Below are 55425 nucleotides of genomic sequence, written 5' to 3' on the forward strand. Positions count from 1 at the left end.
TGCCCGGGAGATGGGCGCGCGGCATCTGCTGGTGGTCAGTGCGCTGGGCGCCGACCCGAAATCGTCGATTTTCTACAACCGGGTCAAGGGCGAAATGGAAGAGGCGCTCAAGGCGCAGGACTGGCCGCAACTGACCATCGTGCGGCCGTCATTGCTGCTGGGCGAGCGAATCGAGCCACGGCTGGCAGAACAACTGGTTTCGCCGTTTTCGAGGTTGATACCTGGCAAGTACCGGGGGATCGAGGCGTGTACCTTGGCCCGGGCCTTGTGGCGGTTGGCGCTGGAGGAAGAGGACGGGGTGCGGATTGTGGAGTCGGATGAGCTTCGCAAGTTGGGCAAGATATAAGCGTCACCTGAAAGGGCCTCTTCGCGGGCAAGCCCGCGAAAGGGCCGTCACAGGCCGCCGGTGGCCTGGAAGCCGACACCGGCCGCAGTCAGCAATGACAACGGCAACAACAGGGTATCCAGAAGCATGCTGCCAGGCAGGTCCAGGCGTGGATACGCCGGTGCATCAGCCCCGTAATGATCGCGCGGGCAGCACCCGCCATTGATCACGTACAAATCCAGCCGGGTACCGGCATACACCACCGGCGCCCCAGGTTTTGCAGCATCCAGCGTGCGCACCGTGGCGCAGCCACCCAGCATCACCAGCGCCGCCACCCCCAACAGCGCTCGCTTCAATCATCCACCCCGAAGTGGTGCTCGCCCCAACGCGGCAACATGTCCTGGGGAATGGCCAGCAGGTTGAGAATGCGCGCAACGACAAAGTCGACCAGGTCGTCGATGGTCTGCGGCTGGTGATAGAAGCCGGGCGCCGCCGGCAGGATCACCGCACCCATTTGCGACAGCTTGAGCATGTTCTCCAGGTGGATGGTGGAAAACGGCGCCTCGCGCGGCACCAGGATCAGCTGGCGCCGCTCCTTGAGGGTAACGTCGGCAGCGCGTTCGATCAGGTTGTTGCAAGCCCCCGTGGCAATCGCCGACAGGGTGCCGGTGGAACAGGGCACCACTACCATCGCCGCCGGGGCGCCGGAGCCGGAGGCTACCGGCGACATCCAGTCTTCCTTGCCGTACACACGGATCTGCCCATCGGCGGCGCCGGTGTATTCGGTAAGGAATGCCTGCATCGCCTGGGGCTTGGCCGGCAGCACCACGTCGGTCTCGGTGGCCATGACCAGTTGCGCTGCCTTGGAGATCAGGAAATGCACCTCACGGTCCTCGCGCACCAGGCAATCGAGCAGGCGCAGGCCATACTGGGCGCCCGAGGCGCCCGTCATGGCCAGGGTGATGCGTTCCGGCCCGCTCACTTCAGGGCCTCGGCCAGCTTGCCGTGCAGGCCACCGAAGCCGCCGTTGCTCATGATCACCACGTGGGTGCCCGGGCGTGCCTGACCTTTGACCCGCTCGATGATCGCGTCGAGGCTGTCGGCCACCACGCTCGGTACCTTGCACTTCGCCGCAGTGGCGGCCAGGTCCCAGCCGAGGTTGGCCGGGGCGTACCAGATCACCTGATCGGCGTCGTTGACGCTTTCCGGCAAACCGTCACGGTGGGCGCCGAGCTTCATCGAGTTGGAGCGTGGTTCGATCACGGCAATCACCGGCGCCTCGCCAACGCGCTTGCGCAGGCCGTCGAGGGTGGTGGCGATGGCGGTCGGGTGGTGGGCGAAGTCATCGTAGATGGTCACGCCCTGTACTTCGGCAACCTTTTCCATGCGCCGCTTGACGCTCTTGAAGGCGCTCAGGCCTTCGATACCCATGGCCGGCACCACGCCAACATGGCGGGCCGCTGCCAAGGTAGCCAAGGCGTTGGCGACGTTGTGCTGGCCAGTCATTGCCCAGTCCACCACACCCTGCGCCTCACCCTCGAACAGCACTTCGAAACGCGAGCCGTCGGGGCTGAGCAGGCGCGCCTGCCACTGGCCACCTTCACCGGTCGTCTGTACCGGGGTCCAGCAGCCCATGCCGATGACCCGCTCCAGCGCTTGCTCGGTGGTGGGGTGAATGACCAGGCCTTCGCCCGGGATGGTGCGCACCAGGTGGTGGAACTGCCGCTCGATCGAGGCCAGGTCCGGGAAGATGTCCGCATGATCGAACTCAAGGTTGTTGAGGATCGCGGTACGTGGGTGGTAGTGGACAAACTTCGAGCGCTTGTCGAAGAAGGCGCTGTCGTATTCATCGGCTTCGACCACGAAGAACGGCGTGTCGCCCAGGCGCGCCGACACCGAGAAGTTCTGCGGCACACCTCCAATCAGGAAGCCCGGGCTCATGCCGGCATGTTCCAGCACCCAGGCCAGCATGCTGCTGGTGGTGGTCTTGCCATGAGTGCCGGCAACGGCCAGTACCCAGCGGCCTTGCAGCACGTGGTCCGCCAGCCATTGCGGGCCGGACACATAAGGCAGGCCCTTGTTCAGCACGTACTCCACGGCCGGGTTGCCACGCGACATGGCATTGCCGATGACCACCAGGTCTGGCGCCGGGTCCAGCTGGGCTGGGTCATAGCCTTGGGTCAACTCGATGCCCTGGGCTTCGAGCTGGGTGCTCATCGGGGGATAGACGTTGGCGTCCGAGCCGGTGACGCGATGGCCAAGTTCCTTGGCCAGCACCGCCAGCGAACCCATGAAAGTGCCGCAAATACCGAGAATGTGAATATGCATGGTCGACCTCGCAAAACATCGAGGCAGGGTAGCCCAGGGCGCGACAAATCGCACCCGCTGTTTCGCTCAGTCGGCCCTGGTGATGCCGTGTTTGCGCAGTTTTCGATACAAGGTATTGCGGCTTATGCCCAGGAGCTCGGCGACGCGGGTCAGATGCCAGTGTTTTGCCTCCAGGGTCGCCAGCAGCGCATGGCGCTCGGCCTCTTTCAACGCTGCCGGCCCTATCGCCGGCAAGCCAGCTCCCACAGGTGCAGCGTCAGCTTCGAAAGCACTGTTTACCCTGTAGGTGCAACTGCCTTCTAGCGCCGGTTCTGGCCTTGTCGCAGGCAAGCCGGACCCCCCTGGATTTACAAATGGCTTGAAGCCAGTGTGGTCGGGGTGGGAGCTGGCTTGCCGGCGATCCAGGGCAAAGCCCTCGCGGACGACGGCGGGGAGATCCGAGAACATGATTCGGGCATCTTCGCAAAGCGCTACCAATGTACGCAGCACATTGCGCATCTGCCGCACGTTCCCCGGCCAGGTGAAGTCCAGCAGCGCCTGGCGCGCACTGGGCTCCAGCTCGACCCGATGCCCCTGCGCCTCCTGACGCAGCAGGAAGTCCAGCAACTGCGCCTTGTCACTGCGATCGCGCACCGCCGGCAACGCCACCTCCAGGCCATTGAGGCGGTAATACAGGTCCTCGCGGAAACTGCCCTGCTCCACCCGTTCCAGCAGGTGGCGGTGGGTAGCGCTGACAATGCGCACGTCAACCGCTTGCGGTTCACCCCCGATCGGCACCACCTGGCGCTCTTCCAGCACCCGCAGCAGGCGGGTTTGCAGGGCCAGCGGCATGTCGCCGATCTCGTCCAGTAGCAAGGTCCCGCCGTCAGCCTGCAACAGCTTGCCGCGCATGCCTTCCTTGCGTGCGCCGGTAAAGCTGCCACCGCGGTAACCGAACAGCTCGCTTTCAATCAGGCTCTCCGGGATCGAGGCGCAGTTGATGGCGACAAACGGCTTGCCGCGCCGCTCGCTGGCCTGGTGCACGGCCTGGGCGAACGCCTCCTTGCCACAACCGGTTTCGCCGCGCAGCAGCAACGGCACGTCACGCTCGAACACCCGCACGCAGCGGCGAAAATCGTTGTGCAACGCCGGGTCGAGCAGGCAGATGGCCGGTTCCACCTCGCGCACGGGCTGGCGGTAGGCGGTGGGCACAGACCACACCGGCGTACGTGCCTTGCCGCGCAGGCTGGCGAACACCTGGCGGCCGTCCACCGTGCGTAGCGGCCAGACCGTACTGCCTGCGGGCATGGCGCGGTTGAACAACTCGTCGTGGCTGCAGGCAAAGAAGCGCTGCACGGGTTTGCCCAGCACGCCACCGCGCACGGTACCCAGCAGGTTCAGCGCGCTCTGGTTGGCCGCGCAGATGCGCCCGTCACCGTCGAAGGCCAGCAGCCCTTCGCTGAACAGGCCGACCGACTCGGCCTGCAGGTGGAAACGCAGCAGCCACTGCTGCTCGAAATGGCGCAGGAAATAGCAGCTTTCGATCATCTTCGCCGAAAGGTTGACCAACGCCATGGTGTGGAACTGGCTCTGGCGCGAAACATCGGGCCGGGCCGACGACACATCAAGCACCGCCAGCAGTTCGCCATGGGGGTCGAACACCGGGCTGGCCGAGCAGGTCAGGCCGGTATGGCGGCCACGAAAGTGCTCGTTCTGGTGGATGGTCAGGGCCTGGCGCTCGACCAGGCAGGTGCCGATGCCGTTCGTGCCCTCGCGCGCTTCGCTCCAGTCGGCGCCCAGCCACAGCCCGGCACGCTCGAAGCTGCGCCGCTCGGTGGGCGCGCTGACGCAGTTGAGGATCACCCCGCGGGCGTCGGTCAGCAGTACCGCATGGCCGGCCCCGGAAAGCTGCTGGTGCAGGCTGTTCATTTCAGGGTCGGCAATTTGCAGCACCTGGCGCAGGCGCTCGCGGCTTTCCAGCAGGCGCCCGTGCTCAAGCACCACCGGGGCCGCGATCACAGCAGGGTCGAGGTGGTAGTCCTCCAGGCAACGCAGCCAGGAGCGGGCGATGGACGGGTCACTGCCGCCCTCCCCGGCGCCACCATGGGCAACGGTATGGACTTGCTGGGCATGGCGACTGAAATGATTGCTCTGCATTGTTGTAGTTCTCTGCAGATAGAGAGTCACATCAGCATCCTCCACCCGGGAAGGCTTTGCAATGCAGCCTGCCGTGACGTATCGCAAATGGCACAAAGTGTCACCCCCGCGTGTACCGGCGCTGGCACAACGGCCGCTCACCGGGGCCGGGCAACTGACCCAAATCATTGATTTGCCTGGGGTGCCCAACGCTGGCCCAACCTTTGCTCTACGCTTCTCAACTCCTCAACAAACATAACAGCCAGGAGACACACCATGCGTTACGCACATCCCGGTACCGACGGCGCGAAGGTTTCCTTCAAGAACCGCTACGGCAACTACATCGGTGGCGAGTTCGTAGCTCCGGTCCAGGGGCAGTACTTCGAGAATACGTCCCCGGTGAATGGCAAACTGATTGCCGAATTCCCCCGCTCCACTGCCGAAGACATCGATAAAGCGCTCGACGCTGCCCACGCCGCTGCCGACGCCTGGGGCCGCACTTCAGTGCAGGACCGCTCCAACGTGCTGTTGAAGATTGCCGACCGCATCGAGCAGAACCTTGAACTGCTGGCCATCACCGAAACCTGGGACAACGGCAAACCTGTCCGCGAAACCCTCAACGCCGACATTCCGCTGGCCGTCGACCACTTCCGCTATTTCGCCGGCTGCATCCGCGCCCAGGAAGGCGGCGCTGCCGAGATCAACGAAGGCACCGTGGCTTATCACATCCACGAGCCGCTGGGCGTCGTCGGGCAGATCATTCCGTGGAACTTCCCGATCCTGATGGCGGCCTGGAAGCTGGCGCCTGCGCTGGCCGCCGGTAACTGCGTGGTGCTCAAGCCTGCCGAGCAGACGCCACTGGGCATCACCGTGCTGCTGGAAGTGATCGGCGACCTGCTGCCACCTGGCGTACTCAACGTGGTGCAAGGCTACGGCCGCGAAGCCGGTGAAGCCCTGGCCACCAGCAAGCGTATCGCCAAGATCGCCTTCACCGGGTCTACCCCGGTGGGCTCGCACATCATGAAATGCGCGGCCGAAAACATCATCCCGTCCACCGTCGAGCTGGGCGGCAAGTCGCCGAACGTGTACTTCGAAGACATCATGCAGGCCGAGCCAAGCTTCATCGAGAAGGCTGCCGAGGGCATGGTGCTGGCGTTCTTCAACCAGGGCGAGGTGTGCACCTGCCCGTCGCGTGCCCTGGTACAGGAGTCGATCTACCCGCAGTTCATGGAAGTGGTGATGAAGAAGGTGCTGCAGATCAAGCGCGGCGACCCGCTGGACACCGACACCATGGTCGGCGCCCAGGCTTCGCAGCAGCAGTTCGAGAAGATTCTCTCGTACCTGCAGATCGCCCAGGAAGAAGGCGCCGAGTTGCTGACCGGCGGCAAGGTCGAGAAGCTGGAAGGCTCGCTGGCCACCGGTTACTACATCCAGCCGACCCTGCTCAAGGGCAACAACAAGATGCGCGTGTTCCAGGAAGAAATCTTTGGCCCGGTGGTCAGCGTCACCACCTTCAAGGACGAAGCCGAAGCACTGGCGATTGCCAACGACACCGAGTTCGGCCTGGGTGCCGGCGTGTGGACCCGTGACATCAACCGTGCCTACCGCATGGGCCGCGGGATCAAGGCCGGGCGTGTGTGGACCAACTGCTACCACCTGTACCCGGCGCATGCGGCGTTTGGCGGGTACAAGAAGTCCGGCGTCGGCCGTGAGACCCACAAGATGATGCTGGATCACTATCAGCAGACCAAGAACCTGCTGGTGAGCTACGACATCAACCCGTTGGGCTTCTTCTAAACCGCGTCGCGGCCTTCGCGGGCTCGCCCGCTCCCACAGGTTCATCGTTGCTTCCAGAACCGATGCAATACCTGCGGGAGCGGGCAAGCCCGCGAAGAGGCCGGACCTGATCTACACAAAACCCAGAGCGGCAACCGTGCACCAACCGCTCTGGCTCGCTTCCTGCAGTACACATCACCATCGGCCCGAACCCTTCCGGCCACCAAGAAAAACAACAGGTGAATCTATGCCAAGCGATCATTCCGCCGGCTCGCCGGCAGGCTCTTCCGTCGACTTCGAAAAAGTCGGGTCGGACTATTTCCAGCAACGTGAACTGAAAAAAGGCGCCGCCGGCTGGGTACTGCTGGTCGGCCTGGGCGTGGCCTATGTCATCTCCGGCGACTATGCCGGCTGGAACTTCGGCCTGGCCCAGGGCGGCTGGGGCGGCATGTTCCTCGCCACCTTGCTGATGGCCACCATGTACCTGTGCATGTGCTTCTCGCTGGCCGAACTGTCGTCGATGATCCCCACCGCAGGCGGCGGCTACGGTTTTGCCCGCAGTGCCTTCGGCCCATGGGGCGGCTTCCTGACCGGCACGGCAATCCTCATCGAATACGCCATTGCGCCCGCGGCCATCGCCGTGTTCATCGGCGCCTATTGCGAGTCACTGTTCGGCATCGGCGGCTGGGTGATCTACCTGGCGTTCTATATCGTGTTCATCGGCATCCACATCTTCGGCGTGGGTGAAGCGTTGAAACTGATGTTCATCATCACCGCCGTCGCCGCCATCGCCCTGGCGGTGTTCCTGGTGAGCATGGTGCCCCATTTTGATGCAGCCAACCTGTTCGACATCGCCAAAACGGACGCAGTAGGCGCCAGCAGCTTCCTGCCGTTCGGCTATGTCGGCGTGTGGGCGGCCATCCCTTACGCCATCTGGTTCTTCCTTGCCGTCGAAGGCGTGCCGCTGGCTGCCGAAGAAACCAAGAACCCCAAGCGTGACCTGCCACGCGGCCTGATCGGCGCCATGCTGGTACTGCTGGCCTTCGCCCTGCTGATCCTGGTGGTCGGCCCCGGCGGTGCAGGCTCCGAAGCGCTGAAGGCATCCGGCAACCCGCTGGTTGAAGCGCTGTCCAAGGCCTACGGCGGCAGCACCTGGATGGGCGGCTTCGTCAACCTGGTCGGCCTGGCCGGGCTGATCGCCAGCTTCTTCTCGATCATCTATGCCTATTCCCGGCAGATCTTTGCCCTGTCCCGTGCCGGCTACCTGCCGCGCAAACTGTCGGAGACCAACAAAAGCAAGGCCCCGGTGCTGGCCCTGATCATCCCCGGCATCATCGGCTTTGCCCTGTCGCTGACCGGCCAGGGCGACTTGCTGATCCTGGTGGCGGTGTTCGGCGCTACGCTGTCCTATGTGCTGATGATGGCCGCGCACATCACCCTGCGCATCCGCCGGCCGAAGATGGAGCGCCCGTACCGCACCCCCGGTGGCATCTTCACTTCAGGTGTGGCGCTGGTGCTGGCGTGCATCGCCGTGGTTGCCGGCTTCCTGGTCGACCCACGGGTGGTGATTGGCGCCGCAGTGATCTATGCGGTACTAATTGCCTACTTTGCTTTCTACAGCCGCCACCACCTGGTCGCGGGCACGCCGGAAGAGGAATTCGCCGCCATCCAGCAGGCCGAAGAGGCCTTGCACTGATTGCCGCCACCCGCCGCGGGGCAACCCGCGGCTCTGGAGATTCTGTATGGCAAGTTTCGTACACACGGTAGGCCACCTGGTCTACCGCTTCGACAGCCTCAAGGACGTGATGGCCAAGGCCAGCCCGGCCCGCTCGGGGGACTTCCTGGCAGGCGTCGCGGCCAGCAATGACGGCGAGCGTGTCGCTGCGCAGATGGCGCTGGCCAATATCCCGCTGCCCCATTTCCTCAATGAAGCCCTGATCCCATACGAAGCCGATGAAGTCACCCGGCTGATCATCGACACCCACGATGCCCAGGCCTTCGCCCCGGTCAGCCACCTGACCGTGGGCGGCTTGCGCGACTGGCTGCTGAGCGAAGAGGCCAATGAAGACAGCCTGCGCGCCCTGGCGCCAGGGCTGACACCGGAAATGGCTGCGGCCGTGTCGAAGATCATGCGCGTGCAGGACCTGGTGCTGGTGGCGCAGAAGATTCGCGTGGTCACCCGGTTCCGCGGCACCATGGGCTTGCGCGGGCGCTTGTCTACGCGCTTGCAGCCCAACCACCCGACCGACGAGCCGGCCGGTATCGCCGCCAGCATTCTTGACGGCCTGCTGTACGGCAACGGCGACGCGATGATCGGCATCAACCCGGCCACCGACAGCATCGCCTCGATCTGTGCCCTGCTGGAAATGCTCGACGCCATCATCCAGCGCTACGACATCCCCACCCAGGCCTGCGTGCTGACCCATGTCACCACCTCGATCGAGGCGATCAACCGTGGCGTGCCGCTGGACCTGGTGTTCCAGTCCATTGCCGGCACCGAGGCGGCCAACGCCGGGTTTGGCATCAACCTGAACGTGTTGCAGGAGGGTTACGAAGCGGGCCTGTCGCTGAAACGCGGCACCCTCGGGCAAAACCTGATGTATTTCGAAACCGGCCAGGGCAGCGCACTGTCGGCCAACGCCCACCATGGCGTCGACCAGCAAACCTGCGAGACCCGCGCCTATGCCGTGGCCCGCCACTTCAAGCCGTTTCTGGTCAACACCGTGGTCGGTTTCATCGGCCCGGAGTACTTGTACAACGGCAAGCAGATCATCCGCGCGGGCCTGGAAGACCACTTCTGCGGCAAGCTGCTGGGCGTGCCGATGGGCTGCGACATCTGCTACACCAACCACGCCGAAGCCGACCAGGACGACATGGACACCCTGCTGACCCTGCTGGGGGTGGCCGGGATCAACTTCATCATGGGCATCCCCGGCTCCGACGACATCATGCTCAACTACCAGACCACCTCGTTCCACGACGCGCTGTACGCGCGCCAGACTCTGGGCCTGAAGCCCGGGCCGGAATTCGAGGCATGGCTGGCCCGCACCGGCATCTTCACCCAGGCCGATGGCCGGGTGCGCTTTGGTGACAACCTGCCAGCGGCCTTCCGCCAGGCCTTGGCACAGCTTGCATAGGGATGACCATGGACCATCGCACGCCTACCCCCGACAACCCTTGGCTGGCCCTGCGCAACCTGACCCCGGCGCGCATCGCCCTGGGCCGTGCCGGCACCAGCCTGCCGACCGGGGCGCAGCTGGACTTCCAGTTCGCCCATGCCCAGGCCCGCGATGCCGTGCACCTGGCCTTCGACCATGCCGGCCTGGCTACCCAGCTGGGTGACCGCGGGCGCGAAAGCCTGGTGCTGCACAGCGCTGCCAGTGACCGCCACCAGTACCTGCAGCGCCCGGACCTGGGCCGGCGCCTGGACGAAGAGTCGATTGCCACCCTGCGCCAGCATGCACAGGCCAACCCCGGCGGCGTCGACCTGGCCATTGTGGTCGCCGATGGCCTGTCGGCGCTGGCCGTGCACCGCCACGCATTGCCGTTCCTGGCCCGTTTCGAGGAACAGGCCGCCGCTGACGGCTGGACCAGCGCCCCGGTTGTGCTGGTGCAGCAGGGCCGCGTGGCAGTGGCTGACGAGGTTGGTGAACTGCTGGGCGCACGGATGACCGTGATGCTGATCGGCGAGCGCCCGGGGCTGAGTTCCCCCGACAGCCTTGGCCTGTATTTCACCTACGGGCCAAAAGTCGGCCTGACCGATGCCTACCGCAACTGCATCTCCAACATCCGCCTGGAGGGGTTGAGCTATGGCATGGCGGCGCACCGCCTGTTGTACCTGATGCGCGAAGCCTGCCGTCGGCAGCTTTCCGGAGTGAATCTCAAGGATGAAGCCGAGGTCCATAGCCTGGAAAGTGAGCACACTGGTAACCAGAAAGGCAACTTCCTGCTCGGCAAAGAGTAAACAACATGTCACGGAAGGCGGATTGCACTTGTGACGCGCATTGGGCAGCATGCCCTTGAAAGCCGCTGGCATTCCGCTGTTTCCCTAAATGGACTCTGAGGGCCGCACATGCGCATCATCAAGGCAACCCTGGAACACCTCGACCTGCTCACGCCATTGTTCGTCAAGTACCGTGAGTTCTACGGGCAGCTCCCCTACCCCGACAGCTCGCGCAGCTTCCTGGAAAAGCGCCTGAAGCGGGATGAATCAGTGATCTACCTGGCACTTCCCGATGATGACGACAGCAAGTTAATGGGCTTTTGCCAGCTCTACCCAAGCTACTCGTCGCTGTCGCTCAAGCGCGTGTGGATTCTCAACGACATCTACGTGGCCGAAGATTCGCGACGCATGCTGGTGGCCGACCATCTGATGCGTGAAGCGAAGAAAATGGCCAAGGAAACCAACGCCGTGCGCATGCGGGTGTCGACCAGCGCGAACAATGAGGTCGCGCACAGGACCTACGAATCCATCGGGTTTCGTGAAGATACCGAGTTCAAGAGCTACATCCTGCCCATCAGCCAGGATTGATCTGTCAAAACGGTTCACCGCATTTGTAGGAGCAGCCTTGCGCTGCGAAAGGGCCGAGATTGCCTGTGGCATCACTGGCCTCTTCGCAGCGCAAGGCTGCTCCATGAGCTCGGTGCTGACACAAAACAGTCCCTATCGTAACCCCCCGCTACAAACTCCCCGGGCATGATCCTCACTTCGCCGTATAATGCCCCACCTGTCATGCGTGAAAATTTACCCATCCCCAGGTAACCCAGCCTACGCCCAAGAACACAGGTGCTGTACATGGATTTCAACCCGTTGGACCTTATCCTGCATCTCGATGCCTACCTCGATCTGCTGGTCACCAATTACGGTCCCTGGATCTACGCCATCCTTTTCACCGTGATCTTCTGCGAAACCGGGCTGGTGGTAATGCCCTTCCTGCCGGGCGACTCGCTGCTGTTCATCGCCGGCGCCGTAGCGGCGGGTGGCGGTATGGATCCGGTGCTGCTGGCTGGCCTGTTGATGGCTGCCGCAATCCTGGGCGACAGCACCAACTACGTGATCGGCCGAACAGCCGGCGAGCGGTTGTTCAACAATCCCGACTCGAAAATATTCCGCCGCGACTACCTGCAGCGCACCCATGAGTTCTATGAACGCCATGGCGGCAAGACCGTGACGCTGGCGCGCTTCCTGCCCATCCTGCGCACCTTCGCACCGTTCGTCGCCGGCATCGCCCACATGCATTACCCACGTTTCCTGGGCTTCAGCGTTGCCGGTTCAATCCTGTGGGTCGGCGGCCTGGTCACCCTGGGCTACTTCTTCGGCAACGTGCCATTCATCAAGCAGCACCTGTCGCTGATGGTGGTGGGCATCATCATCCTGTCGCTGGTACCGATGATCCTCGGCCTGTTGCGCGGCCGCCTGGGCCGTGCGGCCAAGGCTCACTGAACACTTAGAGAACAGCAGGCATGTGGTCGTTCAGCGCCTGGCGGCGCAAGCGCGCACTGGCGCGCTACCCCATCGAGCCAAAGCAGTGGCAGGCCGTGCGCGAGCGCTTGCCCATGCTGGACGGCATCAGCGACGACGAAGATCACTGGCTGCGCGAAGCCTGCATCCTTTTCCTGCTCGACAAGCACCTCACCTGCCTGCCAGGTGTCGAACCCGACGACGAGCAGCGCCTGTTGCTGGCCGCCCAGGCGCAGTTGCCGCTGCTGCACCTGGGCGAGCTGAACTGGTACCAGGGCTTCCACGAAATCATCCTGTACCCCGACGATTTCAAGAGCCCCCAGCGCCACCGCGATGCCAGTGGCGTGGAGCACGTGTGGGACGGCGAGCACAGCGGCGAGGCCTGGCAACAGGGGCCGATCATCCTGGCCTGGAACGGCGTGCTGGCCAGCGGTGGCTGGGAGGCCTACAACCTGGTCATCCATGAGCTGGCGCACAAGCTCGACATGCTCAACGGCGATGCCAACGGCCTGCCGCCGCTGCACAGCGGCATGCCGGTGGATGAGTGGGCAACGGCCATGCAGCAGGCCTACGACGACCTCAACCGCCAGCTGGACAACAACCCCGACGCCGAAACCGCCATCGACCCGTATGCCGCGGAAAACCCGGCGGAGTTCTTTGCTGTCACCAGCGAATACTTCTTTAGTGCCCCCGACCTGCTGCATCAGGCTTATCCACAGGTCTACCACCAGTTGTCGCAGTTCTACCGGCAAGACCCGCTGGCGCGGCTGCTTCGGCTGCAGGCCGAACACCCCGAGTACCGCGAAAGCCACGCCTGACGGGGCCGCACATCCGGCCAGGCGTGGCATGCCCCGGCAGAATGTGCCTATAATCGCCGCCACTTTTTTGGTCAAACACGGGGGCACTGCCCAATGAGCTACAGCAAGATTCCGGCGGGCAAAGACCTGCCGAACGACATCTACGTCGCCATCGAAATCCCGGCCAACCACGCGCCGATCAAATACGAGATCGACAAGGACAGCGACACCCTGTTCGTCGACCGTTTCATGGCTACCCCGATGTTCTACCCAGCCAACTACGGCTTCATCCCGAACACCCTGGCTGACGACGGTGATCCGCTGGACGTGCTGGTGGTTACCCCTTACCCGGTAGCGCCAGGCTCGGTTATCCGCGCCCGTCCGGTTGGCATCCTGAACATGACCGACGACGGCGGCGGTGATGCCAAGGTCATCGCTGTTCCTCACGACAAGCTGTCGCAGCTGTACGTCGACGTGAAGGAATACACCGACCTGCCAGCCCTGCTGATCCAGCAGATCGAGCACTTCTTTGCCAACTACAAAGATCTCGAGAAGGGCAAGTGGGTCAAGATCGAAGGCTGGGATGGCGCTGACGCCGCCCGTGCTGCGATCACCAAATCGGTTGCTGCCTACAAAGGCTGATACCGGTTGTAAAAAAAACCCGCTTCGGCGGGTTTTTTTTTGCCCGAAGGGGCGACAGCACCTTAATTCGGTAAAAAGTCCTACGCAGTCCTACACCAACGCCCTACAAGCAGGCACTTTTCGTACAAACTCCGTCAACAAGCGGTTCATTTCCTTGCGGGTACCCCGTCGCTACACTCGCCCCCATGAACACTTCCGGCGACCGTCTCAAAGCCCTTCTCCACGAATGTGGCCTGTCCGCTTCTGATTTCGCCGCTCAGCGCAGCGTCACACCGCAGCACGTCAACAACTGGTTCAACCGCGGCGTACCCCTGGCCCGCCTGGACGAAATGGCCGACCTGTTCTGTGTGCATCGGCGCTGGCTACGCACGGGCGAAGGGCCCAAACACCCAAACCCGATCCAGCGCAACCACCCGCCACGCCAGGCACCGGCCAACTCGCCCAGCCCACTGTCGGCACACCGTGCCCGGGAGCTGAGGGTGCCTTTTTACGAACTGCGAAACGGCCTGCTTGCGCCGGTGGCCAGCAAACACCTGCGCCTGCCGGCAAAAGCGCTGAAAGGGTTGGGTGTGCACGCCCATCACGCCATCTGCCTGGCCATGCCCGCCAGCAACATGGTTCCGCTCATTCCGCTGGAGGCCATCCTGGCCGTGGACTTGGGCATGACCCAGGTAATAGAGGGCGAAACCTATGCCCTGCTGCACAATGGCGTGCTCAGGGTAAACAACCTCAGCCTCGGCCCGCAGGGCACGCTGTACCTGCACAGCCATGACCGGCGCAATTACGCCGTCGAACGCTACACCTGCGCCCAGCGCCAGGCGCAGGGCCTGGAGATTATCGGTTGGGTATTCCACTGGTCGCATTTCCGCCAGCAGCGGCCCGGCTGAAACAACCTGTGCCATTTTTTGCTGGGCATCCTGCGCGTGCCCTTGTATGCTACGCCGCACATTAAGCCCCGACCGGCGCGAGCCGCGGTCCAGAGGGCTCGGCGATATCCCACACGGGCATCTGCCATCTCTTTCAGGCCCTTGATGGCCACACAGTTAAGGCGATTGCGGCTTACCATAAATTAGTCGGAAGCGTCCCCGAGAAGCCGGCCACAAGCCGGCTTTTTAATGCCCGCAAAAATGTCGGGGCACTGGCGAAACCCTCTGCGCCAACGCCCTCTGCGGCCTTCAGAACCGCGTCACTACCCCCACCCGCAGCGTGCGCCCCGGCGCCGGCATGAAGCTTTGCGCCAGCGGGTCCAGATAGTAGCGATCGGTCAGGTTCTGCAGCGAGGCATTCACCTCGGTGTTCTCGAGCAACTTGTATTTCAGGAACAGATCGAACAGCGCAACCGAGCGGTATTCGATCTGCGGCGTGGTAGCACCGGACTGCCAGGGCTTGTCGAGGGTATTGGTCGGCCCGGAGGTGTAGGTCACCCGCCCACCCACGGTCAATGCCTCGTCGAGGAAGCGCACGCCGCCAGTCAGGTTGGCTGAAAACCGTGGCGGGTTCTGGGTGTTGGTGTAAGAGCCCATGAAACTGCCCGGCGTACAGTTGGGTGTGTTCTCGGTCTTCTGGTACGGGTTGGCGGTGGCGCGGAGTTTGCCGGCGAAGTCCGCGTCGCAGGTCTCGGTCTTGAGGTAGTAGGTGGCCGAGAGGTCGGCAAACACACGGCCGGCATCGTAGTGTGATTGCAGCTCAAGGCCGCGGGTGCTGAAGCTGTCGGTGTTGCTGAAGGTCATCAGGCCCCAAAGCCCCGGGCTTGGGTCGTAGTACCGGGTGATGTAGTTCTTTATCACGTTGTCGAAGTAGGCAAGCTTGACCGCGGCCGAATCGTGCTCGGTAAACAGGTTGTCGCGCAGCGCGCTGACGCCGATCTCCCAGCTCTGCGAGCGTTCGGGCTTCAGGCTTTTACCGGGGGAGACTTGCTGGGTACCCTGGCTGGTCTCGAACAAAGACGGCAGGCGCAGGCCCTGGGTGTAGGTGACATAGAAGAACGTGTCGGGCATCAGCTCGACGTTTATGCCGAATGCCGGCGAGAAGCCGCCGCCACTGCTGCTGCCCTGCGGGCTATGGTCGTAGCCTGTGACTACGCTGCTGATGCCTTCGGTGCCGACCTCCACGCTGGTCGCGCCGAAGTCGTTGAAACGCACGCCATTGAACGGCTCGTTGCTGTTGCCGAAGACGATGCCGTTGTTCAGCCTGGGGTCGGTGGCATCGGTGTACTGGCCGTTCTGGTCGGGGAACCAGGTCATGCTGCCCCAGCCTTTCGGGCCACTCGCCGAGACGTATCGTACCTCGCGGTCCTGACGCCTGGCGGTGGCCAGCACGGTGTTGTCCCTGGTGTGGAAGTGGCTGTAACGGCCACCGCCCCACAGGGTCAGTTGCTCGATCGGCTGGTACTCGAGCTTGCCGTTGAAGCTGAACTCCTGCCTGGAGGCATCGCGCAGGGTGCGGTTGGCATCGATGTCATGCTGGGTGATAAGCACACTTTTCTGCGGTTGCAGGTCTTCGAGCTGGAAAGCGCCGCCCAGGTCGAGCTTGAAGTCGCCATGGGTCGTCTCGAACCGGGAGACGTTATTCAGGTCGCCACCAATACGGCGGTTGTCCTGGCGGGTCCAGCTGCGGTCAGAACGAAACAACTGCGAAGCAGGCGCCGTCCAGGCCGAGCTCAAGGTGCTGGTTTTGGCGTCTGTCATCCACAGGTTGCTGGTCAGGTCGACCCAGGGGTTACCGGCAGGCAGGTAGTGGTAGCGCGCCGTGTAGGTGTCGATCTTCACCTCGCCCAAGGGGTACTGGTAGATACCCGCGGTGCCGAAACGATAGATGTCGGAAGGCATGATCTCGGCAGTGCGACCGTCGTAGCGGCGATAGCCCAGGTCCAGCGTATGGTCGTCGGCTATCCGCCAGGTTGCCTTCAGCAGATACGAGTCGGTTTTCGATGAAGAGTTGAGCACTTCTTCGCCGGCGTTGTAGGTCATTGCCACGCTTGGCTGCTCCCGGCCGTCTTCGTCATGGATGCGGTAGCGGTCCTGGCCTTTCTTGCCGGAAAAGTAGTTGCCCTGGTTACGGTGGGCATACGCCGCCACTACGTCCAGCCGCTCTGTGGTGAAGGCTAAGGCAGCGCTGCCAGACTCAGCCTCGGAGCCAAACAGGCTGCCCCGGCTGTCGCGTGGCGGCGCGGTCAGGCTTTCATCCCTGGAGCTGGCGCTGCGGTGAGCGGGGGCTACGCCGTTGTCCCAGAAATCGCCCTTGAGCCGCACGCCGACCTGGTTGCCGTCCACCAGAATGTCCTGCACACCGATCGTCTGCATCTCCACCGTGCCGCCTATCGCCCCGGACTTGGTCGACGGCCCTTTGTTCACGGTCAGACTGCTGATCAGGTCGGGATCGATATAGCTGCGCTGCTGGGTACCGCCATAGCCTCGATACACATCCAGGGCCTGCTCAGAACCATCGACCTTAACCGCCACCCGGCTCTGGCCCTGGATGCCGCGGATGTTGACGTCCAAGGCACCGCCATTGCGGGTGTCACCAACCTGCACGCCTGGGACACCGCTGAGCAGGTCGCCCGCAGACACCCGGCCGAAGCGGTCGATCTGCTCGCTGGTCAGGTGCACTGACGAACGTGGCGCTCTGTAGGTTTCCACCTCTGGGCCCTGTGCGGCGGCCTCGACCATCGTCGGCGACAACTCTGCTGCAGCACGGGCAGCGGTGCCCTGCGCCAACAACACGTAGGTGCCGGTAGCACTTGGCACCAGCCGCAAACCGGTATTGGCGAGCAACCGCTGCATGCCCTCGCTGACCGTATACCGCCCTTTCAAGGCGGGCGCCGTTCGCCCGCGGATCAGGTCAGGCTCGTACGACAGCAGCAGCCCGGCCTGGCTGCTGAAGCTGCCGAGGGCTGCCCCCAACGGGCCTTGGGCAATGTTGTAGTCACGCAGCGTGGCGTCGTCCAGGCGAGTAGCCGTGAGCGCAGCCTTGTGGGCATCCTGGGCCAAAACCGCGCTGCTGTGCAGCAGGCCTGAAGCGCAGCAACTGGTCAGCGTGCAACGCAGCACAAAGTTGATGGGCGACAGGCAAGGCCGAGGGCGCGGAACAGGTGAAGGACAACGTACTGGGAGCATGCTTTTCTCGCTCGTGGGGTTCGCGCCCACCACTGGCAGCGGGCTGTTACCTCCTCTGTCGCACGAGATCGAAAAAAGGATATGAATGGATAGGAAGCGTCCGAATTTACCGAACTGGCCTTGTGACTTGAGCAATTCTAGTGATAATGGTTTGCATTTGCGACAGCCCATGTATCAATTCAATCGACGATGAATGCACCCTTCTCCCCGCCGAACAGTACCGAGCCGTGCAGTATCGAAACGCTGTACATCGAGAACCACGCCTGGCTGCGTAACTGGCTTGCCTACCGGCTGAGGTCATGGGGGCGCGGGGTGGCCGACGATCTGGCCCAGGATACGTTCCTGCGTGTGCTGGCCAGCCGCGAGGGCGCGCGGGTCGAGCCGATTCGCCAACCCCGCGCCTACTTGACGCGCATCGCGAACTGCGTGCTGGTGAGCTGGCGGCGCCGGCAGTCGCTGGAGCAGGCGTGGCTCGAAGCGCTGCTGTTGCTGCCAGAGCCCGAGTATCCTTCGCCTGAGCTGCAATGTGTGATCCTCGAGACCCTGCATGAGATCGACGCAGTTCTGCACAAGCTGCGACCGCGTACAAGGCAGGCATTCCTGATGGCGACCCTGGACGGCATGAAGCACAAGGACATCGCCGTGGCCTTGAACATAGCGCTGCCGACGGTGAAGAAGTACATCCACGACGGCTACCTGACCTGCCTGACGCAGATGCCCGATGACTAACGGTACTGCAACGCCCGACGATGCCATCGCGCAGCATGTGCTTGCCCAGGCAGCCTCGTGGCTGATGCTGATGCAGGACGGGCCGCTGCTGCCTGCCCAGCAGCTCGAACTGGAGCGCTGGCGGCTTGCCAGTGATGAGCACGAACGTGCATGGAAAAGGGCGCAGCGCCTGCTTTCACGCCTGGGCAGCCTGCCGCCAACGCTGGCCAGGCATACCCTGCAACGCCCCCCGGGCAGGCGCGCGGTACTGCGCGGGCTGGTTCTGCTGATGGGTGCCGCACCGCTTGGCTGGTGGGGCTGGCGCTTGCAGGCCGGGCGTTTTGCCAGTGATTACCATACGGCTGTCGGCGAGCGCACACACGCGCGGCTGGCCGATGGCACGCAGATCATCCTGAATACCGACAGTGCCCTGCAGCTGCTTTTCGATAGCGCGCAACGGCTGCTGCATCTGCGCCGTGGCGAGGTGTACATCGTGACCGCTGCCGACCCACGGCCGCTGATGGTGCAGACCGTACATGGGCAGTTGCTTGCACTGGGCACGCGGTTCAGCGTGCGCCAGCTGGCCGATGAAACCTTGCTCGAGGTGTACGAAGGCGCCGTGCAGGTACGCCCCGAAAGCACCAGCGTGGCGGCAGGCGAGAACATCATCCGCGCCGGGCAGCAGGTTCGATTCACCCGGGAGCGTCTGGGCCTTGTCGGTGAGGTGGGTGAAACCAGCCTTGCTTGGCAACGCGGCTTGCTGGTGGCCGATGACATGCCATTGCACCAGTGGGCGCAGGCATTGATGCGCTACGCCGACCAGCGCCTGGAGTACGACCCCGCGTTGAGCGAACTGCGGGTGTCTGGCACCTTCCCGGTCGATGATCTGCCGCTGGCGTTGGCCATGCTGGCCCAGACCTATGGGCTGCAGGTTCGCCAAGGTGGTGGGCGTCTGGTTATCAGTCGGTGATCGGGCAGCCCATCGTCAGTCTTTTCGGGCGCGCGGGCTGGCAGAGGGTGTCAAACTGCTCTTCAGGAATTCCTCGCGCACCTGGTGCATCTGCAAGTGTGTTTTCCCGGTCGCATACTCCAACCCCGCAAGCCCCATTTCCAACGCCAGCTCGGGATGCCGGGCAGCATGACGGATACGCTCTGCCAGGCTGGACGGGTTCCCGGTTTCGAACGTCAGCGCGTTGTGCTTGCTGGTTATGTCCAGCACCCCGGATGTATCAGAACCGATGACGGGAACGCCTTGGCTGAACGCGTCAAAAATGATGCGGGGCTGTTCTTGCTTCAAGGTCGGCACCAACAACCAGTCATGCTGGGCAATGATGTCGAAAAAGTCGTTGCCATAATCAACTGCGTTCTGGAACCGCACTTCGATGCCGCCATGGTCTTCAGCTGCAAAGCGTAGGCAGTGCTCTTTGAAATCACCCTCACCCATGAGGGTGACGGTGATTTCAATGTTTTCGACTTCCAGTTGTTCAATGGCTTCAAGGACTAGCAGAACACCTTTATCCAGGACAAGGCGTGATGGGTAAAGCAGTTTGACTTTACGGTTGCCCTTGGCTTCGAATCTTTTCCTGACGGCGTCCGGTGCCGCGATGTATTTTTTATCCAGCCAGCTGGCAGGGTTGATCAGCGTGCGGCTGCTATTACGCCCAAGAAAATACTCCTTGTAGAAAGACTGAGTAAAGATCCTGGCATTCGCCAGCTTCAGGCAGCGCTTCAACAAAAAGGTGTGCATATGGTGTTCGATGATTGCTCTGAGGCTTCGCGGCTGCCCCTGAGCCAACATCCAGAATGAAGACTCTATGACAATCACCCATTGGAAGCGGAACAAAGGCTTGAGCGGCAATAGGTAAAAGGACAAGGGGAAGGCCCAACCGGCCCCGTCAGAATGAACGATCCGCGCATGCTTGCAGGCATTGATGACGGTTATGAAATTCGGAAAAAAGTTCTTTAATACTGACGAAAGCCCATAGTCTTTGCGCAACCCATAAAGCCATTTAACATCCAGATGGCTAATGCTTTGCAGCCCGTCGACGTTGCCGCCTCTCTCGACAGGGCAGCACATGCCGAAGTTTTCTATGTAGGTGAGATGAAGCTCTATATCTTTGACCCACAAGGGGTCTGTAAACAAACCACCTTGCTCGTCTACGACAACAGGAATTCGGGTGAACAGCATGTATGGGTCTTCAATCATATTCCCCTCACAGGGATGCCAAGGACACTAACGGTTGAATTGTCTACATGGGGCCTACTCCTCAATACCAGCCGTCCATCTCAACAACGTTCCAGCGTCCTTGCAGACCTTCTGCATACGCAGCAAGCGCTCCGCATGGGTTCACTCTAGTGCGGCTTCACAGATTGCACACGCGATGTAGCAACAATTTCTCATCGTGTGCTGCCCCCTTGTAGGCGCGACATAAGGCCGCGCCCACAGGGACCGCACCGTGCCCAAACAAGCCGATCAGAAATCGTAACGCGCCCCAACCATCATGCTGCGCGACGGCCCGTAGAAGTTGAACGTCGACGTCGACCCCACCCGCGACAAGTAGTCCCGGTCGAACAGGTTGTTGACGTTGAAAGTGGCCGTCAGCTTCGAGGTAACCGGGTACGACAGCATGGCGTCGACCGTGGCATAGCCCGGTGCATCGATACGCACGCCACCATTCTCGGAATAGAAGCTGCTCATCGCCGATACCCCGCCACCAATGGCCAGGCCGGTCAGCGGGCCTTGGCTGATGGTGTACTTGCTCCACAGCGAAGCCTGGTTGCGCGGCATGATGAAGAAGGTGGTTTCGGCGTCCCCCTTGAGGGTTTCGGTTTCCATCCAGGTGTAGCCGGCCAGCAACTCCCAGTTTGGCGTTAGCTTGCCGCTCACTTCCACTTCCGCGCCTTTGACGCGGGTCTTGCCGGAGGCAATCGAGAAATTGGTGTCTACACCATCCTCGTCATACTCGGTGGTGGCGCGGTTCTTGTCGGTCAGGCGGAATACCGAGAAACGGGTATTCAGGTCGCCGCCAAAGTAGCTGCTCTTGAGCCCGAATTCGTACTGCTCGCCTTCACGCGGCTTCAGCACCCGGCCGTTGCTGTCGGTGTCGGACTGCGGCTTGAACACCTGCGAGTAGCTGGCGTAAAGCGCATGGTTCTCGGTCAGGTCGTAGACCAGGCCGCCATACGGGGTGAAGTGGCCATCGACACGCTTGCTGTCGTTGGTGGTAGCGCCGCTGCTCAGGGTAGTGGTGTAGAAATCACCGCGATACCAGCTGAAGCGGCCGCCAGCGATCAGCGCCAGGCGCTCGATGGGGCGGAAGGTGACCTTGGAATACAAGCCGTATTCCTCTTCCTGCATGCCGGTCTCGGTACTGTAGTTGGGCGACGGTTTGGCGAACTGCTTCGGCGAGTAGGTGTTGACGTTGATGGGGCCCAGGTTGGTGGTGCCGTTGAGGTACTCGGTGTCGTAGTTCTTGTAGTCGGTGCCGACCACAAATTCGCTGACCTGGCCGAGGGTTTCGAACGGCTGGCTGTAGCTAGCGTCCAGCGAGTAGGTGTCCTGGGTGAAGTCGCGGGCGCTGGCGCGCTCGGAGTTGGCACCGGTGGTGGCATTGGTCGCGGTGAAGGCATACAGGTAATTGGTGTCGCGGTGCGAACCGCGCGCCGCGATACGGCCATAGCCGCCGTTGTCGAAGCGGTGGGTCAGCTCGGCGACCAGATCGGTGGTCTTGCCATCGAAGGAGTTCCAGTCAGCCCCCAGGAAACGCGAATGGCTGAAATCGGGCACTTCGCCGGACAGCGTTGCCGGGTAACCATTGTGCGGTGTGATGTTCTTCACTTCGTGCATCAGGCCGAACGACAGCGTGGTGGCGTCGTCCAGGTCGACATCCAGCGCGCCGTAGTAGCTGTTGCTGGTGTTGGCGTTGTAGTCGACCTCGCCATTGGTGTCGTCACGGGACGCGATGAAACGCCCGCGCACGCGCCCGGCGTCATCCAGCGGCCCGCTCAGGTCGATTTCTTCGTGGTTGGTGTCCCAGGTGCCATAGCTGCCTTCGACGTGGCCCTGGAACTCGGCAGTCGGGCGCTTGCGCACCATGTTGACGATGCCACCCAGTTCACTGGTGCTGCTGAACAGCCCGGCCGGGCCGCGCATGATTTCGACACGGTCGAACGCCGCCAGCGACGGCACGGTACCAAAGATGCTGGCCATCGGTGCCGGCAGGCCGTCAATGTTGAACTCGCTGTACTCATAGCCACGGGCGTAGATCGACGACCGGCCGCTGTCGTTGGTCAAGGTGCGCAGGCCGGCGGTGTACTTGGCCAGGTCATCCAGGTGTACGAACTGGCGGTCTTTGACGTAGTCCTGGGTGTATACGGTGATCGACTGGGGGATGTCCTTCAGCGCTGCTGGCGTCTTGGTGCCCACGGTCGCGGCATCGACGCTGTAGCCACCGGTGGCTTCCGAGGGCAGCATGTCGTACAGCCGGTTGCCTTCGATGGTCAATGCCGGCAGGTCGAGCGCAGTGCCCTCGGCTGCCGCCTGGGTCGCTACCGTTTCGGCCAGTGCCGACACCGAAAACGGGGCCAGCAACCCCAGCACCAGCCAGCCCCGAGCCCGTCGCGAGCTCCCCACACCTTTGAAACCGTTCATGACACACCCTTCGCCCAAATGATAGTAATTCGCAAACGAAACAAGTTGCTTTTTGCGAACGATACCGGAGGGAAAACGGGGGCGCAGCAGGATTAACCTTCTTAACACACCCAAGCGTTGCCCTCCCTTGCTGGCAATGGGATGATTCGTAACTGATACAGGTTCTCATTCAAGGCTCCCCGTGCCCACCTCACTTCTCCTCGCCGAAGACGACGCAAGCCTGCGTCAGGACCTGGAACGCCATTTCCTCAAACGCGGTTTCCGGGTACACGCCTGTGCCACTGGTACCCAGGCCCTGGACGCCATTGGGCAAACACCGTTCGAACTGGTGTTGCTGGACATCATGCTTCCGGGTATCGATGGCCTCAGCCTGCTCGACGAGTTGCGCCGCCAGCAGGCGGTGCCGGTCATGCTGATGTCGGCGCTGGGTGCCGAGCAGGACCGCATCAGTGGCTTTACCCGTGGTGCCGACGACTACCTGCCCAAGCCCTTCAGCCTGGCGGAGCTGGACGCACGGGTCGATGCCTTGCTGCGGCGCGTGGCATTTGATCGCGGCACGGCGCTGCGTGCCGACGTCGGCGAAGTGATGCTGGACCACGACCGCCAGGACGTTATCCACAACGGCAACGCCGCTGGCCTCACCGCATCCGAATTCCGCTTGCTGGTGACGCTGCGGGCGCATCCCGGCGAAGCCTTGAGCAAGCCCTTCCTGTACCAGACCGTGCTGCACCGGGCCTATACCCGCCTGGACCGGGGCCTGGACGTGCACGTGTGCAACCTGCGCCGCAAACTGGCCGACATCAGTGCCCAGCACCTGCAGATCCAGGCCGTGCGCGGGCAGGGGTATCTCCTGGTCGACACGGAACAGCCCTGATGCGTCGCCACCCGTTGCTGTGGAAACTGGCCGTACTGCAGGTCAGCTTCTGCCTGTTGCTGATCTGGCTGATCTGGACCTGGGGCCTGTCGGTGGAGCGCAGCACCTATTTTCTGTCCCCGGCCGACCAGGATTACCTGGCGCGCTATGCGCAACAAGCTGAAGACGCCTGGAACCAGGGCGGTGCGGTAGGCGCCGAGGCCTGGCGCAGGCAACTGGAACAGGCTGAGGACACCTGGGTGGCGGTGATCGGCCCGCACCTGCAAAGCCTCGGCACCACACCGCTGAGCGCCGAGGAGGCCAGCCACCTGACCTTCATGCGCAAACTGGACTGGCCCATGAGCCGGCGCCTGCAGGATGAGCTGCCCTACGTCAGCATCGAATTCCCGCAACACCCCGAGCGCGGCCGCCTGGTGCTGCAACTGCCCGAACGCCTGCTGCCCACCGGCCTGACGCCATGGACCCATGTGATCACCCACGGCGTTGCACCTGCGCTGCTCGCCCTGCTGCTGGGCCTGGCGTTGTACCGGCATTTAGTCGTACCACTGAACCGCCTGCGCGACCGCGCCGACGCCCTGCGTGCCGATGACCTGGACAGCCCCGCCCTGCCCCTGCTGGCACGCCGTGACGAGCTGGGTGAACTGGCACAGGCCTTCGAGCACATGGCCGGGCGCCTGCGCCAGAGCCTGGAGCAACAGCGCCTGCTGCTGCGCACGCTGTCTCACGAGCTGCGCACACCCCTGGCACGGTTGCGAATCGCCCATGACAGCGACTTGCCGCCGCTGCAGTTGCGCGAGCGCCTGGACCGCGAAGTCGCCGACATGCAGAAACTGCTGGAAGACACGCTGGACCTGGCCTGGATGGACACCGAACAGCCCAGCTTGCCGACCGAGCCGATACTGATGGTTTCCGTATGGGAAGCACTGTGCCAGGACGCCTGCTTCGAAAGTGGCTGGGACCGTGCACGCCTGCCGTGTTCACTCGGCACCGATTGCCTGGTACAGGCCCATCTGGACAGCCTGGCCCAGGCCCTGGAAAACCTGATGCGCAATGCCATTCGCCACTCGCCGGCCGAGGGCCGGGTCAGCCTGGAGGGCTGGCGTGAAGGCGACTGCTGGCACCTGTGCCTGAGCGACCAGGGCCCCGGCGTACCTGACGCCGACCTTGAACGCATCTTCAAGCCTTACCAGCGCCTGACCGACAGCGGCGCGGGCTTCGGCCTGGGCCTGGCCATCGCCCGACGCGCCATCGAGCTGCAAGGCGGCCGCTTGTGGGCCAGCAATGGCCACCCTGGGCTGTGCCTGCACCTGACCTTGCCGATGGCCAGGGACTGTTTAGAAAGTTAATGCGCTTTACGCTCAATCAGGACTGATTATCATCTGGGCGTTCCAGCCTTGCGTTCCTCGCAAAGCCCTGACGAGACGCCTGATGAGCAAGATGACCCTGACGCTGGCTTTGGCACTGGCCCTTGCAGCCCCCGTTGCCCTGGCACAGCCCGAGCGCAACCAGAAGATGGACACCTCGCTGCTGCAGCGTCAGGACCTGGCCTACCGCTTCACCCAGCTCGACCTGGACTCGGCCGATGGCCAGCGTCATTACCGTTTGTGGGTCGGTACGCCGAACCGCACGGCGCCAGCATCGGGGTACCCGGTACTGTGGATGCTCGACGGCAATGCTGCGCTCGGCGCGCTGAACAGCCAGCAACTGGCCAAACTTGCCGCCGGTCAGGCACCCTTGCTGGTGGCCGTGGGGTACCAGACCGAGCAGCGTATCGAGCGGGCGGGGCGGACTTATGACTACACCCCGGCGTTGCCTGGGCAGGCCGAGCAGCGTGACCCGCTGACCGGCCAGCCCAGTGGTGGCGTGGATGCATTTCTGGACCTGCTGACCGAGCGCATGCGGCCGATGGTGGCCGGGCTGGCCCCCATCGACCTGCAGCGACAGACGCTTTGGGGCCATTCCTACGGCGGGCTGGCCGTGCTGCATGCGCTGTTCACCCGGCCCGGGATGTTCAGTGACTATGCGGCGGCCAGCCCTTCACTGTGGTGGCATGACGGGGCGATCGTGCAGGAGGCGCAGGGCCTTGCGCAACGCTTGGGCAACAGCCCTGCACGGCTGCTGCTGATGCGCGGCAGCGAGGAGCCTGCCAACCCCAGGGCGCAGGTAAAGGGCGATGTCGAGAGGCCTGCACGAGAACTGGCGGCAGACCTGGCCAGGGTAAAAGGCCTTCGGGTCCACTTCAAACGGTTCGAAGGACTCGACCATGGGCAAATGCTGGGGGCCTCTTTGAATACGGTGATAGAGCAGCTGGCCAAATAACCGCCTATCCGGCTCCGGCCTGCTGCGCCCTCGTATCATCAGGGATAGGTGTACTTGAGCAGGTACTGGCTCAGGTCGCGGAAGGCATCCCTGGAAATCCTGGGTACCAGGTCGGTGCTACGGCCAAGGGTCTTGCAGCAGGCCATTACCATCTGTTGGCGCACCGGCTCATCAAGCATGCCGGCATGCACGACCTGGAAGAATTGCAGGTAGGCGCCAGAATCGTTGCCTTCAGGGCTACGCCGGATTTCAACCAGTGTGTCGTGGTAAGGCGCCCGGAAAAATGGCTGGCCATCGTAGTCCGCCTGGGGAGTCAACACACCAGGGGCATCACAGATGCTGTGGCACAGCACCTTGCTCTGCTGATCCGTTTCGAAGCCACGCTCATAAAGCGTGACCTGCGAACCAGGGGCCTGCGTACAGGCGTGTTCGAAAGCGTTCAGGATCTTTTTGGCATTCGCCTGTGAGCTCTGGATCTGCGACAACGCCACGAATCGCTCGATTTCGCCCTTGGCGACGCTCTTCACGCCGCGGTCGAGGGTCGCCCAATGGCTGAATTCCACCTTGCAGGCGATCATGTGAATTTCGAAGCGGTAACCCGCTTTTACGGCCGCAGGCTGGAAGCCGGCGAATGCTGCGTCGTCCAATGCCGTTTCCATGATGATGTTGTAACGGTTGGCGAAAGCGTATTCAAACACCTTGCCGCTCAGTGCCCTGATGAAGGCTTCGGTGTGCTCGTACACGTGCAGCACACCGTGCTCGCTCATTTCGGCGTAGTGCGGGTGCAGCTTGCGAAATTCGGGCAAGTACAGTCGCACATGGTTCGGGTAGCGCTCGCTGGGTAGCAACTGCTTCTCCAGCAAGTAGGTCTTGCCCGACCCTTGGGCACCGGCAACGATCAGCATGTTCGGGGTGGGGTCACTTTCAGGCCCATCAGCTTCGCGCGCTTTGTCGAACAATGCGTGGTCGAGCTGGGCGAAGGCATTATCGACGTCGCTGTCAGTGAACGGGTAAAGCGTGGCCATATCTGCAATCCTCAGGTGTCTGCCCCAAGTGGGCTGCGCGACACTCTAGGAACTACCCGGCGCACTGTGTGGTAGCCAGTTATGGCACTTCTCGCTACCCCTTCACACACACGACCTGGCGCAGGGTATGAACCACCTCTACAAGCGCCTGCTGGGCACGCATCACCGCGTCGATGTCTTTGTACGCCATCGGGATCTCGTCGACGACGTCCTTGTCCTTGCGGCACTCCACATGCGCCGTGGCACGCCGTTGGTCCACGACGGTAAAGCGGCTTTTGGCCTTGGTCCGGCTCATCACCCGGCCTGCGCCATGGCTGCAGGAACAGAACGACTCCTCGTTGCCCAGCCCACGCACGATGAAGCTCCTGGCCCCCATCGAGCCCGGGATGATGCCCAGTTCCCCCTTCTGTGCCGACACCGCCCCTTTGCGCGTGACCAGCACTTCGCGGCCAAAATGCTGCTCACGCTGCACGTAGTTGTGGTGGCAGTTCACCGCTTCCAGGCTGGCCTCGAACGGTTTGCCCAGCGCCTTGCGAGCAGCGCCGACCACGGCCAGCATCATCAGCTCGCGGTTCTGCCGGGCGTACTCCTGCGCCCACTCCACCGCTTCGACGTAGTCGGCGAAATGGCGGCTGCCTTCTTCGAAGTACGCCAAGTCCTTGTCCGGCAGATTGGCCAGGTGCTGGCGCATGTCGGCCTGGGCCAGTTCGATGAACAGGTTGCCGATGGCATTGCCCACACCGCGCGAGCCGCTGTGCAGCATGAACCAGACGCGGTCGGCCTCATCCAGGCAAACTTCGATGAAGTGGTTGCCGCCGCCCAGGGTGCCCAGGTGGTGGCGGTTATTGGTCTTTTCCAACCGGGGGTATTTGTCGGTAATGGCCTTGAACCGCCCGGCCAGCTGGCCCCAGGCCTTGTCCGCCCTGGCCGGCACATCGGCCCAGGCGCCCTGGTCACGTTTGCCGAAGCTCTTGCCATGCGGCACCGCCTGCTCGATGGCACTGCGCAAGCCATGCAGGTTGTCTGGCAGGTCACGGGCGTGCAGCGAGGTGCGCGCGGCGATCATGCCGCAGCCGATGTCCACGCCAACCGCTGCGGGAATGATCGCGCCGACCGTAGGGATCACGCTGCCGATGGTCGAGCCCTTGCCCAGGTGCACGTCGGGCATCACCGCCAGGTGCTTGAAGATGAACGGCATCCTGGCCGTGTTCAGCAGTTGTTGGCGGGCCTCGTCTTCGACCGGCACGCCATCGGTCCACAACTTGATCGGCTTGCCACCGGCGACCTGCAGAATATCCATGGGCTTGTTCCTCGAATGCATGACGGCATGATACCGCCAAAGGTCGTAGAGCCGTGGGTTGCCAGCGGGGTGGCAAGGTGCGGTATGCTTGGGCGGTCTTCAGGGCGGGGTGAAAGTCCCCACCGGCGGTAAATCGAAAGATGAGCCCGCGAGCGCCCCGGCCATGCCGGGGGTCAGCAGATCTGGTGCAACTCCAGAGCCGACGGTCATAGTCCGGATGAAAGAAGGCGTCAGGCAGGGGCCATCCGGGCGCCCCTGCGCGCGCATTTTGTTCGCCCCGAGACGTTCATCGATCATTCACGAGGAGCGTTTCATGTCCACCCGTAACCATCCGCAATTCCCCGCTGTTTCCGCCGCCATCGCCGCCTTCCAGGCCGGGCGCCCTGTGCTGCTGCTTGACGATGACGACCGCGAGGACGAAGCGGACATCATTGCCGCTGCCGAAAACATTACGCTGCAGACCATGGCCATGATGATTCGCGACTGCAGCGGCATCGTCTGCCTGTGCCTGGACGAAGCCACCGTCGACGCACTGCAACTGGCGCCAATGGTGCAGAACAACCAGGCCCGCCACGGCACCGGATTCACGGTCACCATCGAGGCTGCAGAAGGCATCACCACCGGGGTTTCTGCCCAGGACCGCATCACCACCATTGGCGCAGCACTGCGCTCCAGCGCCGAACAGCGTCATATCGTCAGCCCGGGGCATGTGTTCCCGCTGCGCGCCCGCAATGGCGGGGTGCTGACCCGCCGTGGGCACACCGAAGGCTCGGTGGACCTGGCGCGCCTGGCCGGCCTGCGCCCGGCGGCAGTGCTGTGCGAGCTGATGAACCCCGATGGCAGCATGGCGCGTGGCGAGCAGGTGGCGGTTTATGCGCGGCAGTACAACTTGCCGGTGCTGACCATCGAGGAGCTGGCGCGGTACCGCGAGGCGCTGCTGGAACGGGAAGCAGAGCCGGCCTGATCCTCCGAACAGGGCCGCTTTGCGGCCCTTTTGGGAGCGGCCTGTATCAGCCGGGCAGCTGTCGGAAGTTTGCTCCCCCCGCCCCGCTCTGCTAGTGTCGCGCCGTTCTGAATGCCACCGAGAAAGTCGCCATGGCCCGCAAAAAAGCCTCCCTCGATTTCGAGCAATCCCTCGCAGACCTGCAAGCACTGGTCGAGCGCCTGGAGAACGGCGAGTTGTCGCTGGAAGAGTCGCTGGCCGCCTTCGAGCAAGGCATCGCCCTGACCCGTGATTGCCAGGGTGCCCTGGCCCAGGCCGAACAGAAGGTGCAAATCCTCCTGGAACGCGACGGCGAACTGGCCGCGCAGCCCTTCGACGCGGAGCCGGAAGCATGATCGGCACCTACCAGGCCAGCTGCCAGGCTCGGGTCGACGCCGCCCTCGAACCGCTGTTCGTTGCCCCGTCCAAAGAGCTGGAACGCCTTTACGCCGCCATGCGCTACAGCGTGATGAACGGCGGCAAGCGCGTACGCCCGCTGCTGGCCTACGCGGCCTGCGAAGCCTTGGGCGCCCCGGCCGAACAGGCCAACGGCGCGGCCTGCGCGGTCGAACTGATCCACGCCTACTCGCTGGTGCATGACGACCTGCCAGCCATGGACGACGACGACCTGCGTCGCGGCCAACCCACTACCCACAAAGCATTTGACGAAGCCTGCGCCATCCTCGCTGGCGACGGTTTGCAGAGCCTGGCATTCAGTGCCCTGCTCGACCCTGGCCTGAGCCCGCAGGCCGACGGCATTCGCCTGGCCATGGTCCAGGCCCTGGCCAAGGCTGCCGGCCCGGCAGGCATGGTCGGCGGCCAGGCCATCGACCTCGGTTCGGTAGGCCTGAAGCTGGACCAGCAGGCACTGGAGTTCATGCACCGGCACAAGACCGGCGCACTGATTGAAGCCAGCGTGCGCCTCGGCGCCCTGGCCAGCGCCCGTGCCGAACAGGCGCAGCTGGATGCCTTGCAGGTGTATGCACAGGCCATCGGCCTGGCATTCCAGGTGCAGGACGACATCCTCGACGTGGAAAGCGATACCGCTACCCTGGGCAAACGCCAGGGTGCCGACATAGCGCGTGACAAACCGACCTACCCGGCCCTGCTGGGCCTGGAAGCGGCCAAGGCCTATGCAATCGAACTGCGCGACCAGGCGCTGATCGCACTGCAAGGCTTCGGGGAAACGGCCGAGCCGCTGCGGGCCTTGGCGCGCTACATCGTCGAACGCCGTAACTGATTGATTGGGGCCGCTGCGCGCCCAATGCCGGCAAGCCAGCTCCCACAGGTACCTCGGCGGCCTGTGATCTGTGAAGATCCTGTGGGAGCTGGCTTGCCGGCGATGGGCTGCAAAGCAGCCCCGTGCGACACCCGTCTGAATGGGCAGTATTTCCTACAATGGGGTAAACTGCCGCGTCTTCACACACCTATAACGACTCGCCTGATGCCCACGACGTTTCAAGAGATCCCCCGCGAACGCCCGGTCACGCCGTTGCTCGACCGCGCTGACACGCCTGCCGGCCTGCGCCGGCTGGCCGAAGCCGACCTGGAGACCCTGGCCGACGAACTGCGCCAGGAACTGCTCTACACCGTGGGACAGACCGGTGGGCATTTTGGCGCCGGTCTGGGCGTGATCGAGCTGACCATCGCCCTGCACTACGTGTTCGACACCCCGGACGACCGGCTGGTGTGGGACGTGGGCCACCAGGCCTACCCGCACAAGATCCTCACCGGGCGCCGTAACCGCATGCTCAGCCTGCGCCAGAAGGACGGCATCGCCGCTTTCCCGCGCCGCAGCGAGAGCGAGTACGACACCTTTGGCGTCGGCCACTCCAGCACCTCGATCAGCGCCGCACTGGGCATGGCCATTGCCGCCCGTCTGCAGAACAGCGCACGCAAGTCGATTGCGGTGATCGGGGACGGCGCGCTGACTGCCGGCATGGCCTTCGAGGCGTTGAACCACGCCCAGGAAGTCAACGCCGACATGCTGGTGATCCTCAACGACAACGACATGTCGATTTCGCGCAATGTCGGTGGCCTGTCCAACTACCTGGCCAAGATCCTCTCCAGCCGCACCTACGCGAGCATGCGCGAAGGCAGCAAGAAGGTGCTGTCGCGCCTGCCAGGCGCCTGGGAAATCGCCCGCCGCACCGAGGAATACGCCAAGGGCATGTTGGTGCCGGGCACGCTGTTCGAAGAACTGGGCTGGAACTACATCGGCCCCATCGACGGCCACGACCTGCCGACCATGATCGCCACCCTGCGCAACATGCGTGACCTGAAGGGCCCGCAGTTCCTGCACGTGGTGACCAAGAAGGGCAAGGGCTTCGCCCCGGCCGAGGTCGACCCGATCGGCTACCACGCCATCACCAAGCTGGAGCCGGCCGACAAGCCTGCCGCGCCGAAGAAAGTCAGCGGCCCGAAATACTCTGCCGTGTTCGGCCAGTGGCTGTGCGACATGGCCGCCGCCGACAACCGCCTTGTGGGCATTACCCCGGCGATGAAAGAAGGCTCCGACCTGGTCGACTTCAGCGAGCGCTACCCGGAACGCTACTTCGACGTGGCGATCGCCGAGCAGCACGCCGTTACCCTGGCGGCCGGCATGGCCTGCGAGGGCAGCAAGCCGGTGGTGGCGATCTACTCCACGTTCCTGCAGCGTGCCTACGACCAGCTGATCCACGACGTGGCCGTGCAGAACCTCGATGTGCTGTTTGCCATCGACCGCGCCGGCCTCGTTGGCGAAGACGGTCCGACCCATGCGGGCAGTTACGACCTGTCGTACCTGCGCTGCATCCCGGGCATGCTGGTGATGACCCCGAGCGACGAGAACGAGCTGCGCAAGATGCTCAGCACCGGCCACCTGTACAACGGCCCGGCAGCCGTGCGCTACCCGCGTGGCACCGGCCCGAATGCGCCGATCAGCGGCGACCTGGAGCCACTGGAAATCGGCAAGGGCGTGGTTCGCCGCCAAGGCGAGAACGTCGCCCTGCTGGTGTTTGGCGTGCAGCTGGCCGAGGCCATGCAGGTGGCCGAGCAGATCAACGCCACAGTGGTTGACATGCGCTTCGTCAAACCGCTGGACGAGGCCTTGGTGCTGGAACTGGCTGGCAGCCACGCGCTGCTGGTGACCATTGAAGAGAACGCCATCATGGGTGGCGCGGGTGCTGCGGTGGGTGAGTTCCTGGCCAGCCAGGCAGTGCTCAAGCCGCTGCTGCACCTGGGCTTGCCCGACATCTACGTCGAGCATGCCAAGCCTGCACAGATGCTGGCTGAGTGCGGGCTGGATGCGGCCGGGATCGAAGCGTCGGTGAAGGCCCGCATGGCCAGGCTCGGCTTGTAATCCCCGGGGCCGCTCTGCGGCCCATCGCGACACAAGGCCGCTCCCACAGCGACCTCACCGCTCCCCAGGCTTGCGCAATACCTGTGGGAGCGGCCTTGTGTCGCGATCGAGGGCGCAGCCCTCGCAAAATGGTACTGCCCATGAAAGCCCCAACTTTTGCCACCCTGCTCTGCCTCCCCCTCCCGCTGCTGGCCGCCGAGCGCGACGACGCCCTCAAGCTCCCCGACGTGCTGATCAGCGCCAGCCGCCAGGTCGAATCGCGCACCGTCACCAGCGCCGCCAATACCGTCTTCACCCGCACCGACATCGACCGCCTGCAACCCACCAGCGTCACCGACCTGCTCAGCCGCGTGCCTGGCGTGCAAGTGGCGCCTACCGGTGGCCGTGGCAGCCTGCCCGGCATCTTCATCCGTGGCACCAAGGCCGCACAAAGCCTGGTACTGGTCGATGGCGTGCGCATCGCCAACGCTACCTCCGGCGACAGCGGCCTGCAGTTTCTCGACGTTGACCAGATCGAGCGGGTGGAAGTGCTGCGTGGCTCGCGTTCGGCGGTGTACGGCAGCGATGCCATTGGCGGGGTAATCCAGATCTTCACCCGGCGCAGCAATGGCCCCGGCCTGCAGCCGCGCCTGCGCATGGCCGCCGGCAGCAACCAGACATTCCAGCGCAGCTTGGGGCTTTCTGGCGGCAACGACGCGACCCGCTTCAACCTCGGCGCCAGCCTGGATGAAACGGCCGGCATCGACTCGACCGGGCCGTCATTCGCCAGCGATGGCGACCACGACGCTTACCGCAACAAGGCATTCAACCTGAGCCTGAGCCACACCTTCAGTGAGCGCTTCGAGGCCGGGCTGAACCTGCTCGACAGCCGTGGCCGCAGTGAGTACGACAACCCGTTCGGCGGCTTCGACCCGGTCACCTTCGAAAGCTTCGGCCAACAGCCCTACACCGATTTCAGCGTCAGCAGCCTGGGCAGCTACTTCGATGCCCAGTTCACCGACGCATGGCATACGCGGCTGGAACTGGCCCACAGCGAGAACCGCGACGACAAGCGCGACAAGCTCAGCGCCGAACGCTTCGTGTTCAATACCTACCGTGATCAGGCCACCTGGCAGAACGACCTGACCCTGGGCGAGCGACACAGCGTGTTGCTGGGTGGCGACTGGTACGAAGACCGCGTGCACGCCAGCACCGACTTCACCGAGGACAGCCGGTGGAACCGCGCCGTCTTCGTCCAGCACCGATACCAGGGCGAACGGTTTTCCACCGAAGTGGGTGTGCGCCATGACCGTAACCAGCAGTTCGGCGGCCAGACCACCTGGAGCGGCAGCCTGACCGTACCGTTGAACGCACAGAATGATGTGCTGCTGTCCTACAGCGAAGGCTTTCGGGCGCCAACCTTCAACGACCTGTATTACCCTCAGTTCAGCAACCCGGACCTGAACCCCGAGCACTCCAGAAGCTACGAGCTGCAATGGCGCAGCCAGCTGACTGCGGACAGCCGCCTGGAAGCCTCGCTGTACCGCACCGACCTGCGCGATGCGATCGTGTTCGGCCAGGACTCGATACCCCGCAACGTCGCCTCGGCCCGTATCAACGGCTTCGAAATGGCCTTGGCGCAACAATGGGGCGCCTGGCACAGCCAACTGGGCCTGGCACTGATCGACCCTCGTGACCGTGACAGCGGCCACACCCTCGCCCGCCGTGCACGCCGCACGCTGAGCCTGGACCTGGACCGTGAACTCGGGCGTTTCACCGTGGGCGCAGGCTGGCAAGCGGTCAGCGGCAGCTATGACGATGAGGCCAACCGCAACCGCATCGGCGGCTATGGCCTGCTCGGTTTGCGCGGTAGTTGGGCAGCCACTGACGAACTGAAACTGGAAGCGAAGCTGGATAACCTGCTGGACCACACTCACAGCCGTGCCCTGTACAGCTACGAGGGTGCCTACCACCCCTACCGCGAAGAAGGCCGCACGCTGTTGTTCAGCGTTACCTGGACGCCGGCGCTTTAGCCGCGAGCAACGCGCACAAGCGTGCGGTGGCTTCGATCATCTGCCCGCTGGGCCGCTCCAGACCTTTGTCGGGCACCACCAGCAAGCGGCCATCGGCAACCGCACGTAATTGCGGCCAAGCCTTCCAGCTCGCCAGTTGCGCTGGATCGCCAGCCAGGATGACCTGTGGGTTGCGCAGCAGCACAGACTCCACATTCACCTGCGGTGCCGGCTGGTTGAGGTCGGCGAACACATTGCGCGCCCCGCACACTGCCAAGGCATCGCTCACCACCTGCCGGCCACCCAGGGTGTACAAGGGCTGGTCCCATACCTGGTAGAACACCTGCAATGGCTCGTCACGCCGGTACTGCTCACGTAACTGCTGCAGCCGCTCTCGCAGGGCCTGGGCGTACTGATGGCCTTGTTCGGCACGGCCGATACGCTCGGCGATGGCTTCGATCTGGGAAATCAACTGGTCGATATCATGGGGTTCCGCACTGAAGGTGGCGATGCCCAGGCGCTTGAGCTGGTCGCGCTGGGCAGGTGGCACGCTGCCCGGCCAGAGCAGCAACAGCTCGGGGCGCAGGCTGAGCAGGCGCTCCATGTTCAGTTGCCCTTGGCGCCCAACCGAGGGCAGGTCGCGCAGCGCTGCCGGCCGCTCGCCACCGTCGAGCACCCCCACCAGCAGGTCGTCGGCCCGCAGTTCGAGCATGATTTCAGTCATCGAGGGCGCCAGGCTGACCACCCGCAGGGGGTCAGCGGCCAGCGCGGTGCAGGCGAACAGCGCCAGCAGGCCTGGCAGCAGGCGCATCAGCCGAGCTGACGTGGAATGCGATAGAGGTACAGCACCACCACGGTAGACAGTGCCAGCAGGATTTGCGGCACCGCCTCAAGGCCGACCAGCACCGACAGTGCGGCGACCCAGGCCGGGAAGCAGGCGTACAACATGGCCATGCGCCGTACCCGGGCCAGTTCGATCCAGGCAGCGGGCTCTTCGCCCGTGCCGAGCACCTTGGAGGTGGCGATCAGTGCGCGCTTGTAGGCGCCGAAGCGCGGCAGGCTGAGGAACATGGTCGCCGCGCCGGCGATGAACAGCGGCATGGCCAGCACCGGGATCAGCGCGTCACCACCACCAAAGGCCCAGGCCATGACCGGCAGCGGCACCAGGCCCATCGCCAGGTACTGCCACCAGGCCAGTGCCAGGCGCCGCTTGACCTCGGCACGGGTCACGCCTGGGGCACCTCACCCTGGTGTTCATTGCCCAGCATGTGGCCGAGTTTGCCGGCCTTGGTCGCCAGGTAGTAACGGTTGTGCGGGTTGTGGCCGGTGTGCAGCGGCACACGTTCGGCAACCACGATATTCATGTCGGTCAGCGCTTTGACCTTGCGCGGGTTATTGGTCATCAGGCGCAGGGCTTTCACACCCAAGTGCTCCAGCATCGGCAAGCAGATGGCGTAGTCGCGCTGGTCGGCGGCAAAGCCCAGGCGTTCATTGGCTTCGACGGTATCGGCGCCACCATCCTGCAGCTCGTAGGCGCGGATCTTGTTCAACAGGCCGATGCCACGGCCTTCCTGACGCAGGTACAGCAGCACCCCACGGCCTTCACGGGCGATGGCCTGCAGCGCGGCTTCCAACTGCGAACCGCAGTCGCACCGCTGGCTGAACAAGGCATCGCCGGTCAGGCACTCGGAGTGCAGGCGCCCCAGCACCGGCTGGCCGTCCGCAATGTCACCCAGGCTGAGCACTACGTGCTCGCGGCCAGTGGCTTCGTCGAGGAAGCCATGCATGGTGAAGGTCGCGAATGGCGTCGGGAGTTTAGAGGCGGCAACAAAGACGACGGGCACGTTGTGCTCCTGGAATAAGTTGGAAATTTCACGTGGGCCGATTGTATCAGCCGGTTGCAGGCTGTGGGCGGGCTGAATACCGCGGGTTAAGATCGAAAAGTTCGATGCTTAGCAGCGCGGGCTTGGCACGCTCTCTGTGGGAGCGGGTTTACCCGCGAAGCAGACAACGCGGTGCCTGGCACCGGCTCCGCCGGTGTTCGCGGGTAAACCCGCTCCTACAGGGACCGCGCAAACCCTTTGAATGCTAATGCGGGCGGCTATCTGGGCCGAAAGGGTACGGCTGTTTCCAGTGCTCGAAAATCGGCTTCAGCTCGCCGCTGCGCACCAGTTCGTCCATGCGTTTGTCGAACAGGTCACACAGCGCCTTGGCCTGGCCGTTGCGGGCAAACGCCAGGTACAGCGGCAGCTCGGCCACATGGGTACGACGGAAGCGCTCGGGCTGGGATGACTGGCTCAGGACGTAATCGACTTCGGTCTGTGCATCGATGTAGAAGTCCACCCGGTCATGCTCGAGCATCGGCAGAATGCCTTCGCGGCGCTGAATTTCACGGTATTCATGTACATCTGGCAGGTAGCTGCCGTAGTCGTAGCCACGCACCCAGGCCAGGCGATACTTGCCCACATTCTGCGCAGTAGGCACAGGTTTGCTAGCCAGCCCCAAGGCATAGATGTGGTCCATGTCGAAGTGCCAGCGCGGGTACAGGTTGTCGTCGTTCTCTTGCTTGTAAGAGCCCACCCAGGCATCGGCTTCGCCACGCTTTACCAGCCCGACTGCACGGCTATAGGGCGCGCTCTGGGCCACCACCTTGACCCCTGCCGGCTCGAACACCTTGCGCAGCACATCCCAGGCCACCCCGGTACCGTCAGCGTTGGTGTAATCGAGCCACTCTTCACTGACCAGGTGGATCTGCTTCGGCACGCCTTCAGCAACTGCCACCCATGGGGCAACGCTCAGCAGCACTGCCAACAGCAACGTCCTTATGGCCATTCAAGCGCTCCCTGTTCAGGCAACCGCCCACACCAGAACCTGCATGCCCAGCCAAGCAAACACGCCGGCCAGGATATCGTCGAGCATGATGCCGACGCCCCCGTGCACATGGCGGTCGATCCAGCGGATCGGCCAGGGTTTGAGGATGTCGAAGAAGCGGAACATCAGGAACCCTGCCAGCAGCCACTGCCAGCCTTCTGGCACCAGCCAGAGGGTGATCCACATGCCGACGATCTCATCCCAGACAATGCCTTCATGGTCGTGTACGCGCAAGTCATTGGCGACTTTGCCGCACAACCAGAAGCCAAACAGCATGCTCACGCCCAGCAACAGCCAGTAGCCCCAGTCAGGCAACAGCTGCCACAACGGAATGAACGGGATGGCCACCAGCGAGCCCCAGGTGCCCGGGGCCTTGGGCAAGGTACCGGAACCGAAGCCAAAAGCGATGAAGTGCCACGGGTTGCGCCAGACCGAAGGCGGAACAAACTCCGCAGGCACCTGATTGGGGTGATCGGTCACGGTGTCTCCCTAAAGTGTTGATAGCCCCGCTGAACGGGGGTGATGTCCCGACCCTGTGCGTCGCGCAAGGTGACACCCTGCCCTTCGAGCACACGGCCAATGGTATGTACCTCGACCATGCCGAGGTCAGCCAGGAGCGCCAGCGCCTCAGGCGGCAGCGTGAAGGCGAGCACGTAGTCGTCGCCACCGGCCAGGGCTGCCTGTACTGCCGCTTCGCGCCCCAGGAACGCCTCTACAGCAGGAGACACTGGCACCTGGGCCAGGTTCACCTCCAGCGCAACGCCGGACGCCTTGGCGATGTGCCCGCAATCAGCGAGCAGGCCGTCGGAGATGTCCAGCGCCGCCGTGGCCCGGCCACGCAGCAGCGTGCCGAGGGTGAGCTGCGGCATTGGCGACCAGTAATGGGCCAGCAGCGGCTCGGCCTGTTCGGCAGGCGCCTCGCGTTCGCCCAGCACCAGCGGCAGCGCGCCGGCCGCCTTGCCCAGCACACCGCCGACGCACAGCAGGTCGCCTGGCCGTGCACCGCTACGGCGCAACGCCTGGCCTGCCGGCACGCGGCCAAACACGGTGACGGTGATGCTCAGCGGGCCCCGGGTGGTGTCACCCCCGATCAGGCTCATGCGGCAACGGTGGGCCATGCGGCTGAGGCCGTCGGCATACGCCGCCAGCCAGTCAGGGCCAACGTCCGGCAGGGTCAGGGCGAGGGTGAAGCCGATCGCAGTCGCGCCCATGGCGGCCAGGTCACTGGCGGCCACGGCCAACGAACGCTGGCCAAGCAGCAGCGGATCGCAAACAGCGGGAAAATGCACCCCGGCGACCAGGGTGTCGGTCGACACCGCCAGTTGCTCACCGGGGGGAAGGGCTAGCAGGGCGCAGTCGTCGCCAATACCCAGGGCCACGCCCTCGCCGCCCTGCGCACAAGGCGCGGCGGCGAAGTAATGGTTGATCAGCTCGAACTCACCCATGGCTCTACAGCGCCAGAATCAGCGCTTGTTCGCCTTGACTTCGGCTTCACGCAGCGACGGCGCCAGCTTGTCTAGCACGCCGTTGACGAACTTGTGGCCGTCGGTGGCACCGAAGACCTTGGCCAGCTCGACACCTTCGTTGATCACCACGCGGTACGGTACGTCGACGCGCTTGATGAACTCCCAGGTGGACAGGCGCAGCACAGCCAGCTCGACCGGGTCGAGCTCTTCCAGCGTCATGGTCATGCAAGGCGCCAGCGCCTTGTCGATTTCGCCCTTGATTGCCGGAACCCCATGCAGGATTTCACGGAAATAAGCACCGTCGACGTCGGTGAAATCGTTATCCACCCGGAACTGCGCTTCGATCTCGTTCAGCGAATGCTGCGCCATGTGCCACTGGTACAGTGCCTGGGTCGCGAGCTTGCGGGCTTCGCGGCGCTTGGCGCTTTTCGAGGGCTTGCCGGCATCCGCAGGTTTTGGATCGCGCGGGTTGAAACGATCGCTTTCGTCGCTAATCACTTGGCCTCCAACTGCGCCAGCAGGCTGACCATTTCCAGTGCGGACAGGGCAGCTTCAGCACCTTTGTTGCCGGCTTTGGTGCCGGAACGCTCGATGGCTTGTTCGATGGAGTCGACGGTCAGTACGCCGAAGGCCACCGGAACACCGAACTCCATGGACACCTGGGCCAGGCCCTTGGTGCATTCGCCCGCCACGTATTCGAAGTGCGGGGTACCGCCACGGATCACGGCGCCCAGGGCGATGATCGCGTCGTAGGCGCCTTGCTGGGCGACCTTCTGTGCTACCAGCGGGATTTCAAATGCGCCCGGGGCACGGATGATGGTGATGTCGCTTTCGCTGACACCGTGGCGTACCAGGGCATCAACGGCACCGCTTACCAGGCTTTCAACGACGAAGCTGTTGAAGCGGCCAACCACCAAAGCATAGCGACCTTTGGGGGCGATGAAGGTACCTTCGATGGTCTTCAGGGTCATTCCGATATTCTCATCTTCAAGAGCGAGGCCGCATACAAGCGGCCTCGACAGGGGTCTGGACTCGAGCAGAGGGCGTCAATGCCGCCTCAAGTCACTCGGAGGGCACGTATTCTACAACTTCCAGATCGAATCCGGATATCGCGTTGAACTTCATCGGCGAACTCATCAGGCGCATCTTGCGCACACCAAGGTCGCGCAGGATCTGCGAACCGGCACCCACGGTGCTGTAGGTGGTCGGTGCCTTGGCCGGTGCATCGCCTGCGCTTTCGCGGATGTGCGCCAGCAGCACGTCGCCATCCAGCGGGTGGCCCAGCAGCAGTACCACGCCGCTGCCGGCTTCGGCCACGGCGGCCATGGCAGCACGCAGGCTCCAGCGGCCTGGCTGCTTGACCAGCAGCAGGTCGCGCAGCGGGTCCATGTTGTGCACACGCACCAGGGTCGGCTCTTCGGCGCAGATCTTGCCCAGGGTCAGGGCCAGGTGCACGTCGCCTTCCACCGCGTCGCGGTAGGTGACCAGGTTGAACTCGCCCAGCTCGCTTTCCACCGGCTGCTCGGACACACGCTGCACGGTGCGCTCGTGGATCATGCGGTAGTGGATCAGGTCGGCAATGGTGCCGATCTTCAGGCCGTGCTCGGCGGCGAACACTTCCAGCTCGGCGCGGCGCGACATGGTGCCGTCGTCGTTCATCACTTCGCAGATCACGCCGCTTGGCTCGAAACCGGCCATGCGCGCCAGGTCGCAGGCAGCTTCGGTGTGGCCGGCGCGGGCAAGGGTACCGCCGGGCTGGGCCATCAGCGGGAAGATGTGGCCTGGGCTGACGATGTCTTCGGCCTTGGCGTCCTTGGCGGCAGCGGCCTGCACCGTGCGTGCACGGTCGGCGGCGGAGATGCCGGTGGTGACACCTTCGGCGGCTTCGATCGACACGGTGAACTTGGTGCCGAAGCCCGAGCCGTTGCGCGGCGCCATCAGCGGCAGCTTCAGCGTTTCGCAACGCTCACGGGTCATCGGCATGCAGATCAGGCCACGGGCGTGCTTGGCCATGAAATTGATGTGCTCAGGCAGGCAGCATTCGGCTGCCATGATGATATCGCCTTCGTTCTCGCGGTCTTCGTCATCCATGAGGATGACCATTTTGCCCTGGCGGATGTCTTCGACCAGTTCTTCGATGCTGTTGAGCGCCACGCGGCACCCCCTTCTCAATCAGGATTTCAAGAAGCCGTTGGCGGCCAGGAAGCTTTCGGTAATGCCACTGCCCTTGCTCGGTTCGGCAGCCTTGTCACCCAGCAGCAAGCGCTCCAGATAACGGGCCAGCAGGTCGACCTCAAGGTTTACCCGACGCCCTGCGCGGTAGTCGGCCATGATGGTTTCGGACAGGGTGTGCGGGACAATGGTCAGCTCGAACTCGGCGCCATTGACCTCATTGACCGTCAGGCTGGTGCCGTCGACGGTGATCGAACCCTTGTGGGCGATGTACTTGGCCAGCTCCTTGGGTGCACGCACACGGAACTGGATGGCGCGGGCGTTATCGCTGCGCGAGATGATTTCGCCGACGCCGTCGACATGGCCGCTGACCAGGTGCCCACCCAGGCGGGTGGTGGGGGTCAGGGCTTTCTCCAGGTTGACCTTGCTGCCGCTCTTGAGGTCAATGAACGCGGTGCGTTTGAGGGTTTCGACGCTGACGTCGGCCCAGAAGCCATTGCCCGGCAGTTCGACGGCGGTCAGGCATACCCCGTTGACGGCGATGCTGTCGCCCAGCTTGACGTCACCCAGATCGAGCTTGCCGGTTTCGACGTAGACGCGCACGTCACCACCCTTGGGGGTGAGGCTGCGGATGGTGCCGATGGATTCGATGATGCCGGTAAACATGGGGTCTTCCTCAAAAACGGTTTGCACGGGGCAAGCCCGGCATTATACGCCGGGTGCCGGCAGGGGGATGGCTGTGACCCGCCAGTCATCGCCCACTGCGCGCATTTCGGTAATTTTCAATCGCGGCGCTTCGCTCATCTTGTCCAGCGGCCAGTCCAGCAACGGGCGGGCCTGGGAGCCGAGGAAGGTGCCGGCAACGAACAGCTGATATTCGTCGACCAGGCCTTGGCGGGCAAAGGCACCGACCAGGCCGGCACCGGCTTCCAGCAGGATTTCGTTGACGCCGCGAGCGGCCAGGGCCTGCAGCAGCGCCGGCAGGTCGACCTGACCATTGTCACCTGGCAGGTTCAACAATTCGTGGCCGGCAGCGGCATAGCGCGGGTCATCTGCGACAGCGGTCACCACCAGTGCCGGGCCGGCCTTGAAGAACGGCGCATCCAGTGGCAGGCGCAGGCGGCCATCGACCAGTACGCGCAGCGGCGTACGGCTGAGAGCCAGGGCTGTGGTTTCGGCATCCAGGCCCAGCTCGGCGCCACGCACGGTCATGCGGGCGTTGTCGGCCAGCACGCTGGCAGCGCTGGTCAGCACCACGCTGGAGCGGGCGCGCAGGCGCTGTACCGCCGAACGTGCAGCCGGGCCGGTAATCCACTGGCTTTCGCCACTGGCCATGGCGGTGCGGCCGTCCAGGCTCATGGCCAACTTGGCGCGCACGAACGGCAGGCCAGTTTCCATGCGCTTGAGAAAGCCCGGGTTGAGTGCGCGGGCCTCGGCTTCGAGCACGCCACTGGCCACCACGATACCGGCCTCGGCGAGGCGCCGCAGGCCTTGCCCCGCCACTTGCGGGTTAGGGTCCTGCATGGCTGCCACAACCCGCGCCACACCGGCCTTGACCAGCGCCTCGGCACACGGCGGCGTGCGCCCATGGTGGCTGCACGGTTCAAGGGTAACGTAGGCACAAGCGCCACGAGCACGCTCACCGGCCTGGCGCAGGGCATGCACTTCGGCATGCGGCTCGCCGGCGCGCACGTGCCAACCTTCGCCTACCACTTCGCCATCACGTACGATCACGCAGCCTACGCGCGGGTTGGGGTGGGTGGTATACAGGCCCTTGCGCGCCAGCTCCAGCGCGCGGGCCATGTAGTGGGCGTCAAGGATGGCGGCTTGGCTGGGCATGTTCACTCTTTGGCTGGCTCACGGGCCAGGCGGTCGATTTCTTCGCGGAACTCGTCCAGGTCCTGGAAGCGCCGGTACACCGAGGCAAAGCGGATATAAGCCACCTCGTCGAGCTTGCGCAGCTCGGCCATGACCATTTCACCCACCACCAGCGATTTGACTTCGCGCTCGCCAGTGGCACGCAGGCGGCTCTTGATGTGGGCCAGCGCCGCTTCCAGACGCTCGACGCTGACCGGGCGCTTTTCCAGGGCCCGTTGCATGCCGGCGCGCAGCTTGTCTTCGTCGAACGGCTGGCGCGTGCCGTCCTGCTTGATCAGCCGGGGCAGCACCAGTTCGGCGGTTTCGAAGGTGGTGAAGCGCTCGCCACAGGCCACGCATTCGCGGCGGCGGCGCACCTGCTCGCCCTCGGCAACGAGGCGAGAGTCGATGACCTTGGTGTCGTTGGCACCGCAAAAGGGACAGTGCATGGTGGCAGGCAACAAAAAAAGGGAGGGCCATGGTAGCGCATTGCACTGGCAAGACAAGCCAAAGGGGTTAACATCCATGGGAAATCTGCCCGTTAAGGACTCCCCCATGCACTACCGAGCGCTCGTCGTGCTGTGCTGCGCCGCCCTGCTCGCCGCTTGCGGCAGCGACAGGCCGAAGACCGATACACCCCCGGCGCCCACGCCAACCCGCTCGGCCAAACCGGCCGAAGTATTGGGCCCGTTGCCGGCCTACCAGCGTGAACTGAGCGGCACCTTGCTGGAAATCCCGGCCGGTGCCGACGTGGAACTGGCCTTGCTGGTCATCGACGAACGCGACCGCCCGCAACGCCTGCTGGCCAGCAGCAACCTGACCGGCACCGGGCAAGCGTTGCCCTACCACCTTCGCTTCAACCCCGAAGCCTTCCCGGCCGGCGCGCGGGTCGAGCTACGTGGCCGCGCCAGCCGTTCCGGCCAGTTGATCATGCACCTGCCGCCGGTACGTATCAGCCAGGCCCAGACCCAGGCCACCGGCCCGCTGCGTTTCGAGAAGGCACCTTAAGTGGCGCCACTGGCCCTGCAACAGGCTCTCAGCGGCCTGATCGGCGAAGCGCGCCTGATCGTCAGCGAGCTGCCCGGCTGTGACTTGAAGCTGTGGTTGATCGACGACCAGAACATGGACCGCGCCTTCAGCAGCGACGAAACCCGGCGCATTCTTGACGAGCCGCCCTACTGGAGCTTTTGCTGGGCAAGTGGCCTGGCCATGGCCCGGTACCTGGCCGAACGCCCGGAATGGGTGGCCGGCAAGCGCGTGCTGGACTTTGGCGCCGGCTCCGGTATCGCCGGCATTGCCGCCGCGCGCGCCGGGGCACTGGAAGTGGTGGCCTGCGACCTTGACCCGCTGGCCCTCCATGCCTGCCGCGCCAATGCCGCGCTGAACGGGGTAGAGCTCAGTTACAGCAGCGACTTCTTTGCCGAGGACGACCGCTTCGACCTGATCCTGGTTGCCGATGTGCTGTACGACCGCGCCAACCTGCCGCTGCTGGATGCCTTCCTCAGCCGCGGCCGCCAGGCGCTGGTGGCCGACTCGCGGGTACGCGACTTCAGCCACCCGCTGTACCAGCAGTTGGGCGTGCTCGAAGCACTGACCCTGCCGGACCTGGCCGAGCCACACGAATTCCGCAGGGTCAGCCTGTACCACGCCAGCCGCGACGCCTTATAGTGGTGCCATTCACGAGTTAGCGAGAGTCGCGATGACCCAAGACACGCCTTACATTTTCGACGCTACCGATGCCACCTTTCAGCAACTGGTGATCGAGAACTCTTTCCACAAGCCGGTGCTGGTGGACTTCTGGGCCGAGTGGTGTGCGCCGTGCAAGGCACTGATGCCGTTGCTGGCCAAGATCACCGAGGGTTACCAGGGCGAGTTGCTGCTGGCCAAGATCAACTGCGACGTGGAGCAACAGGTGGTTGCCCAGTTCGGTATCCGCAGCCTGCCGACCGTGGTGCTGTTCAAGGACGGCCAGCCGGTGGACGGTTTTGCCGGGGCTCAGCCGGAATCGGCGATTCGCGCCATGCTCGAGCCACACGTGCAGATGCCCGCCGCACCCACCGCTTCGCCACTGGAGCAGGCCAAGGCGCTGTTTGCCGAAAGCCGCTTTGCCGAAGCCGAAGCGCTGTTGCAGGCGCTGCTGGGTGAAGACAACAGCAATGCCGAGGCGTTGATCCTGTACGCCCGCTGCCTGGCCGAGCGCGGTGAACTGGGCGAGGCCCAGGTGGTGCTGGATGCGGTCAAGACCGACGAGCACAAAGCTGCGCTGGCCGGTGCCAAGGCCCAGCTGACCTTCCTGCGCCAGGCGGCCAGCCTGCCGGAAGTGGCCGACCTGAAAAGCCGCCTGGCGCAGAACCCGCAGGATGACGAGGCGGCTTATCAGCTGAGCATTCAGCAGCTGGCGCGCCAGCAGTACGAGGCGGCGCTGGATGGGCTGCTGAAGCTGTTCCAGCGTAACCGTGGCTACGAGAACGGGCTGCCGCAGAAGGCGATGCTGCAGGTGTTCGAGTTGCTGGGCGGGGATCATCCGCTGGTTGGCGTTTATCGCCGCAAGCTGTCGGCGGCGATGTTCTGAGAATGCCGGGGGCCGCTTTGCGGCCCATTCGCAGCACAAGGCTGCTCCTACAGGGACCGTACGAAACCACGGCCACCTGATCCTTGTAGGAGCAGCCTTGTGCTGCGAACGGGCTGCAAAGCAGCCCTAAATTCCTGGCCCTCTCACCCAACCCAGTGATAGACCGGCGCATCCACGCCACTTTCCACCTTCACCTCACTGCTGTGCCGCAAGCGCACCAGCAGCCGCTTGCCCGCCGCCGTGCTTCCCGCCAGCCCTTCCAGCCGGTCCAGCAACTCCGGCCCGCTCATCTGCCCGGCAACGCGCAACACTTCACGCGCTGCGGACCATTGCCCGTCATCATGGCGCGGTGCCGCAACAGTAGCCGTCGCAGCACCCTGTACCACAACAGGCACCTCGATTTGCTTACCCAGTTGCGCCCACTCTTCAGGCGCCAGCTCGATGGTCAGGTCCACCGGCCAGTCACCAATCTGTCCACGAATTCTCATGATGCATTCCTTGAGCCCAGGTCAATGCAGCCATGCTACCGCAACATGAAACCTTAGCCACGCAGGCTGGCGGCGCGCAGAAAAGTTGTTATAACATAACCCAATCTTCCAGCCCGCCCCGGAGTCGTCCATGCGTCGCCTGCTGCTCGCCCTGCCCTTCGCCTTGCTGCCACTGGCAGTGGCCCATGCCCACGATGACCATGATCATGACCACGGCACGCTCGGCGCCCACGAGCATGGCGTGGCCAAGCTCAACGTCGTGCTTGATGACAACACCCTGGAGCTGGAGCTGGACAGCCCGGCAATGAACCTGGTGGGCTTCGAGCATGCCGCCAGCAGCGATGCAGACAAGGCCAAGGTCGCCGCCGTGCGCCAGCAACTCGAACAACCCCTCAAGCTGTTCGGCCTTTCTGCAGCAGCAAACTGCAAGGAAGAACAACAGGAGCTGGAAAGCCCGCTGTTCGGTGATGCCCTGAAAGCCGACGACGAGGGTGACGAGCACGCGCATGGCCACCAGCACAGCGACATTGGTGCCCATTACCAGCTCACCTGCGCCAACCCTGACAAACTGGCACAGGTGGACCTGGCGCCCCTGTTCAAGGCCTTCCCGGCCACCCAGAAAATCAACGTGCAACTGATCGGCCCCAACGGCCAGAAAGGCGTGGAAACCACGCCGGCCAAGGCAGCGGTCGCCTTCTGAATGAGCCAGCCGTTGATCGAATTGCATGACCTGGTGTTCGGCTGGCCAGGTCAGCCGCCGTTGCTGGATATTCCGGCATTCCACCTGGACGCGGGTGAAGCCCTGTTCCTCAAGGGCCCCAGCGGCAGTGGCAAGACCACCTTGCTGGGCCTGCTCGGCGGGGTGAACGTGCCGGCCCAGGGCCGCATCCAGTTGCTTGGCCAGGACCTCGGCAAATTGGGCCAGGGCGCCCGCGACCGCTTTCGGGTCGATCACACCGGTTACATCTTCCAGCAGTTCAACCTGCTGCCGTTTCTCTCTGTACGTGAAAACGTCGAGCTGCCCTGCCGCTTCTCGCACAGCCGCAAGGCCCGCGCCGAGCAGCGCCATGGCAGTGTCGACCAGGCGGCCGGCACGCTGCTGGCCCACCTGGGCCTGGGCGACCCCGCCCTGCTCGCCCGCCGCGCCGACAGCCTGTCGATCGGCCAGCAACAGCGGGTCGCCGCCGCACGCGCCCTGATCGGCCAGCCAGAACTGGTGATTGCCGACGAACCGACCTCGGCGCTGGATGCCGACACACGCGAAGCGTTCATCCGCCTGCTGTTCGATGAATGCCGCGCAGCCGGTGCCAGCCTGCTGTTCGTCAGCCACGACCAGAGCCTGGCACCACTGTTCGACCGTCACCTTTCCCTGGCCGACCTCAACCGCGCCGCCAAGCCCCGGGAGGCCTGATGTACCTGCTCCGCCTTGCCCTGGCCAGCCTGGCCAACCGCCGCTTCACCGCCTTTCTCACCGCCTTCGCCATCGCCCTGTCAGTGTGCCTGCTGCTGGCGGTGGAACGTGTTCGCACAGAAGCGCGCGCCAGCTTCGCCAGCACCATCAGCGGCACCGACCTGATCGTCGGCGCCCGCTCCGGTTCGGTGAACCTGCTGCTGTATTCGGTGTTCCGCATTGGCAACGCTACCAACAACATCCGCTGGGACAGCTTCCAGCACTATGCACAGGACCCCCGCGTGAAGTGGGCGATCCCGATCTCGCTGGGCGACTCGCACCGCGGCTACCGAGTGATGGGCACCACGACGGATTACTTCAGCCATTACCAGTACGGCCGCCGCCAGCATCTGGAACTGAGCCAGGGGCGTGAGTTTGCCAGCGACCCGTTCGAGGTGGTGCTCGGCGCCGAAGTGGCCGAGGCGTTGCACTACAAACTGGGTGACAAGCTGGTGCTGGCCCACGGCGTGGCAGCCATCAGCCTGGTCAAGCATGACGACAAGCCGTTCACCGTGGTCGGTGTGCTCAAGCGCACCGGCACACCGGTCGACCGCACACTGCATATCGGCCTGGGCGGTATGGAGGCCATCCATATCGACTGGCACAACGGCGTACCGGCCCGAGGCGCCGGGCGCATCAGCGCCGAGCAGGCACGCACGATGGACCTGCAACCTGCCGCCATTACCGCGTTCATGCTGGGCCTGAACAACAAGATCGCGACCTTCAGCCTGCAGCGCGAGATCAACGAGTACCGCAGCGAGCCGTTGCTGGCAATCCTGCCAGGCGTGGCCCTGCAAGAGCTGTGGAGCCTGATGGGCACGGCGGAACAAGCGTTGTTCGTGGTGTCGCTGTTCGTGGTGCTGACCGGCTTGATCGGCATGCTGACGGCGATTCTCACCAGCCTCAACGAGCGCCGCCGGGAGATGGCGATCCTCCGTTCGGTCGGGGCCAGGCCGTGGCATATCGCGGGGCTGCTGGTACTGGAGGCGCTGTCACTGGCGGCGGTCGGGATCGTGGCCGGGCTTGGCTTGCTGTATGCGGGGATTGCCCTGGCGCAGGGGTACGTGCAGGCCAACTATGGCTTGTATCTGCCACTGGCCCTGCCGAGTGCTCATGAATGGACCTTGCTGGCTATCATCCTGGGGGCGGCGTTGCTGATGGGCAGCGTGCCGGCGTGGCGGGCCTATCGGCAGTCGCTGGCCGATGGCCTGTCCATACACCTCTGAGTGCGCGTAATGATCAGACACCTCACCGCCTGCTTCGCGGGCACGCCCGCTCCCACAGGGAGCCCCGCAGGCTTCGAACCTTGTGCAGGACCTGTGAGAGCGGGCATGCCCGCGCAGAGGCCGGCAATGCGCATGCTGCTGGCCCTGCTGTTGCTGGTAGCAATGCCTCTATGGGCCGCCGAACCCAAGGAGCTGGACTGGCCGGCCCTGATCCCCGAAGGCGCCCCGGTCATCCCGCCGCAACTGACGCCGCTGCACGACATGTCACAGCTCAGCAACGCCCTGTCTGCCGAGTCCGCGCCAGCCGCGCGCCAGCAAGCCCCCGATGCCCCAGTCGTGAGAGGCCTCGACGGCCAGCAGGTCAAGCTGCCGGGCTACATCGTGCCGCTGGAGGTAAGCGAAGAAGGCCGCACCACCGAGTTCCTGCTGGTCCCTTACTACGGTGCGTGCATCCACGTGCCACCCCCGCCGTCGAACCAGATCGTGCACATTTTCAGCGAGATGGGCGTGCGCGTCGAAGACCTCTACCAGCCGTACTGGATCGAGGGAAAGATGCAAGTTAGAGCCTCCAGCAGCGAACTGGCCGACGCCGGCTACCAGATGGAAGCCGAGAAAATATACGTTTATGACCTGAGATGAGAACTGTTTCGAATTCGTGAAGACGCTTCTTTGAGCTGGGTCAAACTTTCTGTTTAAACAGCTCCGTACCATTGGACTACTCGATTAATAACGTCCTTTGGGAGCTTCCATGAACAAGTCCTTGCTCGGCGCCTCGCTTGTGGCCCTTGCGCTCGCCGCCCCTGCCGCCCACGCCTACCAGGCGGGGGACATGATCTTGCGCGCAGGCGCCATCACCACCGCCCCGAACGAAAGCAGCGGCGACCTGAAGTTCGACGGCAACAAGGTGTCGGGCACCAAGGCGACCCTGGACAGCGACACCCAGCTGGGCCTGACCTTTGCCTACATGCTCACCGACCACATTGGCCTGGAACTGCTGGCAGCCACCCCGTTCAAGCACACCGTCGGCGTTAAAGGCCTGGGCGGCGGGCTGGACGGCAAGCTGGCAGACATCAAGCAACTGCCACCGACCCTGTCGCTGCAGTACTACCCGATGGAGCCGAATTCGCGCTTCCAGCCGTACGCCGGTGTGGGTATCAACTACACCCTGTTCTTCGACGAAGACCTGAGCAGCGCACGCAAGCAACAAGGCTTCAGCAACCTCAAGCTGCAGGATTCGGTCGGTATTGCCGGCCAACTGGGCATGGACTACATGCTGACCGAAAACTTGCTGGTCAACGCCTCGGTCTGGTACGTCGACATCGACACCAAAGCCAGCGTAAACGGCCCGACCGCGCTGGGCTACAGCAAGACCAAGGTCGACGTCGATGTCGACCCGTGGGTGTACATGGTCGGCCTTGGCTACAAGTTCTGACCTGAACCCTGCAGGGCGGCTTCGGCCGCCCTCGCGCGTTGCAGCCATAGCCAGTAGCCCAGCGCTGCCGCACTGAAGGCCATGCCAAGCCCACACACCGCAGCCCACCCCCAATGGGCATGCACCCAACTCGCAAGCACCGCCCCCAGCCCGCTGCCAAGCGAATAGCAGCACATGTAGGCGCCGATCAAGCGGCTGGCCATCGCGCCACGCCCTGCCAGCAAAAGGCTCTGGTTGGTGACATGCACCGCCTGCACGGCAAAGTCCAGCATCAGCACACCTAGCACAAAGGCCATCAGCGACTGCCCGACAAAAGCTGTGGGCAACCACGACAGCGTCAGCAGCGCCAGCGCCAACCCGGTGGTGCGCTCTCCCAGCCCCTGGTCGGCCAAGCGACCGGCGCGCGCAGCCGCCAACGTCCCCACAACACCTGCCAGGCCGAACAGGCCAATCTGGGTATGGCTCAACACAAATGGCGCAGCGCTGAGGGGCATGACCATGGCACTCCACAGCACGCTGAACGCAGCGAAGATCAATACGCCAAACACGCCGCGCTGGCGCAGCAGCCTGTCTTCCCGATACAAACGGAACTGGGACACGATCAACGCCCGGTAGCCAGGCCGGTGTACGAGCGGCTGCCCACCGGGCAGGCTGCGCCACAGCACCAGGGCCAGCAGCGTCAGCAGCCCTGCGGCGACCAGATACACACTGCGCCAACCGGCCAAGTCAGCAAGCCCACCTGCCACCAGGCGCGCCAATAGAATCCCCAGTACCACGCCACTGGTGACGGTGCCCACGGCCTGCCCCTGCGCACCGGGTGAAGCCAGGCTGGCCGCATGCGCCACCATTATCTGCACCATGACAGCCATCAGCCCGGTGATGGCCAAGGCCAGCAGCAACATCGCCCAGTTGGGCGCCATGCCGACGCCGACCAGCGCCAGGGCAGAAAACAGCAACTGGCCCAGCAACAGGCGTTTGCGGTCGATCAGGTCCCCCAGTGGCACGATCAATAGCAGCCCCAGGGCATAACCTGCCTGGGTCGCGCCGACAACCCAGCCAATTTGCTGTTGCGCCACACCAAGGTCGGCGGCCATCGATTCAAGCAAAGGTTGGGCGAAGTAGACCGTGGCCACCGCCATGGCGCTGGTGATGGCAAGCAGCAGGGTTAGCCCGCGTGTCAGCGCAGATGTCATCGGTCAGGCCTCGTCAATTTGGTTTCGATTTGAAACCACTTCTGGCTATTTAACAAATGTGGTTTTAATCTGCAACCAGACAATCAGGAAAGGCCCACCCCATGCTCGATGAAAACAATGCCCAATGCCCCGTGGCCCGAGCCCTGGAGGTATTGGGTGATCGCTGGGCACTGATGATCCTGCGCGACGCCTTCGACGGCTTGCGGCGGTTCAGTGAGTTTCAGAAGAACCTGGGGCTGGCGAAGAACATCCTCGCCTCACGGCTCAAGCTGCTGGTGGAAAGCGGGTTGCTGATGACACAGCCGGCATCGGATGGCAGTGCCTACAAGGAATATGTGCTGACCGAGAAAGGGCGGTCGGTGTTTCCGGTCGTGGTTGGCTTGAGGCAGTGGGGGGAGCGGTATCTGTTTGAGGCGGGTGAAGCGCGTTCTGAATTGGTCGAGGCTGCCAAAGGGCAGGCTATCGAGACTTTGCAGGTGCGAGCTTTGGATGGGCGGGTACTGGGGGCCGAGGATTGCCTGCGCAGGGTTGTGCGGCATGGGTGATTTTTGGGGCTGCGCAGCAGCCCCAAAAGTTCAGCTTTTACCGAGAAGCTTGGCCAAGCCCTCGACCATCGGCGTCGCCTGCGGAAACTCGAACCGCGCCAGCAACCGCTGGTTGTCCGCCCGCGAATGGCGAATATCACCCGAACGCGCCGCCACATGGCTGATCGCCGGCAAGCTGCCCACCACCTTCTCCAGCGCCACCAGCAACTGGTTCAGCGAGGTGGCCTGGTTGAGGCCGATGTTCACCGCCCCCTCCTCGACCTGCGGCTGCTCCAGTGCCTGCACCATCACCTGCACCAGGTCGCCCACGTAGAGGAAATCGCGGGTCTGCTCGCCATCGCCGAAGATGGTGATCGGCAAGCCCTGCACTGCGCGCTCGCAGAAGATGCTGATTACCCCGGAATACGGCGAGGACGGGTCCTGGCGTGGCCCGAAGATATTGAAGAAACGGAACACCACCGGCTCCAGGCCATGCTGACGGCGGTAGAAGTCCAGGTACTGCTCACTGGCCAGCTTGTCCACGGCGTAGGGCGTCAGCGGCGCCTTGGGCGTGTCTTCGGCAATTGATTCACCCTCGCCATTGTTGCCGTACACCGCCGCACTGGAGGCGAACAGCACCCGGCGCACACCCTGCACGCGCATGGCTTCGCACACATTGAGGGTGCCAATGAAGTTGCTTTGGTGGGTACGCACCGGGTCTTCGACCGAGGCCTGCACCGAGGCCACCGCCGCCAGGTGCACCACAGCACTGCAGCCTGCCGCAGCCTGCGTGACCAGCCCGGCGTCGGCAACATCGCCTTCAATCAGCTCCAGCCGTGGGTGGTCAACCTGCAGGTTGCTGCGCCGGCCGGTGGAGAAGTCGTCGAGAATGCGTACGGCGTAGCCTTTGTCCAACAACGCATCGCACAGGTGGGAGCCAATGAAGCCGGCACCGCCGGTGATCAGGATGGGGGCGTCAGCCATGGCGGTAGAACCGGTCCAGTAAAGGCGGCAGGCCGGCGCGCCAGGCGCGCGGCTTGATGCCGAAGGTATGAAGGATTTTCTTGCAGGCCAGTACAGCGTTCTGCGGCTCTTCGCTGGCATCCGGCCGTGCCGCATGGGCCTGCGGTGTCGGCGCCAGCACCGCCAGTTGGCGGTATTGGCCTGCTTCGGTAAGGATAGCCTGGCCTAGCGCCAGCGGCGTGGTCGCCTCGTTGCCGGCGTAATGGTATGTGCCCCACAGCGGCGCACTGCAATCGAGCTGCTTGAGCACCGACAGAATCACCCGTGCGGCATCGTCGACCGGTGTCGGGTTACCACGCCGGTCATCGGCCAGCAGCAGTTCTTGCGGCTGCTCTGCACGGGTCAGGAAGCGGCCCAGCGCGCCGTCGATGCTCTCGTCGAGCAACCAGCCGAAGCGCAGCAGCACATGCTGCGGGCAGGTTGCGCGCACACTCTGTTCGATGCGCCACAACGCCTGGCCACGCAGGCCCAGCGGCACCGGCTCGTCCTTTTCGCTGTAGGCCGTTGCCCGCGAACCATCGAAGACCCGGTAGCTGGAAGGTTGAACCAGGGTGATCTGGTGGTGCTGGCACAGCTCTGCCAGCCGCTCCACAGCCCGCTCCTGTTGAGCCAGGCGTTGCTCGCTGACCGACTCGGCCTGGAACCAGTCGAAGTAATAGGCCAGGTTGACCAGGGCGTCGGGGCGGTGATCGTCGAGCAACTGGGTGAGGTTGGCCGGCGTCCAGCCATTCTCGGGCGGGCGCGGCGCCAGGAAAGCAATGTCCTCCTCGGCCCCAAGACGAATCAGCGCTTGCCCGAGGGCATTGCCACCACCCAACAGCATTAGGCGCATACGCATAGAGTCAGCAGATCCGAGAGGTTAATGAAGGAAAGGGGCCATTTTGCGGTTTCCGGGCGGGGAAGTCCAACGCAGGGCCCGGTGAATGCCATGGACGGATTTGCTGATGCTGATTACCGTCTGCTTCACCTGCCGTCAATGCAGAATGTACAGCCGCGCAAGGGGGAGATCTCGACTAGCCTCTTTTGCGTGACAATAGCGCCAATCATGGCTTTGCAGAGACCATCATGCACTTGCAAACTGGCACCCAGCAGCGCCTGAAATGGCAATTCGACGAGCCGGCCCCAGGCAAAGAGCTGTTCATCGACGAACAATTCGGAAGCTACCAGCAACAGGCCCGGTTGCTTGTACCTGATACCGAGCGCGCAGCGCCGGCATTTGTGCTGGGTGGCGCGCGCTCGGACTTTACCCGGCTCAACCCACTGCTCTATCGTTTGCAAGCCGCTGGCATCGGGTCGCTTACCGGCAATCTTTCTGGTCACAGCCTCGCTAGCGAGCCAGGCGCAGTGGCACCGTCACTGGCTACCAACCTCGAAGAGGCACAGCGGTTTCATACGCATATCGCACCTCGATGCCGAACACTGATCGGCCACAGCCTGGGCGCGGCAATCACGCTGAAACTTGCAGCACGGTTGCCGCAAGTGGACAGTATCGTGTTGATCTGCCCAGCGGTTTATCCAGATGATGCCCACCGGGCGCCGTTTGGCCCGGCATTCACCACAGCCATCAGCAAACCCTACGGCTTTCTGGACAGCGACAGCTACGCCTTCCTCAAGCAGTTCCAAGGCAGAGTGCTGATGGTGATTGGCGAGTATGACGGGCTCAACTCACAACGCTTCGGCAAAGACCCGGGGACCAGTGCAGGTAGCCTGTGGCTGGCCGGTGCCGAGCGCTACAGCCCGATTCCTGAAGAAGTTACCCAGGCCCTGATGCAATCAGTTCCAGCAGCGCGTTTGCAATGCCTGTTTCTTACCGACTGCGACCATGGCATCGCTTCCCACTTACGCAGTACGCCAGCGATTGCGGATCAGGTTGCCAGCGCCGTGGCGGGATTCATCCTCGAAGACGCCTGACTTGTTGAGCATTACTCGATCTCGAACAAACTGTTGCGCAACGGCCCCACACTCAAACGCTCACGCACATCATCATCTATACGTGGGTCATCCGGCCGGTACAGTTTCACCTGCCGATAGGCATTGATGCGATTGATCTCCTCGCCCAGGTACTCCCACACCACGCGGGTGCAGGCCGGGTTGCGCCGGTCGCCGCTGGAAACCCCGGCTTTGAGGCCGTTCAGGCGGGTGATGCGGCTTTTGAAGCTGGGGATGAGGATGGTCTGGCTCATTTCGTTGAAGGTGAGCGACTCGTAGTCGATGAGGAACACCCGGTCCTGCAGCTGAAACGCCGCGCCCAGGTAGCGGCAACGTACCTCGGCATGCTGGTCGTTGGCACTGGAACGCTCCTGGCGCTCCTGGCGCTCGAACAGGAAACGGCCGCGCTCCTCCCACAGGTGCACCAGCGACACCAGGATCGTGCCCGGTACCGACATGCAGTTGGAATACTC

Annotated in this window: 56 protein-coding genes and 1 riboswitch (2 of these 57 running past the window's edge); of the genes, 30 read left to right on the forward strand and 26 right to left on the reverse strand. The window is 63.6% G+C overall.

The window, feature by feature from the left end; translation table 11 throughout:
- A protein-coding gene (locus SB765_RS24410; RefSeq protein ID WP_016497847.1) for an oxidoreductase crosses the window boundary here: on the forward strand, window positions 1-346 show its 3' portion. 299 nt of this gene lie to the left of the window's left edge; the window shows 346 of its 645 coding nt (coding positions 300-645); its start codon lies beyond the left edge, outside the window; it ends in the stop codon at window positions 344-346.
- A 47-nt stretch (window positions 347-393) separates the two neighbouring features.
- Here SB765_RS24410 and SB765_RS24415 read toward each other — a convergent pair whose 3' ends face one another.
- The 4 genes from SB765_RS24415 to SB765_RS24430 all read right to left on the reverse strand — a co-directional run bounded on the left by SB765_RS24415 (window position 394) and on the right by SB765_RS24430 (window position 4789).
- Window positions 394-681: a YceK/YidQ family lipoprotein gene (locus SB765_RS24415; protein WP_049277555.1), complete on the reverse strand. Its 288-nt coding sequence runs from the start codon at window positions 679-681 to the stop codon at window positions 394-396.
- Window positions 678-1307: a flavin prenyltransferase UbiX gene (ubiX, locus tag SB765_RS24420; protein ID WP_019472370.1), complete on the reverse strand. Its 630-nt coding sequence runs from the start codon at window positions 1305-1307 to the stop codon at window positions 678-680. Before ubiX ends, SB765_RS24415 begins: the two co-directional genes overlap by 4 nt.
- Complete coding sequence (gene mpl, locus SB765_RS24425) at window positions 1304-2653, reverse strand: UDP-N-acetylmuramate:L-alanyl-gamma-D-glutamyl-meso-diaminopimelate ligase (protein ID WP_234229288.1); 1350 nt, start codon at window positions 2651-2653, stop codon at window positions 1304-1306. Before mpl ends, ubiX begins: the two co-directional genes overlap by 4 nt.
- A gap of 66 nt (window positions 2654-2719) precedes the next feature.
- Complete coding sequence (locus tag SB765_RS24430) at window positions 2720-4789, reverse strand: sigma-54-dependent Fis family transcriptional regulator (RefSeq protein ID WP_410932065.1); 2070 nt, start codon at window positions 4787-4789, stop codon at window positions 2720-2722.
- Window positions 4790-5044: 255 nt separating this feature from the next.
- Between SB765_RS24430 and SB765_RS24435 the strand changes: the two genes are divergently transcribed.
- From SB765_RS24435 to SB765_RS24475, 9 genes are all read left to right on the forward strand, one after another.
- Window positions 5045-6565: an aldehyde dehydrogenase family protein gene (locus SB765_RS24435; protein ID WP_341797458.1), complete on the forward strand. Its 1521-nt coding sequence runs from the start codon at window positions 5045-5047 to the stop codon at window positions 6563-6565.
- A gap of 226 nt (window positions 6566-6791) precedes the next feature.
- On the forward strand, window positions 6792-8240 hold the full coding sequence (gene eat, locus SB765_RS24440) for an ethanolamine permease (RefSeq protein ID WP_049277561.1): 1449 nt from the start codon (window positions 6792-6794) through the stop codon (window positions 8238-8240).
- A 46-nt stretch (window positions 8241-8286) separates the two neighbouring features.
- Entirely contained in the window at window positions 8287-9681 is a 1395-nt protein-coding gene (locus tag SB765_RS24445; RefSeq protein ID WP_410912422.1) for an ethanolamine ammonia-lyase subunit EutB, read from the forward strand.
- Between the two features lie 8 nt (window positions 9682-9689).
- Window positions 9690-10508: an ethanolamine ammonia-lyase subunit EutC gene (gene eutC, locus SB765_RS24450; protein WP_410932066.1), complete on the forward strand. Its 819-nt coding sequence runs from the start codon at window positions 9690-9692 to the stop codon at window positions 10506-10508.
- A 108-nt stretch (window positions 10509-10616) separates the two neighbouring features.
- On the forward strand, window positions 10617-11075 hold the full coding sequence (locus SB765_RS24455; RefSeq protein WP_341797455.1) for a GNAT family N-acetyltransferase: 459 nt from the start codon (window positions 10617-10619) through the stop codon (window positions 11073-11075).
- Between the two features lie 264 nt (window positions 11076-11339).
- Window positions 11340-11987 carry a DedA family protein gene (locus tag SB765_RS24460; RefSeq protein ID WP_341797454.1) on the forward strand — a complete coding sequence of 216 codons (648 nt, stop codon included), beginning with the start codon at window positions 11340-11342 and terminating at the stop codon, window positions 11985-11987.
- A gap of 20 nt (window positions 11988-12007) precedes the next feature.
- Window positions 12008-12823 carry a M90 family metallopeptidase gene (locus SB765_RS24465; protein ID WP_234229293.1) on the forward strand — a complete coding sequence of 272 codons (816 nt, stop codon included), beginning with the start codon at window positions 12008-12010 and terminating at the stop codon, window positions 12821-12823.
- A 93-nt stretch (window positions 12824-12916) separates the two neighbouring features.
- Window positions 12917-13444: an inorganic diphosphatase gene (gene ppa, locus SB765_RS24470; protein ID WP_016497835.1), complete on the forward strand. Its 528-nt coding sequence runs from the start codon at window positions 12917-12919 to the stop codon at window positions 13442-13444.
- 185 nt (window positions 13445-13629) lie between these two features.
- Complete coding sequence (locus tag SB765_RS24475) at window positions 13630-14331, forward strand: helix-turn-helix transcriptional regulator (protein WP_341797452.1); 702 nt, start codon at window positions 13630-13632, stop codon at window positions 14329-14331.
- 288 nt (window positions 14332-14619) lie between these two features.
- On the opposite strand, the gene SB765_RS24480 is transcribed toward SB765_RS24475, so the two are convergent.
- Entirely contained in the window at window positions 14620-17559 is a 2940-nt protein-coding gene (locus SB765_RS24480; RefSeq protein ID WP_410932067.1) for a TonB-dependent receptor domain-containing protein, read from the reverse strand.
- Window positions 17560-17748: 189 nt separating this feature from the next.
- Between SB765_RS24480 and SB765_RS24485 the strand changes: the two genes are divergently transcribed.
- The gene (locus SB765_RS24485) at window positions 17749-18288 is read left to right on the forward strand and encodes a sigma-70 family RNA polymerase sigma factor (RefSeq protein ID WP_410932068.1); all 540 of its coding nucleotides are present in this window, start codon (window positions 17749-17751) and stop codon (window positions 18286-18288) included.
- Window positions 18281-19237, forward strand: a complete 957-nt coding sequence (locus SB765_RS24490; RefSeq protein WP_410932069.1) for a FecR domain-containing protein — start codon at window positions 18281-18283, stop codon at window positions 19235-19237. Before SB765_RS24485 ends, SB765_RS24490 begins: the two co-directional genes overlap by 8 nt.
- A 15-nt stretch (window positions 19238-19252) precedes the next feature.
- Here the strand turns inward: SB765_RS24490 and SB765_RS24495 are convergent, their stop codons facing one another.
- Both SB765_RS24495 and SB765_RS24500 read right to left on the reverse strand, forming a co-directional pair.
- Window positions 19253-20473: a glycosyltransferase family 4 protein gene (locus SB765_RS24495; protein ID WP_410932070.1), complete on the reverse strand. Its 1221-nt coding sequence runs from the start codon at window positions 20471-20473 to the stop codon at window positions 19253-19255.
- A 267-nt stretch (window positions 20474-20740) separates the two neighbouring features.
- The gene (locus SB765_RS24500) at window positions 20741-22918 is read right to left on the reverse strand and encodes a TonB-dependent siderophore receptor (RefSeq protein WP_410932071.1); all 2178 of its coding nucleotides are present in this window, start codon (window positions 22916-22918) and stop codon (window positions 20741-20743) included.
- A 181-nt stretch (window positions 22919-23099) separates the two neighbouring features.
- Here SB765_RS24500 and SB765_RS24505 point away from each other — a divergent pair, with 181 nt between their 5' ends.
- The 3 genes from SB765_RS24505 (at window position 23100) to SB765_RS24515 (ending at window position 26111) form a co-directional block, all read left to right on the forward strand.
- Window positions 23100-23792 carry a response regulator transcription factor gene (locus SB765_RS24505; RefSeq protein WP_410912408.1) on the forward strand — a complete coding sequence of 231 codons (693 nt, stop codon included), beginning with the start codon at window positions 23100-23102 and terminating at the stop codon, window positions 23790-23792.
- Window positions 23792-25138 (forward strand): sensor histidine kinase, encoded by a 1347-nt coding sequence (locus SB765_RS24510; RefSeq protein ID WP_341797445.1) that lies wholly within the window; start codon window positions 23792-23794, stop codon window positions 25136-25138. The genes SB765_RS24505 and SB765_RS24510 overlap by 1 nt, the downstream gene beginning before the upstream one ends.
- An 82-nt stretch (window positions 25139-25220) precedes the next feature.
- Window positions 25221-26111: an alpha/beta hydrolase gene (locus SB765_RS24515; protein ID WP_410932072.1), complete on the forward strand. Its 891-nt coding sequence runs from the start codon at window positions 25221-25223 to the stop codon at window positions 26109-26111.
- A gap of 38 nt (window positions 26112-26149) precedes the next feature.
- Here the strand turns inward: SB765_RS24515 and SB765_RS24520 are convergent, their stop codons facing one another.
- Both SB765_RS24520 and SB765_RS24525 read right to left on the reverse strand, forming a co-directional pair.
- Entirely contained in the window at window positions 26150-27136 is a 987-nt protein-coding gene (locus tag SB765_RS24520; protein WP_341797443.1) for a zeta toxin family protein, read from the reverse strand.
- A gap of 94 nt (window positions 27137-27230) precedes the next feature.
- On the reverse strand, window positions 27231-28457 hold the full coding sequence (locus tag SB765_RS24525) for an RtcB family protein (protein WP_410932073.1): 1227 nt from the start codon (window positions 28455-28457) through the stop codon (window positions 27231-27233).
- A 70-nt stretch (window positions 28458-28527) separates the two neighbouring features.
- Window positions 28528-28669: riboswitch (FMN riboswitch) on the forward strand.
- A gap of 80 nt (window positions 28670-28749) precedes the next feature.
- Here SB765_RS24525 and ribB point away from each other — a divergent pair.
- The 5 genes from ribB to SB765_RS24550 all read left to right on the forward strand — a co-directional run bounded on the left by ribB (window position 28750) and on the right by SB765_RS24550 (window position 34770).
- Window positions 28750-29400: a 3,4-dihydroxy-2-butanone-4-phosphate synthase gene (ribB, locus tag SB765_RS24530; protein ID WP_341797442.1), complete on the forward strand. Its 651-nt coding sequence runs from the start codon at window positions 28750-28752 to the stop codon at window positions 29398-29400.
- Window positions 29401-29531: 131 nt separating this feature from the next.
- Complete coding sequence (locus SB765_RS24535) at window positions 29532-29774, forward strand: exodeoxyribonuclease VII small subunit (RefSeq protein WP_003255380.1); 243 nt, start codon at window positions 29532-29534, stop codon at window positions 29772-29774.
- Window positions 29771-30658, forward strand: a complete 888-nt coding sequence (gene ispA / locus SB765_RS24540; RefSeq protein WP_016497789.1) for a (2E,6E)-farnesyl diphosphate synthase — start codon at window positions 29771-29773, stop codon at window positions 30656-30658. Before SB765_RS24535 ends, ispA begins: the two co-directional genes overlap by 4 nt.
- Window positions 30659-30862: 204 nt before the next feature.
- Entirely contained in the window at window positions 30863-32758 is a 1896-nt protein-coding gene (dxs, locus tag SB765_RS24545) for a 1-deoxy-D-xylulose-5-phosphate synthase (protein WP_019472347.1), read from the forward strand.
- A gap of 140 nt (window positions 32759-32898) precedes the next feature.
- Window positions 32899-34770 carry a TonB-dependent receptor domain-containing protein gene (locus tag SB765_RS24550; RefSeq protein ID WP_410932074.1) on the forward strand — a complete coding sequence of 624 codons (1872 nt, stop codon included), beginning with the start codon at window positions 32899-32901 and terminating at the stop codon, window positions 34768-34770.
- On the opposite strand, the gene SB765_RS24555 is transcribed toward SB765_RS24550, so the two are convergent.
- The 12 genes from SB765_RS24555 to nrdR all read right to left on the reverse strand — a co-directional run bounded on the left by SB765_RS24555 (window position 34748) and on the right by nrdR (window position 43564).
- A complete protein-coding gene (locus SB765_RS24555) occupies window positions 34748-35560 on the reverse strand; it encodes a cobalamin-binding protein (RefSeq protein WP_410912396.1) in 813 nt (270 codons plus the stop codon). The two genes, SB765_RS24550 and SB765_RS24555, sit on opposite strands and share 23 nt — an antisense overlap.
- Window positions 35560-35979, reverse strand: coding sequence for a hypothetical protein (locus SB765_RS24560; RefSeq protein WP_016497785.1), 420 nt, complete (start codon window positions 35977-35979; stop codon window positions 35560-35562). The genes SB765_RS24555 and SB765_RS24560 overlap by 1 nt, the downstream gene beginning before the upstream one ends.
- Window positions 35976-36593, reverse strand: a complete 618-nt coding sequence (gene ribA / locus SB765_RS24565; RefSeq protein WP_016484701.1) for a GTP cyclohydrolase II — start codon at window positions 36591-36593, stop codon at window positions 35976-35978. Before ribA ends, SB765_RS24560 begins: the two co-directional genes overlap by 4 nt.
- 244 nt (window positions 36594-36837) lie before the next feature.
- Window positions 36838-37581 (reverse strand): substrate-binding periplasmic protein, encoded by a 744-nt coding sequence (locus tag SB765_RS24570; protein WP_410932075.1) that lies wholly within the window; start codon window positions 37579-37581, stop codon window positions 36838-36840.
- A 15-nt stretch (window positions 37582-37596) separates the two neighbouring features.
- Entirely contained in the window at window positions 37597-38100 is a 504-nt protein-coding gene (locus SB765_RS24575; RefSeq protein ID WP_010951803.1) for a phosphatidylglycerophosphatase A, read from the reverse strand.
- Window positions 38097-39065, reverse strand: a complete 969-nt coding sequence (gene thiL, locus SB765_RS24580) for a thiamine-phosphate kinase (RefSeq protein WP_410912390.1) — start codon at window positions 39063-39065, stop codon at window positions 38097-38099. The genes SB765_RS24575 and thiL overlap by 4 nt, the downstream gene beginning before the upstream one ends.
- Before the next feature lie 18 nt (window positions 39066-39083).
- Entirely contained in the window at window positions 39084-39584 is a 501-nt protein-coding gene (gene nusB / locus SB765_RS24585; protein WP_023049296.1) for a transcription antitermination factor NusB, read from the reverse strand.
- A complete protein-coding gene (ribE, locus tag SB765_RS24590; protein ID WP_003255395.1) occupies window positions 39581-40057 on the reverse strand; it encodes a 6,7-dimethyl-8-ribityllumazine synthase in 477 nt (158 codons plus the stop codon). The genes nusB and ribE overlap by 4 nt, the downstream gene beginning before the upstream one ends.
- A gap of 91 nt (window positions 40058-40148) precedes the next feature.
- Entirely contained in the window at window positions 40149-41240 is a 1092-nt protein-coding gene (gene ribBA, locus SB765_RS24595; RefSeq protein WP_016497781.1) for a bifunctional 3,4-dihydroxy-2-butanone-4-phosphate synthase/GTP cyclohydrolase II, read from the reverse strand.
- A gap of 18 nt (window positions 41241-41258) precedes the next feature.
- Window positions 41259-41924, reverse strand: coding sequence for a riboflavin synthase (locus tag SB765_RS24600; RefSeq protein WP_016497780.1), 666 nt, complete (start codon window positions 41922-41924; stop codon window positions 41259-41261).
- A 42-nt stretch (window positions 41925-41966) separates the two neighbouring features.
- A complete protein-coding gene (ribD, locus tag SB765_RS24605; RefSeq protein ID WP_341797437.1) occupies window positions 41967-43097 on the reverse strand; it encodes a bifunctional diaminohydroxyphosphoribosylaminopyrimidine deaminase/5-amino-6-(5-phosphoribosylamino)uracil reductase RibD in 1131 nt (376 codons plus the stop codon).
- A 2-nt stretch (window positions 43098-43099) separates the two neighbouring features.
- Window positions 43100-43564, reverse strand: coding sequence for a transcriptional regulator NrdR (gene nrdR / locus SB765_RS24610; RefSeq protein WP_009685710.1), 465 nt, complete (start codon window positions 43562-43564; stop codon window positions 43100-43102).
- Window positions 43565-43670: 106 nt separating this feature from the next.
- On the opposite strand from nrdR, the gene SB765_RS24615 reads away from it, so the two are divergent.
- The 3 genes from SB765_RS24615 to trxA are packed head-to-tail and all read left to right on the forward strand — an operon-like array spanning window position 43671 to window position 45687.
- On the forward strand, window positions 43671-44123 hold the full coding sequence (locus SB765_RS24615; RefSeq protein WP_016497778.1) for a YbaY family lipoprotein: 453 nt from the start codon (window positions 43671-43673) through the stop codon (window positions 44121-44123).
- Entirely contained in the window at window positions 44124-44783 is a 660-nt protein-coding gene (locus tag SB765_RS24620; protein ID WP_341797436.1) for a class I SAM-dependent methyltransferase, read from the forward strand. It abuts the gene before it with no gap.
- Between the two features lie 31 nt (window positions 44784-44814).
- On the forward strand, window positions 44815-45687 hold the full coding sequence (gene trxA, locus SB765_RS24625) for a thioredoxin (RefSeq protein WP_086974857.1): 873 nt from the start codon (window positions 44815-44817) through the stop codon (window positions 45685-45687).
- A 143-nt stretch (window positions 45688-45830) separates the two neighbouring features.
- On the opposite strand, the gene SB765_RS24630 is transcribed toward trxA, so the two are convergent.
- Window positions 45831-46175, reverse strand: a complete 345-nt coding sequence (locus SB765_RS24630; protein WP_410912383.1) for a hypothetical protein — start codon at window positions 46173-46175, stop codon at window positions 45831-45833.
- A gap of 130 nt (window positions 46176-46305) precedes the next feature.
- Between SB765_RS24630 and SB765_RS24635 the strand changes: the two genes are divergently transcribed.
- The 5 genes from SB765_RS24635 to SB765_RS24655 all read left to right on the forward strand — a co-directional run bounded on the left by SB765_RS24635 (window position 46306) and on the right by SB765_RS24655 (window position 50283).
- Window positions 46306-46875 carry a DUF2796 domain-containing protein gene (locus SB765_RS24635; RefSeq protein WP_016497773.1) on the forward strand — a complete coding sequence of 190 codons (570 nt, stop codon included), beginning with the start codon at window positions 46306-46308 and terminating at the stop codon, window positions 46873-46875.
- Entirely contained in the window at window positions 46876-47586 is a 711-nt protein-coding gene (locus tag SB765_RS24640; RefSeq protein WP_016497772.1) for an ABC transporter ATP-binding protein, read from the forward strand.
- On the forward strand, window positions 47586-48851 hold the full coding sequence (locus SB765_RS24645) for an ABC transporter permease (protein ID WP_341797434.1): 1266 nt from the start codon (window positions 47586-47588) through the stop codon (window positions 48849-48851). Before SB765_RS24640 ends, SB765_RS24645 begins: the two co-directional genes overlap by 1 nt.
- A 126-nt stretch (window positions 48852-48977) precedes the next feature.
- A complete protein-coding gene (locus tag SB765_RS24650) occupies window positions 48978-49490 on the forward strand; it encodes a DUF3299 domain-containing protein (protein WP_410912378.1) in 513 nt (170 codons plus the stop codon).
- Window positions 49491-49599: 109 nt separating this feature from the next.
- Complete coding sequence (locus SB765_RS24655) at window positions 49600-50283, forward strand: OmpW/AlkL family protein (RefSeq protein WP_016497769.1); 684 nt, start codon at window positions 49600-49602, stop codon at window positions 50281-50283.
- Here the strand turns inward: SB765_RS24655 and SB765_RS24660 are convergent.
- Window positions 50271-51476 carry an MFS transporter gene (locus tag SB765_RS24660; protein ID WP_410932076.1) on the reverse strand — a complete coding sequence of 402 codons (1206 nt, stop codon included), beginning with the start codon at window positions 51474-51476 and terminating at the stop codon, window positions 50271-50273. The genes SB765_RS24655 and SB765_RS24660 overlap by 13 nt on opposite strands.
- 101 nt (window positions 51477-51577) lie before the next feature.
- Here SB765_RS24660 and SB765_RS24665 point away from each other — a divergent pair, with 101 nt between their 5' ends.
- Entirely contained in the window at window positions 51578-52021 is a 444-nt protein-coding gene (locus tag SB765_RS24665) for a winged helix-turn-helix transcriptional regulator (RefSeq protein WP_341797432.1), read from the forward strand.
- 30 nt (window positions 52022-52051) lie between these two features.
- On the opposite strand, the gene SB765_RS24670 is transcribed toward SB765_RS24665, so the two are convergent.
- The gene (locus tag SB765_RS24670) at window positions 52052-52984 is read right to left on the reverse strand and encodes an NAD-dependent epimerase/dehydratase family protein (protein WP_341797431.1); all 933 of its coding nucleotides are present in this window, start codon (window positions 52982-52984) and stop codon (window positions 52052-52054) included.
- Window positions 52977-53861 (reverse strand): sugar nucleotide-binding protein, encoded by an 885-nt coding sequence (locus tag SB765_RS24675; RefSeq protein ID WP_341797430.1) that lies wholly within the window; start codon window positions 53859-53861, stop codon window positions 52977-52979. The genes SB765_RS24670 and SB765_RS24675 overlap by 8 nt, the downstream gene beginning before the upstream one ends.
- Window positions 53862-54088: 227 nt before the next feature.
- Between SB765_RS24675 and SB765_RS24680 the strand changes: the two genes are divergently transcribed.
- A complete protein-coding gene (locus tag SB765_RS24680; protein ID WP_410932077.1) occupies window positions 54089-54934 on the forward strand; it encodes an alpha/beta hydrolase in 846 nt (281 codons plus the stop codon).
- Window positions 54935-54945: 11 nt separating this feature from the next.
- On the opposite strand, the gene SB765_RS24685 is transcribed toward SB765_RS24680, so the two are convergent.
- Window positions 54946-55425: the 3' portion of a helix-turn-helix domain-containing protein gene (locus SB765_RS24685; protein WP_043199392.1), read on the reverse strand. Its footprint extends 330 nt past the window's final position; the window shows 480 of its 810 coding nt (coding positions 331-810); its start codon lies beyond the right edge, outside the window; its stop codon occupies window positions 54946-54948.

Source organism: Pseudomonas sp. SIMBA_067 (assembly GCF_046534675.1).
In the GTDB taxonomy this organism is placed as follows: Bacteria; Pseudomonadota; Gammaproteobacteria; order Pseudomonadales; family Pseudomonadaceae; genus Aquipseudomonas; species Aquipseudomonas putida.

Bases quoted from the DNA above. Each gene is read 5' to 3' on its own strand.
- mpl (WP_234229288.1), bottom strand. From the start codon at position 2,653: ATGCATATTCACATTCTCGGTATTTGCGGCACTTTCATGGGTTCGCTG.
- SB765_RS24655 (WP_016497769.1), top strand. From the start codon at position 49,600: ATGAACAAGTCCTTGCTCGGCGCCTCGCTTGTGGCCCTTGCGCTCGCC.
- SB765_RS24495 (WP_410932070.1), bottom strand. From the start codon at position 20,473: ATGATTGAAGACCCATACATGCTGTTCACCCGAATTCCTGTTGTCGTA.
- SB765_RS24680 (WP_410932077.1), top strand. From the start codon at position 54,089: ATGCACTTGCAAACTGGCACCCAGCAGCGCCTGAAATGGCAATTCGAC.
- SB765_RS24555 (WP_410912396.1), bottom strand. From the start codon at position 35,560: ATGCGCCTGCTGCCAGGCCTGCTGGCGCTGTTCGCCTGCACCGCGCTG.
- SB765_RS24535 (WP_003255380.1), top strand. From the start codon at position 29,532: ATGGCCCGCAAAAAAGCCTCCCTCGATTTCGAGCAATCCCTCGCAGAC.
- SB765_RS24615 (WP_016497778.1), top strand. From the start codon at position 43,671: ATGCACTACCGAGCGCTCGTCGTGCTGTGCTGCGCCGCCCTGCTCGCC.
- SB765_RS24490 (WP_410932069.1), top strand. From the start codon at position 18,281: ATGACTAACGGTACTGCAACGCCCGACGATGCCATCGCGCAGCATGTG.
- ispA (WP_016497789.1), top strand. From the start codon at position 29,771: ATGATCGGCACCTACCAGGCCAGCTGCCAGGCTCGGGTCGACGCCGCC.
- trxA (WP_086974857.1), top strand. From the start codon at position 44,815: ATGACCCAAGACACGCCTTACATTTTCGACGCTACCGATGCCACCTTT.
- SB765_RS24445 (WP_410912422.1), top strand. From the start codon at position 8,287: ATGGCAAGTTTCGTACACACGGTAGGCCACCTGGTCTACCGCTTCGAC.
- SB765_RS24550 (WP_410932074.1), top strand. From the start codon at position 32,899: ATGAAAGCCCCAACTTTTGCCACCCTGCTCTGCCTCCCCCTCCCGCTG.
- ppa (WP_016497835.1), top strand. From the start codon at position 12,917: ATGAGCTACAGCAAGATTCCGGCGGGCAAAGACCTGCCGAACGACATC.
- SB765_RS24520 (WP_341797443.1), bottom strand. From the start codon at position 27,136: ATGGCCACGCTTTACCCGTTCACTGACAGCGACGTCGATAATGCCTTC.
- ribD (WP_341797437.1), bottom strand. From the start codon at position 43,097: ATGCCCAGCCAAGCCGCCATCCTTGACGCCCACTACATGGCCCGCGCG.
- ribE (WP_003255395.1), bottom strand. From the start codon at position 40,057: ATGACCCTGAAGACCATCGAAGGTACCTTCATCGCCCCCAAAGGTCGC.
- SB765_RS24515 (WP_410932072.1), top strand. From the start codon at position 25,221: ATGAGCAAGATGACCCTGACGCTGGCTTTGGCACTGGCCCTTGCAGCC.
- SB765_RS24510 (WP_341797445.1), top strand. From the start codon at position 23,792: ATGCGTCGCCACCCGTTGCTGTGGAAACTGGCCGTACTGCAGGTCAGC.
- SB765_RS24455 (WP_341797455.1), top strand. From the start codon at position 10,617: ATGCGCATCATCAAGGCAACCCTGGAACACCTCGACCTGCTCACGCCA.
- nrdR (WP_009685710.1), bottom strand. From the start codon at position 43,564: ATGCACTGTCCCTTTTGCGGTGCCAACGACACCAAGGTCATCGACTCT.
- SB765_RS24430 (WP_410932065.1), bottom strand. From the start codon at position 4,789: ATGCAGAGCAATCATTTCAGTCGCCATGCCCAGCAAGTCCATACCGTT.
- SB765_RS24670 (WP_341797431.1), bottom strand. From the start codon at position 52,984: ATGGCTGACGCCCCCATCCTGATCACCGGCGGTGCCGGCTTCATTGGC.
- dxs (WP_019472347.1), top strand. From the start codon at position 30,863: ATGCCCACGACGTTTCAAGAGATCCCCCGCGAACGCCCGGTCACGCCG.
- SB765_RS24640 (WP_016497772.1), top strand. From the start codon at position 46,876: ATGAGCCAGCCGTTGATCGAATTGCATGACCTGGTGTTCGGCTGGCCA.
- eutC (WP_410932066.1), top strand. From the start codon at position 9,690: ATGGACCATCGCACGCCTACCCCCGACAACCCTTGGCTGGCCCTGCGC.
- SB765_RS24600 (WP_016497780.1), bottom strand. From the start codon at position 41,924: ATGTTTACCGGCATCATCGAATCCATCGGCACCATCCGCAGCCTCACC.
- SB765_RS24650 (WP_410912378.1), top strand. From the start codon at position 48,978: ATGCGCATGCTGCTGGCCCTGCTGTTGCTGGTAGCAATGCCTCTATGG.
- SB765_RS24485 (WP_410932068.1), top strand. From the start codon at position 17,749: ATGAATGCACCCTTCTCCCCGCCGAACAGTACCGAGCCGTGCAGTATC.
- SB765_RS24675 (WP_341797430.1), bottom strand. From the start codon at position 53,861: ATGCGTATGCGCCTAATGCTGTTGGGTGGTGGCAATGCCCTCGGGCAA.
- eat (WP_049277561.1), top strand. From the start codon at position 6,792: ATGCCAAGCGATCATTCCGCCGGCTCGCCGGCAGGCTCTTCCGTCGAC.
- SB765_RS24570 (WP_410932075.1), bottom strand. From the start codon at position 37,581: ATGGCCATAAGGACGTTGCTGTTGGCAGTGCTGCTGAGCGTTGCCCCA.
- SB765_RS24460 (WP_341797454.1), top strand. From the start codon at position 11,340: ATGGATTTCAACCCGTTGGACCTTATCCTGCATCTCGATGCCTACCTC.
- SB765_RS24630 (WP_410912383.1), bottom strand. From the start codon at position 46,175: ATGAGAATTCGTGGACAGATTGGTGACTGGCCGGTGGACCTGACCATC.
- SB765_RS24645 (WP_341797434.1), top strand. From the start codon at position 47,586: ATGTACCTGCTCCGCCTTGCCCTGGCCAGCCTGGCCAACCGCCGCTTC.
- SB765_RS24465 (WP_234229293.1), top strand. From the start codon at position 12,008: ATGTGGTCGTTCAGCGCCTGGCGGCGCAAGCGCGCACTGGCGCGCTAC.
- SB765_RS24475 (WP_341797452.1), top strand. From the start codon at position 13,630: ATGAACACTTCCGGCGACCGTCTCAAAGCCCTTCTCCACGAATGTGGC.
- SB765_RS24480 (WP_410932067.1), bottom strand. From the start codon at position 17,559: ATGCTCCCAGTACGTTGTCCTTCACCTGTTCCGCGCCCTCGGCCTTGC.
- ribB (WP_341797442.1), top strand. From the start codon at position 28,750: ATGTCCACCCGTAACCATCCGCAATTCCCCGCTGTTTCCGCCGCCATC.
- SB765_RS24525 (WP_410932073.1), bottom strand. From the start codon at position 28,457: ATGCATTCGAGGAACAAGCCCATGGATATTCTGCAGGTCGCCGGTGGC.
- SB765_RS24500 (WP_410932071.1), bottom strand. From the start codon at position 22,918: ATGAACGGTTTCAAAGGTGTGGGGAGCTCGCGACGGGCTCGGGGCTGG.
- SB765_RS24435 (WP_341797458.1), top strand. From the start codon at position 5,045: ATGCGTTACGCACATCCCGGTACCGACGGCGCGAAGGTTTCCTTCAAG.
- thiL (WP_410912390.1), bottom strand. From the start codon at position 39,065: ATGGGTGAGTTCGAGCTGATCAACCATTACTTCGCCGCCGCGCCTTGT.
- SB765_RS24665 (WP_341797432.1), top strand. From the start codon at position 51,578: ATGCTCGATGAAAACAATGCCCAATGCCCCGTGGCCCGAGCCCTGGAG.
- SB765_RS24635 (WP_016497773.1), top strand. From the start codon at position 46,306: ATGCGTCGCCTGCTGCTCGCCCTGCCCTTCGCCTTGCTGCCACTGGCA.
- SB765_RS24660 (WP_410932076.1), bottom strand. From the start codon at position 51,476: ATGACATCTGCGCTGACACGCGGGCTAACCCTGCTGCTTGCCATCACC.